We start from the raw sequence: 52,278 nt of genomic DNA on the forward strand, positions 1-52,278 counted from the left end.
GGACTGAACGACGCCTTGGCGGCCGCCACTGGCGGGGTATCGGTCTGACGGTACTTCATGTAGAGCCTCATCTGGTGATCGGTAATGTGTCGGCCTGGCAAGCGAGTGATTCCTCTTGGCGGAAGAACCACTTGCATAACCAGCCGGCCGCGATCACCAGACGGCGCGATCCCCTGTGGATCGCGCCGTCGCCGGGCTCGTAACTCCGGTCGGGCTACGCCCTCCCTGCGTCACGAGCCCGGCGACGCTCTCTCATCCTGATTGACGCTACGCTTCCACCCTAATTGCCGCGCGGCACAGCACCTCAATCCGAAGGTGACCGTCCAGCAAAAGAAACGAATTTGTCCTCTGCTTGTCTCGGCAAACAACCGGTGGTTCGACCAGGCCGATCTCCCTGATAGAACAAGCAATTTGTTGGTATTTTCGGCTCGACTTTACTGCCTTGCCGATTGCGCGCACAGGCAGAATCGCAGAGATATCGATATGGACGGTGTCTGAGCTAAAGGCCTGCATTACCTCGCCCAATGCAACCGGATCTACGTATTCATTCATTGGTTTGGCCTCGCCGCGAGTCGTTCTTGCAATATTGAGGGCATCATCGCGAGGTCCTCGGCCTGCAATAGTCTGACGAACTCGGTGTCATCGCGCAGGGCTCGGATTGCTTCGACCACAAACAGCAATCGATTCTGAGTTACTTCAGCTTTCTTGATCAATAGGCGCTGGCGATCGGCCTCCTGCCTGTAGACCCGAATCATGGATTCGCTCGTAAGGGGCCTCTTGGAAGTCTGTCGTCCAAAACTCTGTCCGTGCAGATGCTTGCCGCGCCTTTGGCGCTGTTCGATTACGCGCCTAACTGCAACTAATTTTCTGCCTCGCAACTTCTTTTCGGTATAGGCCTGCGTCAGAGCGCGTTGCACGTCATTGTCGTCACATCGGGCGATCTCAATTGCCATGTTGAGAGGCAGAATGCCGGTTTCGACCGCGTGGACGAGGCGCTCTTCCCCTTTTGATAGGAGCGTGCTGATCATCCGAACGTAGTCGGGGCTGACCCCAATCTTGCCAGCAATCTCCCTTTCATCGTAACCGCGACCTCGTAGAGTGCTGATATCCTCTAATAGGTCGATTGCACGGTGCTGACGACGAGCGCAATTCTCGACCAAGCTCATAACGAGACAGTCGCTCTCCTGTGCATGAATTACGATGGACGGAATCTCTTGCTGACCTAGTTGAACGAACGCTTCTATTCGGCCCTGCCCACATACCAAGTCATATCGATAAGGCCCCCCGTCAGAAGTGCACGGGCTAACCGTGATGGGACGTTTCAAGCCAACCTTCGCTATGCTCTCTACAATCTCTTGAAAATTTCGCTGGTTGCGCGCGCGAGGGTTTAGGATGCGAATCTGGTTGATCGGTATAGTCTTGATCTCTAGCCGAGAGCCGTCCGTTATGTTTCGCGTATTCATGCGGCCTCCTCAAAGGGGCACTGTCTAGCCAGCGCATAAAGCGAATCTAGCGCGTCAAATCGATATGCATCCAAACGAAGCGCGTTGTCTTGAGCAAGCTTCAGCGGCGGTGTCGTGAGGTCGAGTCGAGGAAAGACGTAATAGTCCAATATGTCTGCGTTCGACGTGGTCAATCGGACTGCGATCGTAAGATCTGGGACGAGACTCGTGTCAAACCTCACATGCCAACGGTATCCGCTACCAGAAATGCACGATCGCGCGATCACGACGGCTGCCGTGAATTGACCATTTATGGTCAGAAGCTGATTTTGATCTACCGCGATGCGAGCGCCAGCTAGCTCGAAGCCGCGAATTACGGTGGTGACAATTGCGGGATGGGTATCCCTTATCCGGCGATTTACCTCGATATACGAGTAGTCTCGATCCGGAATATATCCGATTAGACTATATGCCCTAATCAGACTTCCGAAGCGATGCCGATAGGCGCTTGCCGAAGGCATGTCCTCTCGCTCGTCGATAATAAGCCCAGAAAGATAGCCTTCATCTTTCAGAACCTCCTGCAGCAGAGCCAAAAGTTCTTCATCGGAATAGTGAGCGCTACGAGCATCGATGATCGTGCGAGCTCGCTCAAAGAGTTCACGGCTGACTACAGAGGGAAACGCAGCGTCCGCTCTAACCCAGGTATCTGGACTGTTTACAACGCGCTTCTGCTTGAGCTTGAACGAGACGCGGTTGAAAACATTGTTTCCGATATATTTTTCGTTGGTGAGGATCTGATGGACCGAAGCACGTGTCCAAGAACGCCCTAGATCCGTGAGAGTGCCGGCCATATTTAGCCGTGCGGCAATCTCCTTCTCGGACAGTCCTCGCTCAACAAACATCTTATAGATTAGACGGACCTGCTCCACTTCCTCTATCGGCCCGAGGGTAAGCACAACTCGGTCTGTCTGAAGGCTTTTTCGATCTCCACGGTTCAGCATCGCTTTCGGCGCGCGATTTTCGTCAATCAGCTGACGCCTGAGGCCAAACCCAGCAGGTCCTCCCTGTCGGAACCCTAACTCGACCAGTCTGCATTGGCCGGCGAAGACTTTGACGGAGAGTTCTCGGCTGTATTCGCCGGCCATCACACGCTTTACGTTCTTAAGCAGGACAGATCCGATGCTGCCATCATTGTCAAACTGTTCGCCGCAATAATGAACTCGAATTCCGGCGCGAGAGCAGACATATTCGTAATATGCGCCCTCATCTGCGTCTTGGAAGCGGCCCCATCGGCTGACATCGTAAACAAGAATAGCCGAAAAGGTGGCTTGCCCAGTCTGCACTTCGCGCATGAGGCGTTGGAGGCCTTCTCGGCCATCAACTCTTAAGCCACTTCGGCCCGAGTCTTCAAAGGTCTCGACAATTTGGAAGCCTCGGCTTGCGGCATATCTTTCAATCGTCTCAAGCTGATTTTCGGTTGAATACTTCTGATGGTCAGTCGACATGCGGACGTAAGCAGCTGCGCGCTTAATGTCGCTATCACGATCTTCGGCTTTGAAAGGTCGACGTATCAAACGGCGCCCCATCGAATTGCTCTGTTTGTGCCGTCACGTTGCGGCCGCCGGGCTCAGCGATCATAGGAAGCAGGGCAAGGGAATGTCGTTTCCAAAAAGGGGCAAGATGTTTCCTGGTGAGCAGAATGATGAGCGAAAATGGAACCCATTCCAGGATCTTCGCTGCAAGGGTTGCATCTGCCCTAAACGAGGAGCTTGGAAAGACGAGTGCGCATGTGAAGATCGTAGCGGCTTGGACAGGAGCCAATGAGCGCACTGTGAAGAATTGGTTCGCCGGTCACTACGGTCCGAGCGGAGATCATCTGGTTACGCTCATCAAGCATTGCGATGCCGTCTTGATGGCGGTGCTTTCAATGGCCGATCGCGATCAGCTCGTGATGAGCGCTAGAATCGAGGACATCGAGCGGCGGCTAGCAGAACTGCTTGAAATTATTCGGCGGCGGTGAGAGATGGAGGCCCCAAGTAGACCCCGCCTGCTTTCCATCAAGCGACCTTGATATTGAGCGGCTCGGGAGCGTGGGTAGGCTTTGCTAAGTCGAGGCAAATCTGAAGATCTCATAGCGCGCCGCCAATCTATCTCGGTCAGGACGATCCCGTATTCGGTCGGGAAGGCGTATGCGGCGACCGTTCAGTTGTTTCAGGGCATCCAACATAGGGCCATCGTTTTGGCTCAGTAGCCGCTCGGATACATGTATTTCAACGTCCGGGTCGATGCCGATCAGATGTGCGTCGAAGGCAGCATGGTGGATCTTAGACAAAGGAAGCCCGTTAGAGACCACTGGCTGTCCCAGCCGCTCGTGGGCGTCGGCAACGATGTGAGCAGCGTCCAAGAGAAGGGGTTCTGGAAGTCCTGAAAGGGCGCACCGTCCACAGTAGGCGGCAATCACCGCCTCTCTGAAGGTGGCTTGATGCAAGCGTTGTTTTATCGTCCGAAGCGCGTATCTACGCTCTGGCCCCTCCGATGGCGGGATCAGGCCGTGCTCGACGGACCCGAACGCTACCCCGGCCTTTAACGAGCGACTGTCCCAGCTCGATATGAATGCCGGAAGAAATGCTTGATAACGTCCCGGTGCCACTCCGAGAAAGTATATGATCGGAATGGCGTTTTCATATGCCTCCCTTAGCCAGCGGTTGTCAGCTGAGTTGGGATCCTGGCCCATAAAGGCGTAATCTACCGTCTCGTCACCTTCGAATATCTGACGATGAACTTCCCTTTGATCGTCATACCAAACCTTAGCTCCCGGCTTAGGAAAGACGGTCTTAATAGACAGCAGATATTGCATTTGGCGAGGCTTGAAGATGCCGCGGCGCTCGTTGAGCAGGGGCACTCGCTCGCCTTGGAATACGAAGCCGGGTCTCAATTCCGTTGATGTCAGATGCGAGTGGAGCTCGGTTAGCCGTCGGACGTGCGCAAAGGCAGCAATCCGAATCGATTTGTCGAGCGTTGCCGCTTCCATAGAGGGAATCACCGAGGAGCAGATCGGAGCATACCTCTGAGTGTGACATAGCTCATGTCGGGTTCGAAAGAGAAAGTCCTCAAGTCGAACTGTGGCCCGCGTGTGCCTGGCAGCAGAAAACCCTACGCCGGAGGCAGGGAAAGCCTTAATTTGCAGAGGGAAATACCCGTTCTTATTCCAGCTTCGGAGGGCAACGCTCTATCCAGCTGAGCTACGGGTGCAGTACCTGTTCATTTAGCTGATTGGTCCCCTATCGGCAACGGCCTTGAGGGCGATTGTCCAACCTGATGCAGGCTGTAAACTGGCGGTAGAATCGCGCGAAAAGCGCCGTCTGTCCAAGGAGTTTGCCATGCGCCCGCTCGAATTTGGCTGGTATTTGCCGACGCATGGCGACACCACAGCTTATGGGCTGATGGAAGCCCAGGTGGCGGGCTCGCCGGAACTCTGCGAGCGCGTGGTGCAGGCTGCCGAAGCCGCGGGTTTTGAGTATTTGCTGATCCCGGTCGGCTCGGTGTGCTGGGAGGCCTGGATCACGGGCGCCTTCATGGCGGCGCGATCGTCGAGGATCAAGCCGTTGATCGCGGCGCGTCCCGGCTACATCAATCCGGTGCTGCTCGCCAAGATGATCTCGACCTTCGACCAGATGTCGGGCGGACGCATCTGCATCAACCTGATCGCGGGCCAGAACGAGAGCGAGGTCGAAGCCGAGGGTATCCGCTACGCCAAGGAAGAGCGTTACGCGCTGATGGATGAGGAGGTCTCCATCCTGAAGGCGCTGTGGACCACCCGCGGACCGGTGCATTTCGAGGGCAGGTTCCACACGCTGTCGGGTGCGCATATCCGGCCGCGGCCGCTGCAGCAGCCGTTCCCGAAATTCTATCTCGGCGGCGGCTCGCGGCAGGCGTGGGAATTGTCGGCGAAGCATTCCGATGTGCATCTGTTCTGGGGCGACCTGCCGGAGCGCATCGCACAGAACATCGCCGAGATCAGGACGCTGGCGCGCAGCCACGGCCGCGAGCAGGAAATCGGTTTTGGCATGCGGCTGCAGGTGATCTGCCGCGAGAACGAAGCCGACGCGTGGGAGGCGGCCGATCACCTGGTGCGTCACGCCACCGAGCGGCAGAAACAGGAGATGAAGACGCTCTACAACAATTCAGCCGCCAATCAACGGGTGCAGCAGCTTGCGCGCGAGCATGGCGATCTCCTGCTGCCGCATCTGTGGACGGGCATCACCAAGGTCCGGCCCGGCGCCGGCATTGCCGTGGTCGGCAATCCCGTCCAATGCGCCGACATGCTGCAGCAATTCATCGATGCCGGCTGCCATTCCTTCTGCCTGTCCGGCTATTTGCATGACGAAGAGGCCGAACGCTTCGGGCGACTGATCCGCCCGATCCTGGCTGAAAACAATCGCGGCCGGCTAGAGGTCCGGTTCTGATTGAACCAGAACTGAATCTCTGGATTCTTGCTTTGACGCGTTTTCTTCACGCGAACCGGTATCCACTTCGCTCGAAAACGCTTTAGCGGCGCAACTCAGGCAGGCACGATCGTCTTGCCGATCGGCCACAGCGCGATGCCGGCAAGCTTGAGATGCGCCCAGGCAAACGGCAGGCCGATGATGGTGACCGCCCAGATGATCGCCGTGAGCAGGTGACCGAGCGCAAGCCACCAGCCCGCGAGCACGAACCAGATCAGATTGCCGATCAGCCCGAGCGGGCCGGTCCCGACGTCGCTCACGCCGGTGATTTCGTCGCGGCGCGCCGCCCGCGAGCCGAACGGCAGCAGGGTGTAGACGGCGATGTTGAAGGCCGCGCGCGCCCAGGGCAGGCCGATGATGGTGATCGCCATGATGATCGCGGCGACAAGCCAGCCAAACGCCATCCACGCGCCGCCGATCAGGATCCAGAGCACATTGAGGAGGATGGAAAGAGGAGACATGGGTTCGCTCGACATTGCCTCATGGCCAGATTGCCTCATGGCCGGGCTCGCTCCCCATATTTATACGCCATCGTCGTCGCGCAAGATAGCCGCCCGATCGGCGATCGCGCGAGTTCAGGCCGAAACCCGCGCCGTCGCCTGGTCCATGTCGAGCAAACGCCTGATCTCTGATGCCGGCTTCGGCGCGCTGAACAGGAAGCCCTGCATCTGCGTGCAGCCCAGTTCGCGCAATAGTTTCCGCTGCTGCTCGGTTTCGACGCCCTCGGCAGTGGTGGTCATGTTGCGCGACGCGGCGATATTCACCACCGCCTGGACGATGGCCGAGGAACCGTCGACCTCGATGTCGCTGACGAAGCACCGGTCGATCTTGATCTTGTCGAACGGAAACCGCTTCAGGTAGCTCAGGGAGGAATAGCCGGTGCCGAAATCGTCCAGCGCGATGCGCACGCCGATGGCGCGGAGCTGGTGCAGGATCGCGAGAGCGGCTTCGTCGTCCCTGATCAGCACCGCCTCCGTGATTTCGATCTCCAGCCGATCGGGCGCGAGGCCGGAGGCGGCGAGCGCGCCCGTGATCCGCAACGCCAGCGTGTCGCATTTGAGCTGGACTGGCGAGACGTTGACGGCGAGCCGGATGTGAGACGGCCAGGCGGCCGCTTCCGTGCAGGCCGTGCGCATCACCCAATCGCCGAGCTCGTTGATCATTCCGGTGTCCTCCGCCACGGGGATGAATTCGGCGGGGGAGACCATGCCGCGCTCCGGATGGCGCCAGCGCAATAGCGCCTCGCAGCCCGCCACCTGATTGGTTCTCAAGTCCAGGAGCGGCTGATAGTGGATCTCGAAGCCGCCATCGAACATGGCTTGCCGCAGGTCCTGCTCCATGGTGAGGCGGGCCTGGGCGCTCTCGTCCATCGCCGGCTCGAAGAAGCGATGGGTCCGGCGCCCGCTTGCCTTGGCAGCGTACATCGCCAGGTCCGCATGCTTGATCAACTGGTCAAGCTCGGTGCCGTCCTGCGGCGCCAGCGCAATGCCGATGCTGGCGTCGGTGGAGAGATGGTGGCCGAGGCAGTCGCAAGGCCGCCGGATCGCGCCATGGATCTGCGTCACGAAGTCCGCGACATCCCTGGTTGCGTCGACGGCGGTCTGGATGACAGCGAATTCGTCGCCGCCAAGCCGGGCGATCAAGTCGCCAGGCTTGAGGCACGCCTTGATTCGTGCGGCCACCGTCTTCAGCAATTCGTCGCCGACATGATGGCCAAGCGAGTCGTTGATGGCCTTGAACTCGTCGATATCGATGTAGAGCAATGCGAACCGTTCGCCGCGCGTCGCCCTTTCGAGCTCGCGCGCGATCTGCGCCCGGAACAGCACACGGTTCGGCAGGTCGGTCAGCGCATCGTAATGCGCAAGATAGGTGATCCTTTCATTCGCGAGCTTGCGTTCGGTTACGTCCTCGACCACGTTGATGATATAGCGCGTCGCGCCGGTCTGATCGCGTATCCCGATGCGTTTCGAGGTGATGTAGCGCTCGCCCTTCGCCTGGGTCTTCCAGAGGTGTTCGTCCCTGTAGAAGCCGGTGGCGGATCCCAGCAGCCTTTCGTCGTCCGCGGTGATGATCCGGGCGGAGGTGGCCGGAAAGACATCGAATGCGGTCTGGCCGACGATCAGGTCGCGTGAGATGCCGAACTGCTCCTCGGCGACCCGGTTGACCAGCAGATAGCGCCGGTCGCGCGCATCTTTGACGGTTATCTGCGAGGGGATGTGATCGATGATCTCGCGCAGGAACGCGTAGTTCCGGTCGCGCTCCTGCTCCAGCCGGCAGCGCTCGGTGATGTCCTCCACGGTGGTGATCCATCCGCCGTGCTTGAGCGGCGTGCTGATGGCCGAGAACCAGCGGCCGTCCGCGCAACCCATCAGTCGGCGATCAACCCGGCCTTGCGCGATATTGTTCATGACCGCGGTGCAGAATTCGTCGACGTCGCCGTCGAACAATCGTCGGATCTGACGGTGGAGCATCAGATCGCGGAAATGGCATCCCGGCTTCATGACTTCGGTCGAGAGCGGGAACATGTCGAGGTAGCGACGATTGAAGGTGACGATGCAGCTGGCGGCGTCGTACTGCACCAGTCCCTGGATCATGTTGTTCAGCGCCGTATCGAGCCGCTGCCGTTCGGCCTTCAGCCGCTGCCGCGCCTGCCGGTTCTGCTTGTTGATCTCGCGGATGATCAGGAACAGCACGCTCGCGACCACGAGGGCGGCGAGCGCCGCTGCGACGACCAGGAATTTGGTCTGCGCATGCCAGTCGGCAAGTGCCGCGGCGACGGTGTTGGTTGCGACCACGACCGCCGGGAAATGGCCCAGCAGCGCCGCCGAACCCAGCCGCTTCATTCCATCGACCGGGCTTTCGACGCGTAGGGTATGCCGGCCTCCATTCGCCAGCACCTGTCGCATCAGCGGGGCGGAGGCGAAATTCCGTCCGATCATCTCGTCGATGCGCGGATGGCGGGCGAGCAAGGTCCCGTCGGCGTGAAACAGGGCGATGGTGGCGCTCTCGCCCGGGGCTATGGAAGCAAAGAACTTCTCATAGTTCACCGGATCGATGCGCCGTGTCATGATCCCGAGAAAGCTTCCGGCGGACCCGGTCAGGCGGTGGGCGATCACGGTATTCAGTTTGCCGTTGCGATAGCTGCGAACCGCCTCAGCGAGTACGGGCTCCGTTGCCGGGTTCGATTTGAACCTCTTGAAGTAGGCGCGCTCGGATATGTCGAGCTTCGGCACCGGGAGCGGTCCGGACCAGGTGATCAGGTGCCCGTCGGTGTCGAACAGCGAGACGTCGCCGAGATAGGACAGGCTTTTCGATCTCAGCACGTTGTGTGCTTCGGCGGTCGACATCCGTTCCTTGAACGCTTCCGGGGAGGCAAGCTCCGGAATCCGCAATTGCGAGATCAGGTCGGAAGCGATCGTCGCGGAGTCTTCGAACTGCTGGTCGAAGTGGCGTGTCAGCATCAGCACCGTGTTTTCCAGCTCGCGCTCGCTGTTGTGGAGAGCGCGCTCACGGAACTGGCCGACCATCAGGATGGTGCCGGCAAAGATCGCGGTCACCAGCAGTCCGCCGCAGAGCGTCAGCCACAGCACCGGGCCGCGGATCGTCGCGGCGAAGTGGCGGCGGAAAACCTTGGCGCGAAGAATGACCCTATGGATGTGCTTTGAAGGATTGCGCATTCCCGATTCCCGGGAGGCAGGCATACAACGCAAAATTACCACAAGCGGTTAGGAAATCCGGTTACTCTACGCTTAATCGGGGTCGTGCAATATTTCCTCGCAATGGTTGTAGGGACGTCGGTCTTCAGCGCCGATACCTGTTGGTTCGAGAGTAGGCCGGACGCGCCTCCTGCATCGCCCGGCTCGCCAGCTGAGCCCGCGATTCGCTTGTCAGCGGCATCGACGGCTTGAGGTCGTCCAGGAAGATCGGTCTCGAGAAGTAGTAGCCCTGGGCGTAGCGGATCTTGGTCGCCGCCTGCAGGTAGGTGAGCTCCTCGTGGGATTCGATGCCTTCCGCGATCACGGTCATGCCGAGCGCCTCGCTCAAGGATTCGATCGCGCGCAGGATGCCCTGGCTGCGCGGGCGCTGATGAATGTCGGTGATGAAGGAGCGGTCGATCTTGATCTCGTCGGCGGTGATGTCCGCGAGTGCCGACAGCGACGAATAGCCGATGCCGAAATCGTCGATCGAGATCCCGACGCCGATCCCGCGCAGTATCGGCAGGATCTCGTCCTGGAAATGCGACTTGGTGACGAAGGCGTCTTCTGTCACCTCGATCATGAAGCGCTCCGGGAATCCCGTCTCCTCGAGCGCGCGGGCGAACGAGCGCATGAATTCGGGATTGGCGGCCTGCTTGGCGGCGACATTGATGCTGATGGAGGCGTGAGGACCAAACGTGTCGTTGATCAGGTCGATCGATTTCACGATCTCCGCCAGCACCAGATGGGTCAGTTCATCGATCAGCCCGAGCTCGACGGCGAGGTTGACGAAAGTGCCGGGCGCCTGGATCACGCCCTCATTGTCGCGCAACCGCACCAGCGCCTCGATGCCCCTGACTTCACGTGTCCTGAGATCCACCTTGGCCTGGAAAGCGCAGCAGAAGCGCTTCTCCAGGATCGCGAGCCGCAGCGACTGCTCGATCTTCATCCGCGCAATGGCCTCGACTTCCATGCTGGCGTCGAAGAAGGCCGCGGCGCCCTTGCCACCGTTCTTGACCCGGTACATCGCGATGTCGGCGTTCTGGCGCAGCTCGTCGTAGCTTCGGCCGTGCTTTGGATAAAGGCTCACGCCGATCGAGGTGGAGGCGAAGATCTCCGACTGGTCGATGAAGAACGGCGCCTTCAATCGCTGCAGCATGAATTCGATGTAGTCGGCGACCTCCTGCTCGGTCTGGATCGGGTTGAGCAGCAGCAGGAATTCATCGCCGGAGATGCGCGACAGGAGGTCGGTTTCGCGCAAGGAGAGGCCAAGCCGCCGGGTCATCTCCACCAGCAGCGCGTCGCCGATGGCGTGGCCGTAGTAGTCATTGATGTGCTTGAAATTGTCGATGTCGAGAAAGGCGAGCGCGAAATGGCTGTTTGCGTCGTCGCGGCGCAGCAGGCTGTTGACGCGGTGCTCGATCACGCGGCGCGTCGGCAGGCCGGTCAGTTCGTCATAATAGGCGGAACGGAACAGCTGATCCTCGAACGCCTTCTGCTCGGTGATGTCGGCGGAGGTCGACAGCAACAGATTGCGGTCGGCGATCTGCACCGGCCGATGCGCGGTGAGGAACACCTGCCTGGTCGCGCCGGAAGCAACTGCTTCCTCCAGCACGGCGGAGCGGCCGCTGCGTAGCAATTCGAGACAGGTCTCGCGGCGCGCGTCCAGTTGCGAGGTCATTGCATCGCTGGCCAGCTGGAGGCGCGTCGCCGCGGCATCATTAACGACGAGGAAGTTGCCCTGCTCGTCCTGGACCGTGACGCCCGCAGGTAGCAGCCTGACGACATCACGCAGAATCTGCAATTCGGAATGAAGTTCGCTCTCATTTGTGGCCACCGCCGTGGCCATCTGAAAGTCGTGTTGTACGGGACTGTGCATGCGCGCGAACTTGGCAAAGTCCCTTGTAGTTTTGGTTAAGTGGAACTGAGAAAAACCGCGACATCTGTGTCGATAGGAGATTTCAACAGCCGCCGCCGCAATCGTCATTAACAGAGCGTCAACCCGATCATCGAGTGCTTGCGGCTGTCTTTCGTTTCGCCTTCGCTTCGGAGCGAAGCGCAAAAAAGCCTGCTCACGCCGCGGGAATCCGGCACTGCATGGTACAGTGAATACCGGTCTTGAGATAACTGACGTCGGTCTTGCCGTCGAATGGTCGCAGCGCCGATTTCAGCAGCCTGGTGCCGAAACCCGGCTCGCCGATCTTTTCCACGGCCGGTCCCTCGGTCTCGTCCCAGGTGATGGTGAGACGATCGTCGGACACCGACCATGATACCTGCAGGAAGCCGCGCGCGGAGGAAAACGCGCCGTACTTGCCGGCATTGGTGGCGAGCTCATGAAAGATCAAGGCCAGACTCACCGCGAGCTTGGCCGGCAGGAACAGGCGATCGCCGTTCAGGTTGAAGCGGACATGGCCGTAGGGACCAAGCTCGGAGATCAGGAGGTCCTGGATGTCGCATCCGTTGCCGTCAACCTTCGCGATCAGGTCGTCGGTCGCCGACAGCGCGCGGATGCGATGATCGATGCGGCTCCAGATCTGCGGCTGGTCCTGCAGCGCCTGGTGCAGCACGGCGTGAATGGTGGAGGACTTGTTCTTCAACCGGTGCTGCAATTCGTCGACCACGAGCTTGCGGTAGTCCTGCTCGCCGATCAGACGTTTGGCGATCGTCTGCTGCTCGGCGACGATCGAGCGGTAGTGCTCGACGCCCCAGATCGTGAGGCCGCAAACCACCCAGAACATCAGAAGCAACGCGATCCGCGTCGGATCGGTGACCGTGGTGCCGAAATTGAGGGCGAGGCCGAGCACGCCGCTTACAAACGCGGTCAGAACTCCGATGCGAAATCCCCCGAAGGCGCCGGCGAAGAACACCGCCGGAAAGTATGGCGTGAAGAACACGTCCGGGCGAAGCTGGGACAGGCCCCAGCGGACCCCAGTCGCCAGCGCCAGGCAGATGATCGCAAAGCCGAGGCCGAGCGCGAGCGACGGCGGGGCGTCCCCGCGCCAGCCGCACCTGAACTCGTCGATCAATCTCTTCATGGCATTGTCACTTCAGGTGATCAGCGAATCCAAAATAAGGCCGAACCGACGGGTAAGCCGCGATTTGTGGCCGGCAGAGGGCCGCAGGCCACAGCCGGCGGCATTGTTCACCGAACAGTCCGCTTGCCTTGTTCCGCCTGTGGCAGGAATATCCCACTCCATCTAATTCGACTGACAGCTTAAAGGGATTAACGATATGGGACGGTTGGACGGCAAAGTCGCGGTGATCACGGGCGCCACGAGCGGCATCGGCCTGCGCACGGCGGAGATTTTCGTCGCCGAGGGTGCGAAGGTCGTCATCGCCGGGCGCCGCATCGCCGAAGGCGAAGCCTTGGCCAAGGCGCTTGGCGCCAACTGCATCTTCCGCCAGACCGACGTCACCGTGGAAGAGCAGATGAAGGCGCTGATTGCCCTCACGCTGGACAAATTCGGTAAGGTCGACTGCCTCTTCAACAATGCCGGCGGTCCGGCGCAGACCGGCGGCATCGAGGGATTGGAGGTTGACCGCTTCGATACAGCGATGGCGACGCTGGTGCGCAGCGTCATGCTCGGCATGAAGCATGTCGCGCCGCACATGAAGAAGCAGGGCTCCGGCAGCATCATCAACAACGGCAGCATCGCCGGACGGCTTGCCGGCTTCTCCTCATCGGTGGTCTATGGCGCGGCGAAGGCCGCAGTGATCCATCTGACCAAATGCGTGGCGATGGAGCTCGGCGAGTCCGGCATCCGCGTCAACTCGATCTCTCCCGGCGCGATCGCGACCGGCATCTTCGGCAAGGCGCTGGGATTGTCGACCGACGCCGCGGAGAAGACGCCGGCCGTCATGCGTGAGGTCTACAAGACCGCGCAGCCGATCCCGCGCGCCGGCCTGCCCGACGACATCGCTCATGCCGCCGTGTTCCTCGCCAGCGACGAATCCTCCTTCATCAACGGCCACGACCTCGTCATCGACGGCGCCATCACCGGCGGTCGCAACTGGACCCAGCAGCAGCAGGGCTACGTCGTGCTCCGCAAGGCGTTTGACCAGGGCGCGGGGTAGCGACGGGAGGCGGGTCTGGCAGCCCTTCATCCTGAGGAGGGCGTCTTGGCGTGGGGTGGGCACGCGCGCTTTGCCCACCTTCGGATTCTCTCGCGCCTCACACCGGTGTCGTCCCCGCGAAAGCGGGGACCCATAACCACAGGGAGGAGTTGTGGGGCGAGCAAGCAGTTGCAGCGGAGCACACGACAGCTCCCTGTGGTTATGGGTCCCGGGTCCCAGCTACGCCAAGAGGCTTCGCCGCGGCGCGCAAGCCCGGGACGACGCGGGGAGAGATCTGATTCAAATTTCAAACAGCTCTCCGCTGTCATCGTCCGCGAAGGCGGACGATCCAGTATTCCAGAGACCGCAGTGCTTGAGCAGAGAGGTCGCCGGGTACTGGATGCCCCGCCTGCGCGGGGCATGACGATGGAGTTCGTGAGGGATACGAGTCCGCGTTCTCGCGGCATGCGTTGCCCGAGCTTTGCATCACTTTTCACCCTCCTCGAAATCAGAGGGCGCAGGGAAAGCCGGGTGCTGGTTGCACCCGTGGGTCCCGTGCAACAAAAGCACGGGGGTAGGACCACAGGTTCAACCGAAGCATTCCGGCTTTCCCTGCGCGATGGTGTTACGACTTACTTCGTGCTCTCCCCGGTGACCGGGCTCTTTTGCCACCGTCACCCTTAGGGATGTTTCCATCCCCCAGGACTTAGCGCCAGCGTCGGGGCGCCAGGACCACACGACTTCGCCGTCCGCGTGACATGCGCTCGTCAGTCGCACGCATCGCGTCCACCGCATCTCACCGCAACGTTCGTGACGATCGCGAGCCGCCCCTCATCCGGGTGAGATGCGCGGAGTTAAATCACTGATTTGCCCGACGACGGAAGCGGAATGTTTTTCGCGGAAGGGGTGGACAGACTTTTGGCCTGATTTGCCCGTCGGGTTGCTATGTCGCACCCAAACCATCCACATCGTCATTGCTTCGCTAGCGCTCGCAGTGACGGACAGCTCATGCCACGGTATTGCCCTTGACCAGCGCGGCGATTGCAGTGTCGATCGACACCGAGCCTTTGCGGGCATTGGCGCCTTTGTCCGCAAAGTCGATCCAGCCCTCGTTGAAGCCATCGATCATCTGCGTTCTCGGCAGGGGATTGCGCATGCCCTGCGCGCGAAAGATCGCCTCCCATTGCTCGCGCGGCACTGCCTCAGCCTTGACTGGCTTGCCCAGCGCCTTCGAGAACGCCGCTGCGATGGCTATGGGGCTGACGCGCTCTGCGGATTCGAGCTCGACGACGCGGACGCCGCTTCCCTCCTGCTGCAAGAGATCGGCGATGGTGCTACCGATATCGGCGGTGGCGACCATCGGCACCGCGCGATCGAGCGGTTGCAGATAGCTTCTGATGACGCCCTGATCCCGGGCCGAGGCGAGATCGAATGCCGCGTTCTCCATGAACCAGGCGGCGCGAAGGAACGTCACCGGCATGGCAAGCGTCGACAGTGCGCGTTCGAGCAAGCCGAGCTGGCTGAGCAGGTTCGGCCGCTCGACATCGGCGCCGATCGTCGAGAGTGCCACCACGCGTTTGGGCGCGCCGCGCGTCAGCGCCGCGCGCAGCGTATCGATCATCGCTTTGGCCTCGCGCCAATCGGGCGAGGGATCGAACAGCGGCGGCAGCATCACAAACGCGGCTTCCACACCCGCGAAGGCGTGGCCCAGCGCCTCGGCATCATCGAGATCGGCGATCGCGACCTCGCAGCCCAGCGCGGCCCAGCTCGCGCCCTTGGTGCGATCCCGCACGACGACCCGCGGCCGCTTGCCCTGTGCGAGCAGCGCGCGTGCGGTGGCGCCGCCGACTTTTCCCGTGACTCCCATAATGGTGTACATGTCTCTCTCCTTTTGCCTGATATGAGCGCCGCGGCCGCACGACCCGTAGCGCGGGTGAAGCGCAGCGCAACCCGGGGATGGTGTTACGCGGCGGCTGGTTACCCGGGTTACGCTGCGCTTCACCCGGGCTACGTGGTTGCATGAAGGCGGCTACCAGGGCAGGCGGTCGCCGTGCCGGTCCATGAACTTCAGGCCGGGCTTGCCAGCGCGGGCTTCCATCGCGGTGACGACCAGCGGGATGCTTTCCTCGATCGAGAGCTTGGCCTCGCTGCCGCCCATTTCGGTCCGCACCCATCCTGGCGCGATCAGCAGCATTGCGCGGGGATCGCCGGCATGCCGCTGGCTGAAGCATTTCATCAGCATGTTGAGCGCGGCCTTGCTTGAGCTGTAGAGTTCCCAGAAGCCGCGATTGGTGGCGATGCTGCCAAGCTCCGATGATATCACCGCGATGACGCCACGCGGCGGCACCTGGTCCTCGAAGGTTTCGACCACGCGCATCGGCGACAGCGCGTTGGTCACCATCATTGCAACGAAGTCCTCGACATCAGCATCGATCGGCGTGTTCTCGTGCGCAAGGCAGATGCCGGCATTGACGAGCAGGGTGTCGATGATGCGAGTCCCGAGGCGCTCCTTCAGCTTCTTGATGGACGCCGGATCGGTGGTGTCGAGGGTCTCGATCTCGAGGCTTACGGGAAAGCGCTCCGCAAGATCGTCCAGCGCTGCCGACGGTGCGCGCACGGTGGCGGTCACCTGATAGTCGCGGCCGCAATATTCCTCGGCGAGCGCAAGACCAAGCCCGCGCGAGGCGCCGATGATGAGAACGGTTTTCCTGGTTGCCATGAGAGAGGTCCTTTTCGAGATCGTTTGATCTGCTGGACGGACTCTCTCACCGCGACACTGATGATCCCAGTGCGGATGTGTCAGGGGATTGATGACTAGAGATCGTCAATGGACGAGATCGACTTGGGCCATAGCGATGCAACTCCCTCTCCCGCTTGCGGGGGAGGGCCGGGGTGGGGGCTGTCTCCGCGATTCACGCTGTCCCCGTGTGCGGAGAGAGCCCCCGCCCGACGCTACGCGCCGACCTCCCCCGCAAGCGGGAGAGGTGAAGGAGTTCGTGGCCGGCAGCTTGACTGAATTATCGCGCTTTCGTCCTCGTCTGCGCGGCCTTGAGCGCGAATTCGATGAAGGCGCGGACTTTCGCCGGCGGATGGTGCCGCGAGGGATGCAGCGCGTAGAGTGGAAAGGTTTCGCCCGGCCAGTCCGGAAACAACTCGATCAGCCGGCCCGAGTCCAGCAGCGGCTGGACGCCGATGCCGAGCACCTGTGCGATGCCGGTGCCGGCGAGGCATTCGTTGATCATGGTGCCGACATCGGTGAGCACCAGCGTACCCGAGGTCTTCACCGGCAGCACTTTCTTGCCTGCATGAAATTCCCATTCGAAGAGACGCCCGGACAGCGGGTCGATGAACTGGATGCAGGAATGATCCTGCAGTTCAGCGGGATGCTTGGGACGGCCGTGCTTCTTGAGGTAGCCGGGTGAGGCGACGGTCAGCACACGCGTCTCCAGCAATTTGCGCGCGATCAGCGTGCCGGCGGGAAGCTCGCCGAAGCGCATCGCAACGTCGATGCCATCGGCGACGAGATCGCCGACATGCTCGCGCGTGATCAATTCCAGCGTCAGCTCCGGATGCTGGCGCAGGAAGCCGCCGATGTGGCCCGACAGGATCATCCGCGAGAAATACGGATCGATGTCGACGCGCAGTCGGCCGCGGACCACGCCTGATGATCCCGACGCGGTGCTCGCGGCATCCTCGATCCCGGCCAGGAGCGGCGCCACCTGTTCATAGAAGCGGCGGCCTTCGTCGGTCAGCGCCACCGAGCGCGTGGTCCGGTCGAACAGGCGAACGCCGACCCGCGCCTCGAGCCGCGCCACCGCGCGGCTGACGCCGGAGGCGGTGATGCCGAGCGTATCGGCGGCGCGGGCAAAGCTCCTGGTCTGCACCACCGCCGCCAATACGCTTATTCCCGCCAACAGGCGGCCGTCGAAGGGCATGGCTCCACCATGACGTTGCGTCAGCAATGATGGAGCGTGAGTGTCACTTGATCAATAGCGCAGGCGCTTATGCTTCCTCTCCCGCTTGCGGGAGAGGGCCGGGGTGAGGGTGCCTCCGCGATTGACGCTCTTTGAGTGGAGGGAGCCCTCACCCGCTACGCTCTTCGAGCGCAGCGACCTCTGCCGCAAGCGGGAGAGGTGAAGCAAATTTCTCTCACGCCTTCCGCTTGGCTGCTTCCTGCAGATCGGGGGCGTTGACGGCGGGGATCGCGACGCGGCCGGGGCCGGTATGCGCGAGCGCGGCCGCGGCTTTGTCGTTCTCCATGATCTTGGCCATCACGGCCTGGCCGGCGCGTTCGAAGATGGCGCGGTTCTCGATCACGAATTTCTGCGACTTGCGCAGGCCGTCGATATAGCCGTTGATCTCGGGGATCACATAGCGCGCCACCATGTCCCAGCTTCGCCTTGTGTTTTCCGGATTGGCCCAGTCATGGGCGAAGCCGACGATGGTCCCGACGCCGCCGGAGACCTGCACCAGGTTCTTGATCATCTTCACGAGGTCGTCGGGCGTGCCGATGGTGGAGGCGGCGCCCTCCACGAACGCGGTCTTGTCGACGGCCTCATCCGGCGAGGAGAAGGCGGTCAGCCCGGGCCGCATCAGGGTGCCGACATTATATTCGTTGTGCCAGCGCATCAGCCCGGCGCCGGCCTCGCGGCGTGCCTGCTCGCGCGTCTCGGCGATGTGCCAGGACAGCAGCACCCGCCAGTTCGACCGGCTCACGGTGGTGCCGGCCTTCTTGGCGGCGTCCTCGGCGAATTGCCATTGCTGCGGCAGCGCCATCAGGCCCTGGGTCGACATCGAGCCGAGCGAGATGATGCCGATGCCGTATTTGCCGGCGAGCGTCATGCCCGAGGGCGAGATCTGCGAAGCGACCACGAACGGCATGTCCTCCTGCAACGGCAGGATCTGCAGTGCGGCGTCGTTCATCACGAACCAGTCGCTCTTTGCGGTGACGCGCTCGCCGTTGAACAGGCGGCGGATCACCGCGATTGCTTCGTCCTGGCGGTCGCGCTGTGTCATCGGGTCGATGCCGAGCGTGTGCGCGTCGGAAGCCAGCGCGCCGGGGCCGGAGCCGAAAATGGCGCGGCCGCCGGTCATGTAGTCGAGCTGCACCATGCGCTGGGCGACGTTGAACGGATGGTGATAGGGCAGCGAGATCACGCCGGTGCCGAGCTTGATCCGCTTGGTGCGCTCGCCGGCGGCGGCCAGGAACATCTCCGGCGAGGCGATCATCTCCCAGCCCGAGGAGTGATGCTCGCCGCACCAGAACTCGTCATAGCCGAGCTCGTCGAGCTGCTGGACGAAATCGAGGTCGCGGCGGAATTGCAGCAGCGGATGCTCGCCGATCGGGTGATGCGGGGCGAGGAAGGCTCCGAATTTCAGGCGCGCCATAGGGTGTTCTCTCCAGGATTATTGTTGTCGTGAGCGTGGCACCAGCCTACGGGCAGGACAGGAGCGACGCAATGCTTCGAGCCCGCGCGCCGTGCATGGTCGTAGGGCGGCCTAGCGTAGCGTAACCCGCCGCGCCCGCGCGAACGCTCCGTAGCCCGGGTGGAGCGCAGCGCAACCCGGGACCGCTCCGTCCGCGGCCAACAGCACCCCGGGTTACGCTGCGCTCCACCCGGGCTACAAACTGTCGGACTTACCTCGGAGGTAATCGCGGGAATAAGCCGAATCTGTAGCTTGCGGGTACAACAGATTTTGAACGGAGCGGCCCGCCATGCACCAGATCGTCACCTATGTCACTGGCGCTATGTCAGTGGATTCGTCGCGGCGCTGGTGGGTATTGGCGACAGTGGTCGCCGCACAATTCATGTTCGGGGTCGATGCTTTTATCGTCAATGTCGCGATCCCGACCATCGCGATGGAGCTGCACGCGAGCGCTGCCGAGATCGAAGCCGTCATCGCGATCTACCTGATCGCGTTTGCGACGCTTGTGGTCACCGGCGGGCGGCTCGGCGATATCTACGGCACAAGGAACGTGTTCGTCGCCGGCGTCGCTGGCTTCAGTCTGGCGTCGCTGTGGTGCGGGCTCGCGCAATCCGGACCTGAACTGATCATCGCGCGACTGGCGCAGGGCGCGACCGCGGCTCTGATGGTGCCGCAGGTGCTGGCGACGCTGCATCTGTTATTTGCCGATTCGGCGCGCGCCCGTGCCTTCGCCATCTATGGCATCGTGCTGGGCCTCTCCGGCGCCGTCGGCTTCCTGCTCGGCGGCGTGCTGGTGACGCTTGATCTTGCCGGGCTTGGCTGGCGCGCGGTGTTCTTCGTCAACGTGCCCTTCGGCATCGTGATCATTGCCGCGGCGCTCAGGATCATGCCGACGGTGCCGCGTCGCGCCGGCACGCGGCTCGACATTCCCGGCGCGGTCGTGCTGTTTGCGGGATTGCTGTGCCTGATCGGACCGCTGCTGTTCGGCCACGATGTGCACTGGTCGCCGTGGGTGTGGCTGGTGATGGCGGGCGGCGTTGCGATCATCGCCGCGTTCGTCCGGCTCGAACGCGCGATCGCGCACGCTGGCGGCATGCCGCTGATCGATCTCACGCTGCTGGCCGACGCAGCCTTCATGCGCGGACTGGTTGCCGTGTTCTGTTTCTTCTTCGCCAATCTCTCGTTCTATCTGGTCATCACCATGTTCATGCAGAACACGCTGCATATTCCGCCGCTTCAGGCCGGTCTCGTCTTCATGCCGGCCGCGCTCACCTTCGTGGTCGCCTCGCGCCACAGCGGCGCGCGGGCCAGGCATCGCGGCACGCTGGTGCTGATCGAAGGTTGCGCGCTGCAGATCGTGGGCCTTGCCGCGATTGCAGTGACGACGGCATTTGTTGAGGCGCCTTCCGCGCTGTCGCTTGCGCTGGTGCTGATGATCTTTGGCTACGGCCAGGGATTGGTGATGGCGCCGCTCTCGAGTGCGGTGCTCTCGACGGTGAAGCCTGCGAGCGCGGGCGCGGGTTCCGGCATGTATGGCACCACGGCGCAGATCGGCAATGCGGCCGGCGTGGCCGCAATTGGCGCCGTGTTCTTCGCAATCGAAACCACAGGCTCAGCGCGGTTGGCGCTGCATGCGGCATGCGCATTGTTTGGGCTGTCGATCATCATTTGCGCCGCATTCCTGTCATGGATGCGGCGCGCGACATGATCACAAATTAATTTTGAGATCACGAATTTACCGTCCGTCTCACAATTTCGCGGGGAATGACAGTATACGGACTTTTTATTTTGCGATGCAGCAACTATGTGATTTGGCCGAGGCTGGTCGAAATCACCTCAGGAGTTGCTGTTGTCACTTGCCAAGAACATCGAGTTCCTAAGCCATCTGCCCCGGCTGAATGGATTCAATGGGCTTGCCGCCGTCTATGGGCGAAGCCTTGCGCCAGCGGTCAATAGTCCGCTGGTCGAGACCACGGATTTCGACACGAATCCCGGCGCGCTGAAGATGTACTCGTTTGTGCCGGAAGGGCTGCCGCGCGGTGCGGCGCTCGTCGTCGTGCTGCATGGCTGCGGCCAGAGCGCGGCTGGCTACGACCTCGGTGCGGGCTGGTCGACGCTCGCGCGTCACTATGGTTTTGCGCTGCTGCTGCCAGAACAGCAACCGGCGAACAATGCCAATACGTGCTTCAACTGGTTCAATCCCGAAGACATCACGCGCGGCAAGGGCGAGGCTGCCTCGATCCGTCAGATGATCGCGCGCATGGTGGTCGATCACAAGCTCGATCCGCGCCGGATCTACATCACCGGGCTCTCCGCCGGCGGTGCCATGACGTCGGTGATGCTCGCGACCTATCCGGATGTGTTCGCGGCAGGCGCGATCGTTGCCGGCCTGCCGTTCGGCATCGCCACCAATCTGCGCGAAGCTCTCAACGGCATGATGCAGGCGCCGTCGCGCCCGGCCAATGAATTGGGCGATCTCGTGCGCGGCGCGTGGACGCATGACGGACCGTGGCCGAAGGTTTCGGTCTGGCACGGCAGCGCCGATCGCACCGTCAATCCCGGCAATGCGGACGCGATCGTGAGCCAATGGCTCGACGTGCACGGCCTGCCGGAGACGCCGATGGCCAAGACGATGATCGACGGCTATCCGCGCGAGGTCTGGTGGGATGCGAATGGCGAGACCGTCGTCGAATCCTACACCATCACCGGCATGGCCCATGGCACGCCGCTTGGCGTCGCCGCCAATGACGAACGCTATGGCGAGGCCGGCGCCTTCCTGCTCGAGGCCGGGATTTCGTCGTCGTACCACATCGCGAACTTCTTCGGCCTCACCGAACGGGCCCGTCGTTCCGCGCCGGCTCCGAGAGAAGTCGCCAAGCCGGCGATTAAGCCGACGGTCAAGCCGGTGACGAAGCCGGTCGCGAAGGAAGCGACAAAGCAGCCGACGCCCTTGCCGCGCGCCACACCCCCGCGTCAGGCTATGCCGTCACAGAGCCTCCGCCGCCGCGCCCGCGAGATCAGCGATGTGATCACCCGGGCGCTGACTGCCGCGGGCTTGATGAAATAATTCTGGCGCCGCGGTCACAAGCCGCGGCGTCGCTCACAGTTCGCCGGTGATGAACGGGTTCGTCATCCGTTCCTGGCCGATGCTGGAGCCGGCGCCGTGGCCGCAGATGAAGCCGACATCGTCGCCGAGCGGCAGCAGCTTCTCCTTGATCGACGTGATCAGCGTCTCGTGGCTGCCGCCGGGCAGGTCGGTGCGGCCGACCGAGCCGTTGAACAGGACGTCGCCGACATGGGCAAAGCGCAATTCCTTGTTGAAGAACACCACGCTGCCAGGCGAATGGCCGGGGCAATGCAGGATCTCGAAGGTGAGTTCGCCGATCGAGACCTGATCGCCTTCCTCGAGCCAGCGATCCGGCGCAAAATCGCGCACGCCGCTCATGCCGAACCGCGCGCCGCTACTGACGACATTGTCGAGCAGGTGTTTGTCGGCGACATGCGGGCCCTCGATCGGCACCTTCAGCGCGTCGCGCAGTTCGGCGGCGCCGCCGACATGGTCGATATGGCCGTGGGTGAGCCAGATCTTCTCGACGCTGACGCCGGTCTCTCTGATCGCCGCCTGGATCTTCGGAACATCCCCGCCGGGATCGATCACGACCGCCTTCTTGGTCGGCTCGTGCCAGAGGATGGTGCAGTTCTGCTCGAACAGCGTCACCGGCACGATGATCGCGCCGGCCTTCGGTTTTGTTTCGGTTTTATCATCCATCGCGGCACCTTATTCTTCCCTTGGCCCCCGTCAACAAGGGCGGGAACATCCTGCGACCATTGGCCGGACTGTGATAGGATTGCACAGTTCTTCAACATGTAGTGTGTAAGCGGAATGCCATCCACCGTATCGGAACATCCTGCGAGCCAGGTTTCGCGGTCGCCGCTCGGAGGCCAGCGCACGACGGCGCGTGCCTTTTTCGTCGCGGAGCGCCTGAACACGTCGGGGCTCGAGCGCAGCGATGTGCTGGCCACGACGCCATTGGCGTTCCGCGTCAATGAGAACGGCGTCGCGATCCTGTTCCGTTACGGGGTTGTGGTCCTGATCGGGCTGAATGCGCTGGAGGAGGAGGAGTTCCTGCGCGGGCTGCAGTCGCGCATGATCACGCCGTTCGCGCGCCGCGAGGAGGAGAGCGCCACCATCGAGCTCGCCTCCGAGAAGGACGATCAGATACCGCCGGGCGGCCCGATCTATCTGCAGAGCCTGTCGCCGGAGCGGCTGATCCTGGTCGGCGAGGCGCTGGCGAAGAGCGTCGTACTGGCCCGGCATGAGCGCGAGGTCGCCGCGGTGTTCGACACGACCGAGCCGTTCGCGCGCGAGCTTGCCAAGAGCGGGCAGATCCATCGCAGCCGCGGCGCGATCCTGAAGCACATCGGCAATGCCTTGTCGGTGCGTCATCGCGTCTCGGGGCCGGTCGAAGTGTCCGAGAAGCCCGACATCCTCTGGGACAAGCCGCAGCTCGAGCGGCTCTATGCCCGGCTCGAGGACGAATATGAATTGAAGGAGCGCTCCGAATCGCTCAACCGCAAGCTCGCGGTCATCGCCGAGACCGCGCAGGTCCTGACCGACATCATCGACACCCGCCGCTCGCTGCGGCTCGAGCTGATCATCGTCTTCCTGATCCTGTTCGAGGTGCTGATCACCATCTACCAGCTCGCGACCGGCCGTCACGTGTGAACGCTAAAGTCTTTCCCTGTCGGGGCGAGGTGAAGCGGAGCTTGCGGGTCGCTACGAAAGATTGATAGGCCACGAATCGAAATTTTGGCGCAAACCCGCCACGCGTTAGCGCGTTGCCACGTTCAAGCCTGAATTGAAGGGTGACGTGGCGGCATGGGCGATTTGGGCGACATTAGCGAAGATTGGTGGCGGCGCGGCACCTTCTATCAGGTGTATCCGCGCTCGTTTCAGGACTCCAACGGCGACGGGGTTGGCGATCTCAAGGGAATTTTGCGACGGCTGCCATACTTAAGAGAACTTGGCGTCGACGCGATCTGGCTGTCGCCGATCTATCCGTCGCCGATGGCCGATTTCGGCTACGACATTTCCGACTACACCGGCGTCGATCCCCTGTTCGGATCGATGGAGGATTTCGACGCGCTGGTCGCGGCAGCGCACGAGGCGGGGCTCAAGCTGATCCTCGATCTCGTGCCGAATCACACCTCGGATCAGCATCCCTGGTTCATCGAATCGAGAAGCTCGCGCGATAATCCCAAGCGCAACTGGTACATCTGGCGCGATCCGAAGCCGGGCGGCGGACCGCCGAACAACTGGCTGTCGGAATTCGGCGGCAGCGGATGGGAATATGACAGCGAGAGCGGTCAATATTACTACCATGCCTTCCTGGCCCAGCAGCCGGACCTGAACTGGCGCAATCCGGAGGTCCGCCAGGCGATCTATGACGTGATGCGGTTCTGGCTCGGCAAGGGCGTCGACGGCTTCCGCGTCGACGTCATCTGGCATCTGATCAAGGACGCCAAGTTTCGCGACAACCCGCCCAATCCGCATTATCACGAGGGCCGGCCGCCGCATGAGAAGATCCTGACGCAGTATTCCACCGACCAGGCGGAGGTGCACGAGGTGATCGCCGAGATGCGGCGCGTCAGCGACGAATTCGATGCCCGCGTGCTGATCGGCGAGATCTATCTGCCGCTGCATCGCCTCGTTGCCTATTACGGCAACGATCTCACCGGCGCGCAGATGCCGTTCAACTTCGCGCTGCTGTCGACCTTGTGGAGCGCGCGCTCGATCGAGCGGATCATCGAGGACTATGAGAAGGCGCTGCCACAGGGCGCATGGCCGAACTGGGTGCTCGGCAATCACGACCGGCCGCGGGTCGCAAGCCGGGTGGGACCGGAGCAGGCGCGCGTCGCCGCCATGCTGCTGCTGACGCTGCGCGGCACGCCGACGCTCTATTACGGCGACGAGATCGGCATGCGCCAGGTTCCGATCGCGCCGGGCGAAGTGCGCGATCCCTTCGAGAAGAACGTGCCGGGCCTGGGCGTCGGTCGCGACGGCTGCCGCACGCCGATGCAATGGAGCTCCGAGCCCAATGCAGGCTTCTCGACCGGAAAGCCCTGGCTGCCGCTCGCCCATGATGCGCTGCGCGAAAACGTCACCAGTCTCGCTGCCGACAAGACGTCGATCCTCAATTTGTACAAGGCGCTGATCGCGCTCCGGCGCGAATGGCCGCAGCTCGTGACCGGCACCTATGAACGGGTCGCCGCGCAAGGCGACATCCTGCTCTATCGCCGGCGCGGCGAGGAGAGCGCGCTGATCGTGGCGCTGAACTTGGGGGCCGACCCGGCCGCGGTCACCTCGAGCGCGATCGCTTTCAACAGCGAAATCCTGCTGTCGACCTTCCTCGATCGCAAGGGCGAGACGATCGAAGGCGTGCTCGACCTCCGCGGCAATGAAGGCGTCATCATTGCTCCGCCCGGGCATCGCAATCACGATGCTGCCGACCTCCACCAGCCGGAGACCGACCAGAGCGAGCCGGCCGACACCGACGATCAGGCTGGGTGAGCGTCGTTCTCGGCCTTGTCGATGTCGCTGCGTTTCAACAGGTAATCGAGCCCGCCGACCCTGTACCAGCGATAGCCATAGGCCTCAAGCAGCAGCCGGTGCTGACCGCGGCCATTGGCGCGGCTGTGGTCTTCGGAGAGGAGATTGACCAGGAGCTTGCCGGCATCACCGGGAAGCCCGGCCGAAAACGCCACCTCGCGCGGCCTGTCATCGAGGTTATGGACGAACAGCACCGAATTGTTGCGCCAGTCGTAGCGGATCGCGACGATGGTGGGATCGCGCGTGTCGATGATGCTGAATTCGCCCCAGCCGACCTCCGGGACTTCCTTACGCATGCGGATGATGCGCTCGGTCCAGTTCAGCATTGAATTCGGATCGCGGCGCTGCTTGGCGACGTTGACGTGCTCATAGCCGTAAGGGCCGGTATCGATGACCGGCACGGTCGGCTTGTCGCCCTTGGTGAATCCGGCATGCGGCTCCGTCGACCATTGCATCGGCGTGCGCGCACAGCCGCGCTCGGCCAGATCGAGATTGTCGCCCATCGCGATCTCGTCACCGTAACGGATCACCGGGGTGCCCGGCAGCGTACACATCAGGCTGTAGGCGAGTTCGAGCCGCCGCCGGTCGCCGCCCAGCATCGGCGCGAGGCGGCGGCGGATGCCGCGATCGTAGAGCTGCATCTCCTTGTCGGGGCCGAATGCCCTGAACACGGTCTTGCGCTGCGTCTCGGTCAGGCGGCCGAGATCGAGTTCGTCATGGTTGCGCAGGAACAGGCCCCACTGCGCCGTCGCCGGCCGCGGCTTCGTCGCCTCGAGCGCCTTCGCAAGCGGCCGCGAGTCGGCGGCGGCGAGCGCATAGAACAGATGCTGGTTGACCTGGAAATTGAACATCATGTGCATGCGGTCGCCGTCGCTTCCGAAATATTCCATGTCGGTTTTCGGCAGCACATTGGCTTCGGCCAGGATGATCGCGTCGCCCTCGCGCCATTGCAGGAATTCGCGAAAGGCGCGCAACATGTCGTATTGCTCGACCGGCTTCTTGACCTTCGGCCCCTTGGTCGCGATCACGAAGGGCACCGCATCCATGCGGAAGCCTGAGACGCCAAGCTGGATCCAGAACCCCATGATCCTGAGGATCTCCGCCTGCACATGCGGATTCGATGTGTTGAGGTCCGGCTGGAAGTCGTAGAAGCGATGGAAGTACCAGGCCCCCGATTCCTTGTCCCTGCTCCAGGTCGACTTCTGCACGCCGGGAAACACCATGCCGGTATTGGCATTCGCCGGCTTCTTGTCCGACCACACATACCACTCCCGATGGCGCGATTCCTTGCTCTTGCGTGCCTCGCGAAACCAGGGATGCTGGTCGGAGGTGTGATTCACGACGAGGTCGATGATGACGCGGATGCCGCGCTGCTTGCAGCCGTGGGTGAATTCGACGAAGTCTCCGAGCGTGCCATAGCGCGGATCGACCCCGTAATAGTCCGATATGTCGTAGCCGTCGTCGCGGCCTGGCGATGGCTGGAACGGCATCAGCCAGATCGCGGTGATGCCGAGCCCGTGCAGATAATCGAGGCGACGCAACAGCCCCTTGAAGTCACCGACGCCGTCGCCATTGGCGTCCATATAGGTGCCGACGGAAAGACAGTAGATGACGCCGTTCTTGTACCAGAGATCGTCGATCACAGGGCTTCCCTCGCCGGTCCGGGGTGTTTCAGCGGCCGTCTGTCAAGTGGGGAGGGCGGATGAGGTTCCCGGCTGCGGCCATGTTGGGCGGGCGTGCGGAATCGGGTAGGTTATCGGAATGGAATCGTCCGCCCGCAACATCGCTCTTGTTCCGCAACCGGACCGTCGCCAGTCGGAGACGGCGCTTGCGATCGCGCGCGGCACGGCGCGGCTGTTGCGTTCGCTCGGGTTCTCCTGCATCAGCGAATTGCCGCTGCCGTCGGGCCGGCGTGCCGACCTCGTGGCGCTGAACGAGCGCGGCGAGATCTGGATCGTCGAGATCAAGTCATCGGTCGAGGATTTGCGCGCCGACCAGAAATGGCAGGACTATCGGGCGCATTGCGACCGGCTGTTCTTTGCCTTCACGCAGGACCTGCCCTGCGAGATCTTTCCCGCCGACACGGGCCTGATCATCGCCGACGCCTATGGCGCGCATCTGCATTGCGAGGCGCCGGAGCATCGCCTGCCGGCACCGACCCGCAAGCTGATGACGGTGCGCTTCGCGATGGCCGCCGCGCAGCGGTTCAACCGCCTGCTCGACCCGCAGGGGCATGTGGAGTTTTGATGTGACGGCGCCGCAGGGTGGGCAAAGCTCGCTTCGGCAGCGTAGGATGGGTAGAGCGAAGCGAAACCCATCATCGTCGCTCCGCGAAAGCTGGTGGGTTTCGCTTCGCTCTACCCACCCTACGAATTCGCCAAACTAACGCGGCGCGCGCTTCGCCAGGATGCGTTGCAGGGTCCTGCGGTGCATGTTGAGCCGGCGCGCGGTTTCCGAGACGTTGCGATTGCACATCTCGTAGATGCGCTGGATGTGCTCCCAACGCACGCGGTCGGCCGACATCGGGTTGGCCGGCGGTTCGGATTTCTCGGTGCCGCTCGCGAGCAGCGCCGCGACGACGTCGTCGGCATCAGCAGGCTTCGAGAGATAGTCGATCGCGCCCATCTTCACCGCTGTCACGGCGGTGGCGATGTTGCCATAGCCGGTGAGCACGATCGCGCGGGCATCGGGACGCTTGCGCTTCAGTGCAGAGACGACGTCGAGGCCGTTGCCGTCGCCCAACCGGAGATCGACCACCGCAAACGCAGGCGCGGCCTTGCCGATCTGCGCCAGACCATCCGATACGGTATCGCAGGATGTCACGGTGAAGCCGCGGGTCTCCATGGCGCGCGACAGGCGCTCCAGGAACGGCTTGTCGTCCTCGACGATGAGCAATGAGCGGTCGGCTTGATCGTTCAGTTCGGCGATGGCGTTCACGGTTTTGCTATCCCTTCTCCAATCCGAAAGATATGGCGTGTGACTGCGGCGATGCCAAGGCCACTCAACCAAGGCCACCCAAGGAGGCGGCTCGAGAAGGCCGCCCAGGAGAGGGTTCAAGATCGACCGGCTAATGCGTCAAATTGTCGAATTGTATTCAGCCCATCATTTCGTCCGTCGCTTCGCTCGCCTCGAACAAGCTGCGGGGCCACACGATCTGCACCACGGCGCCGTGATCGGGAAACACCCGGTTGGTGAAGGTGACCTTGGCGCCGGTGCGCTCCAGGAACGTCCGCGCGATGAAAATGCCAAGACCAAGCCCCGCGCGGCCGTTTTGCGCTTCATCGGCGCTGCGGCGCCGCGACAAATAGGGCTCGCCGATCCGGTTCAGCATGTCCGGGGCAATGCCCGGACCGTCATCGGAAATGACGATTTCGACCGTATCGGCGTTCCACCATGCATTCACCTCGACAGTCTGGTTGGCGAAATCCACCGCATTTTCCAGGATGTTGCCGACACCATAGAGGATCGCGGGGTTGCGGGCGCCGACCGGTTCCGTGGTGGCTGCGACAGCAAGCCGCACCTTGATTGCAACGCCAAAATCCCGGTGCGGTGCAACAGCCTCCTCGATCAGCGTCGATAGTTTCATGCGGTCGAACGGCGCTCCGGTGGAGGAGAGCTGGGTGATCTTGCTCAGGATGTCGCGACAGCGCTGCGCCTGCTCGCGCAGCGTCTTCAGGTCGGCGGCGAGCGGACCGTCCTTCACCGCACCTTCCAGCTCGCGCGAGATCAGGAAGATGGTCGAGAGCGGCGTGCCAAGTTCATGCGCGGCGGCGGCCGCAAGGCCGTCGAGCTGGGTCAGGTGCTGCTCGCGCGCCAGCACCAGCTCGGTCGCCGCCAGCGCGTCCGAAAGCTTTCGCGTGTCCTCGGTGACCTGGAACGCGTACAGACTGGTGACGCCGATCGCGAGCAGGATCGAGAGCCAGACGCCGAACAGATAGATCGGCGGCAGCACCAGCGGATCGTCGCTGTCCCATGGCAGCGGGAAATGGAAGAACACCAGCGCCGACGCGCAGGCGACCGCGAGACAGCCGAGCGCGATCGTCAGTCGTACCGGCAGTGCGGTGGCGGAAATCAGGACCGGCGCCAGGAACAGGAACGAGAACGGATTCTGCAGGCCGCCGGTCAGGAACAACAGGCCGGCAAGCTCGACGATGTTGAGCGCGAGCAGCGCTGCGGCATAGATCGGCTCGAGCCGCTGCATCGGGTTGAACGCGATCTGCAGGGCGAGATTGAGCAGCGCCGACAGCGCAATGATGGCGATGCAGGGGATGACGGGAACGTCGAATTCCAGGCCCTGCGCGACGATGAAGATCGCGGCGAGCTGGCCGAGCGCGGCGAGCCAACGCAACCGCAGGATCGTATCCAGACGGACATGGCGGCGCGGTTGGCGGAAATCGGAGGCGGCTACGTCGGTCATATCCTCACTCTAGCCACACGACAGCTGTTTCCCACCTCTCCCGCTTGCGGGGGAGGCATAGGCCGCCTTTGGCGGCCGTTCTTAAGACACGCCGAAGCGGAGCTTCGGCTATGGCGCTCGCGCCGGGTGGGGGCTCTCTCCCCACTCGCCACGTTCTAGCCTCGCAACGGCGCGATCACAAACACGCGGCGCACAGCTCCGATTGAAGTGCAAGTCTTGCGCGATCAGCCATGATGGCCCAATGAACGGGCCCAAATGGATCAGATCGAGAATAGACCGGCACCAGCGTCCGCTTCCGATCCCGCAGCTTCGGCCGCGATCGATGTCGCGCATCTGGTGAAGGTCTACAAGACCACCCGCGCGGTCGACGATGTCTCGTTCCGGATCGCGCGCGGCAGCATCACCGGGCTGCTCGGCGGCAACGGCGCCGGCAAGACCACGACGATCGCCATGATCATGGGCCTGGTGCTGCCGACCTCCGGCCGCATCCATGTGCTGGGCTTTCCGATGCCCGAAGCGAGCGCCGAGGTGCTCGGGCGGATGAATTTCGAGAGCCCCTATGTCGACATGCCGATGCGGCTCACCGTGCGCCAGAACCTCACGATCTTCGGCCGGCTCTATGCGGTAAGGAATCTCGCGGACCGCATCGATCAGCTCGCCTCCGACCTCGATCTCCGCGACTTCATCGACCGCGCCAACGGCAAGCTGTCCGCCGGCCAGAAGACGCGCGTGGCTCTCGCCAAGGCGCTGATCAACGAACCCGACTTGTTGCTCCTGGACGAACCGACCGCCTCGCTCGATCCCGATACCGCCGATTGGGTGCGGCAGCATCTGGAGAACTACCGCAGGAGCCATAACGCGACGATCCTGCTCGCCTCGCACAACATGCTGGAGGTGGAGCGGCTGTGCGACCGCGTCATCATCATGAAGCGCGGCAAGATCGAGGATGACGACAGTCCCGACCGGATCATGGCCCGCTACAACCGCGACACGCTGGAAGAGGTGTTCCTGGACGTCGCTCGCGGCCGCAACCGGGAGAGTGCGACATGAGCGAGATCGCCGTCCATCATGGGCTGTCGCTCAACCGTATCAACGCGATGGTGCTGCGCTACTGGTATCTGTTGCTGTCGTCCTGGCCGCGACTGTTGGAACTGGTCTACTGGCCGGCGCTGCAGATCATCACCTGGGGCTTCCTGCAGAACTACATTTCGCAGACCTCGGGCTTCTTCGCGCAAGCCGGCGGCACCCTGATCGGCGCCGTCATCCTGTGGGACATCCTGTTCCGTGGTCAGCTCGGCTTTTCGATCTCGTTCCTGGAAGAGATGTGGGCGCGCAACCTCGGCAATCTCATGATGAGCCCGCTGAAGCCGATCGAGTTCCTGATCTCGCTGATGATCATGAGCGTGATCCGGCTCGCGATCGGCGTCATTCCGATGACGCTGCTGGCGCTGTTCTTCTTCGGCTTCAACTTCTACGCCATCGGCCTGCCGCTGATCGCCTTCTTCTGCAACCTGATCTTCACCAGCTGGTCAGTCGGCATTTTCGCCTCCGGCCTCGTGCTGCGGAACGGGCTCGGCGCGGAGAGCATCGTCTGGACGTTGATGTTCGCGCTGATGCCGCTTGCCTGCATCTATTATCCCGTCAGCGTCTTGCCGTCCTGGCTCCAGACCGTCGCCTGGATGCTGCCGCCGACCTATGTGTTCGAGGGTATGCGGGCGCTCTTGATCGACCACGTCTTCCGCGCGGACCTTATGGTCCATGCGCTCGTTATCAACGCGGTGCTGCTGATTGCGTCATTTTCGATCTTTCTTGCCCTTTTGCGCAGCGCCAAACGCAACGGCTCGCTGCTCAGCAGCGGTGAGTAACTTTCACTTTCCCGTGGATTCCCGGTTGTTTAGGGCGTTTTCGGCCGTAGATGTAGTGACAGGTGCATTGACGCTTTATTACGCATTCGACAGTATGTTGCGTCGCAAACGAGGATTTTGAAGCAAATGCCGATTGGTGAATTTGGCGGCGCTCCGCCGCTGGCGGCCGAAGGCAGTCCGGCGCTTACGACGCCACTGTACTGGATGTATGAGATGGCGCATGCGTCACTCAACCCGGTGCGCGCGGTGACCGACGCCACCAAGATCCTGTTTCAGAATCCGCTCAATCCGTGGACGCATAGCCAAGCCGGCAAGTCCGTCGCCGCGGCCTGCGAATTGTTCGAGCGCACCACCCGCCGCTACGGCAAGCCGGAATGGGGTCTCGACGAGACCGAGGTCAACGGCGTGCGCACGGCGGTGGAGGTCCGATCTGTCTGGGAAAAGCCGTTCTGCCGGCTGCTCTATTTCGATCGCAAGCTGACCCGGCCGCTGCGCGCGCCACAGCCGCGCATCCTGATCGTGGCGCCGATGTCCGGCCATTACGCGACGCTGCTGCGTGGCACGGTCGAAGCCTTCCTGCCGACCCATGAGGTCTACATCACCGATTGGGCCGATGCCCGCATGGTGCCGCTGTCCGAAGGCCGCTTCGATCTCGATGACTATGTCGATTACCTGATCGAGATGCTGCATGCGCTTGGCGGCAACATGCATATCATCGCGGTCTGCCAGCCCTCGGTGCCCGTGGTGGTCGCGGTCTCCCTCATGGAAGCGCGGCGCGATCCGTTCGTGCCGCTGTCGATGACGCTGATGGGCGGCCCGATCGACACCCGCCGCAATCCGACCGCGGTCAACAACCTCGCCGCCGAACGCGGCATCGACTGGTTCCGCCACAACGTCATCACCAAGGTGCCGTTCCCGCATCCTGGCATGATGCGCGACGTCTATCCGGGATTCCTGCAGCTCAACGGCTTCATCAGCATGAATCTCGACCGCCACATGGATGCGCACAAGGCGCTGTTTGCCAATCTGGTGAAGGGCGACGGCGATCTCGTCGACAAGCACCGCGAATTCTATGACGAATATCTCGCGGTCATGGACCTCACCGCCGAGTATTATCTGCAGACTGTCGACCTCGTCTTCGTCAAGCACGCGCTGCCAAACGGCGAGATGACCCATCGCGGTGAGCCGGTCGCTCCCTCCAAGATCCGTCGCGTGGCGTTGATGACGGTGGAAGGCGAGAAGGACGACATCTCCGGCCTTGGCCAGACCGAAGCGACGCATGGTTTGTGCACGTCGATTCCCGATCATCGCCGCGTGCATTACGTGCAGAAGGGTGTTGGACACTATGGCGTGTTCAACGGCTCGCGTTTCCGCGCTGAAATCGTGCCGCGCATCTCCGATTTCATGGTTTCATCGGCCAATACACGGCTTTCCCTGGTCGCAGCCGCTGAATAGCGGCGCGCCCAAGCCCGATTCCGGTGGGTCGATAAGCTGCTGAATTGATTAAAAGAATCCGGATTCGGCGATCGCCGAAGGAATGAGTTTTGACTCGCTCCTTGGAGGGTGATTTCGGGCCGGCCCGGCCCAAATTTTTCGGGTTCCCACCCCACTATGTAGGGGTCAAATAGCACACAGCCTCTGTATATTGGGCAAATGATTTGTTTTTGCGCCGAGCGATTTCCCTGGCGGCGGATATGGCAGAATCCGGGCGAGCTTTTCCTCCCCGGACTCTCAGAAATGGCTACTCGCGCGCTCCTCTATCGGCGGCCTGCCGAACCCTCGACTCTTCTCATCAAGCACGGCTCCCAATATTTCGCGATCAGGCTGCGGCGGCATAGGCGCGCGCGTCGATACACGCTTCGCATTCATCCGACCGACCGCGAAGCGATCCTCACGATGCCGCCGCGTGGCACGATCGCCGAAGCGCGCGACTTCGCGCAGCTTCATGGCGGCTGGATCGCCGCGCGTCTCGGCCGCCTGCCGAAGGCGGCGCCGTTCCAACCCGGCACAGTGGTGCCGCTGCGCGGCGTGCCGCATCGGCTCGTGCATCGCGCCGGCGAGCGCGGCACGGTGTGGACCGAGATCCGTGACAGCGGCGAAAGGATTTTGTGCGTGGCCGGCGAGCCGGAGCATATGGACCGCCGCGTGCACGACTTCCTCAAGCGCGAAGCGCGCAAGGATTTACACAAGGCGTCCTTAGGCTATGCAGCGGAACTCGGCGTGCGCGTGCGCCGTCTCTCGATCCGCGATCAATCGAGCCGCTGGGGTTCCTGCACCTCGCACGGATCGCTGTCGTTCTCCTGGCGCCTGATCCTCGCGCCGCCCTACGTGCTCGACTATCTCGCCGCGCACGAGGTCGCGCATCTGGTCGAGATGAGCCACTCGCTGCGGTTCTGGAGGACTGTCGGCCGAATCTGTTCCTCGGTGGATCGCGCCAAGAGCTGGCTCGATACCTACGGCAACGATTTGCATCGCTACGGGATCGAGGATTAAGCTTCCGAGTTGTAGGGTGGGTAGAGCGAAGCGAAACCCATCATCTTCGCCGCAGCGGCCCAACTCGATGGGTATCGCTTCGCTCAACCCATCCTACGCACTGTCTCGTCTCCCCCCCCGCTGTCTTCGTCCGCGAAGGCGGACGATCCAGTATTCCACCGATGTCGGTGCTCATGCTGTAAGACCGCCGGATACTGGATGCCCCGCCTGGGCGGGGCATGACGGCTAGACTACCGATTGCCGCCGAACAGGCGATCCACCAGCCAGCCGTCCAATCCCGCCGCAGCTTCCGGACGCGCATTGGGGCTGGGCTGTGTCGAGGCGCGCGTCGGCGGCGGCCGATACTGACCGGCGGGTGGAACGGGTGCGGGTGGCGCGAGCGACTGCGGTGATGGTGGGCTGACCTGCGACGAGGCCTGCATCAGGTTCGACATTGCCCAGCCGACTTGCGAGTTCGGCAGGCTCGCGACCGGCACGCCCTGATGCGCCGTGCGCATGAAGCGGCTCCACACCTCCACCGGCAAGCCGCCGCCAGTTGCCTTCTTGGTCGGCGAATTGTCGTCATTGCCGAGCCAGACGCCGGTGACGAGATTGGCGGTGTAGCCGATGAACCAGGCGTCGCGGAAGTCCTGGCTGGTGCCGGTCTTGCCGGCGGCGCTCCAGCCGGGGATTTCGGCTTTGCGCGCGGTGCCGGAGATCAGCGTCTCCATCATCATCGCGTTCATCATCGCGACGTAACGCGGCTCGATCACCCGGGCGAGCTGGTCGGCCGATCGGACGTAGAGCAGCTTGCCCTTATCGGTGCGGATCTTCGTCACCACATGCGGCGAGACGGCCAAGCCTCCATTGGAGAAGGGCGCGTAGGCGCCGACCAGTTCGATCACCGAGACTTCGGAGGTGCCGAGCGCGATCGAGGGATTGGCGTCGAGCTTGGAGGAGATGCCGAGCCGGTGGGCGGTGCGCACCACGTTCTTCGGCCCTACCTCGAGCCCGAGCCTGACCGCGACCGTGTTCAGCGACATCGCCAGCGCCTGCGTCAGCGTCACCGAGCCGAAATATTCGTGGGTGTAGTTCTCCGGCTTCCAGCCCTTGATATCGAGCGGGGCATCGGTGCGGATCGTTTCCGGCGTCAGCCCGGCTTCGATTGCGGTGAGATAGACGAACGGCTTGAAGGCCGAGCCAGGCTGGCGCCTGGCGGTCACTGCGCGGTTATACTGGCTCTCGGCATAGTTCCGTCCGCCCACCATGGCGCGCACCGCGCCGTCGGGCGTCATCGCCACCAGCGCGCCCTGGGTGACGTTGAACTTCACGCTCTTGGCGGCGAGCTCGTCGATGATGGCGGCTTCGGCGACGTTCTGTAGCTTCGGATCGATCGTGGTCTCGACCACGATGTTCTGGTCGATCTGGCCGACGAGATCGTCGAGCACTTCGCCGATCCAGTCGGCGACATAGTTCACGGTGCCGGCGCCGACCGGCTTCACGTTGTAGGAAGGATGGCCGATCGAGGCCTGCGCCTGGGCCTGGGTGATGAACTTGGCGTCCGCCATTGCCGTGAGCACGACCTGCGCGCGCTGCTCGGCGCCCTCGGGATTGCGGTTCGGCGCCAGCCGCGACGGCGATTTGACGAGGCCTGCAAGCATCGCGGCTTCCGCCAGGGTCACGTTCTTGGCGGACTTGCCGAAATAGCGCTGCGCCGCGGCCTCCACGCCATAGGCGCCGGAACCGAAATAGACGCGGTTGAGATAGAGCTCCAAAATCTCGTTCTTGGAGTGCTTGCGCTCCAGCCAGATCGCGAGCTCTGCCTCCTGCAGCTTGCGCTGCATGGTCCGCTCCTGCGTGAGGAACAGGTTCTTGGCGAGCTGCTGGGTCAGTGTCGAGCCGCCCTGCGACACGCCGCGATGCAGGAGATTGGTCACCGCTGCGCGCGCGATGCCGATCGGGTCGACGCCATAATGCGAGTAGAAGCGGCGGTCCTCGATAGCGATGAAGGCTTTCGGCAGGTATGGCGGCAGGTCCTTCAGCGCGATATTGGCGCCGGCCATTTCGCCGCGCTGTGCCAGCACGCTGCCGTCCATGCCGACGATCTGGATCGTCGGCGGGCGCTTGGGGATTTCGAGCGATTGGATCGGCGGCAGATGCGCGCCGACCCAGACCACGACGCCGACGACCGCAATCGCCGACCACAGGCCGAGCACGACGCCCCAATAGAAAATGCGGCCGATCGCAAAGCCGCCGCGCGATTTGCGCCGTTTCCCGCCACTCGATGCGGGCTTGCGCTCGCGTGGCGGTTCCGCACCGCCATCACTGCTGCTGCGTTTGGTGGATTTCTTCGGTCTGTCTTCGGGATTGGGGATGCGGTCGGCCGGCGAGAGCCGCAAATCGGCGAGCGCGGCTGGAAGCCCGAATAGCGGCTCCTTGCGCCCGCCGCTCTTTTTCTTTCCCCAGGCCATCCACAAACGCTGCTCACACCACGCTTTGCCGCAGGCTAGCGTTCCCGGTTTAAGGCTCGGTTACGCAAAGCTTAACGCGGGATTAGGAGGTGAGGCAGCGCCACGTCGAACGGAGCCGTAGAGCCGTAGGGTGGGCAAAGCGAAGCGTGCCCACCATCCACGGTCGGTGCAAGATAAGGTGGGCACGCTCCGCTTTGCCCACCCTACGCATCCCAATGCCGGGTTAGTAGGTGAGTCATCGCGTGATAAAGATCTCGGAACCGAAGAAGGGAGAACCAAAATGGGTCATATCGATCCGACCAAGGAAGTCTTCGTGCAATTCAGGGAGAGTGATCGGCCGGGGCCGATCCACATGCTCAATCTGGTCCGCTTGCGCGAATGGGCCGCCTATCCCGACGGTCGCAAGGCCACCGGTGCAGAAGCCTACGCGGCCTATGGGCGCGAGAGCGGGCCGGTGTTCGAGCGGCTGGGCGGCCGCATCGTCTGGCAGGGCCGCTTCGAACTGATGCTGATCGGGCCCGAGGCCGAGCGCTGGGACCATTGCTTCATCGCCGAATATCCGAGCGTCGCCGCCTTCGTCGAGATGATCCGCGATCCCGTCTATCGCGAAGCGGTGAAGCACCGCCAGGCCGCGGTGGAGGATTCGCGGCTGATCCGCCACGCCGTGCTGCCGGTCGGCAAGACGTTCGGAGAGATTCCGAAGTAGACCGCGAATCCGTAGGGTGGGCAAAGCGAAGCGTGCCCACCTTTCTTGCGCCGAATGTGGATGGTGGGCTCGCTACGCCTTGCCCACCCTACGCAGCTTCCCGTCATTGCGAGCTTCGCTGCGCTCACAATGACGTGGAGAGAGCCTCGCGACTAACCCGCCGGGCCGGCATCTTCGAGGATCGGGCCGAACAGCTCCCAACGCTCGCCGTTGAAGCGCATCATCTGCAGCTGCTTGTTGACGCGATAATCGGTCGGCGAGGTGCTGTTGACGATGCCGGGCAGCGACATGTCGAGCTGTACGTTCTTCAGGCTGGAGGCCTGCTTCATCACGTTCTCGCGCGTGAGATTGTCGCCGCTCTCCTTCAGCACATGGACCAGGAGCTGCGCGGTCGAGTAGCCGTAGGTGTTGAAGTTCGAGTCCTTGTCGCCTTCCGGATAGTACTTGGCCATGAACTCGAAATACTTCTTCATGCCGGCATCATCCTTCCAGGTCGGATCGAGCGGATCCTTGCCGTAGTTGACGCTGATCACGCCCTTGGCTGCATCGAGGCCTGCGGGCTTCATCACCGCGCCGACGGAGGTTGCGTTGATGTCGACGATCTGCACCGGCTTCCAGCCGAGCTCGGCGATCTTCTTGATCGCCTGCGCCGCCTGCTTCGGCGTGGTGGCGCTGAAGAACAGGTCCGCGCCGGCGTCCTTGATCTTGAGGATCTGCGAATCCACGGTCGGATCGGACACCTCGTAGGAGGCTTCCGCCACCACCATGCTGGCCGCCTTGTCGGCGAGGCCGGCCTTGATGCCGTTCAGGTAGTCTTTGCCGAGGTCGTCGTTCTGATAGAGGATGCCGATCTTGGCGTTCGGATGGTTCTTCAGGATGTACTGGCCGTAGATGCGGCCCTCGACGAAGTAGTTCGGATTGAAGCCCATCGTCCACGGGAAATTCTTCGGGTCGGTGAACTTCGAGGCGCCAGTCGCGGCGAACAGCTGCGGCACCTTCTTGGAGTTGAGATACTTCTGGACCGCGGCATTGGAGGGCGTGCCGATGATCTGGAACGTCAAGAGCACTTCGTCGCTTTCGACCAGCTTGCGCACCTGCTCGACTGCCTTCGGCGGCGAATAGGCGTCGTCATACTGGATCAGGTTGATCTTGCGTCCATTCACGCCGCCCTGGTCGTTGATCATCTTGATGTAGGCGGCCTGGGTCTTGCCGATCGATGCATAGGCCGACGCAGGTCCGGAGAACGGCACGGTCTGGCCGACCTTGATCTCGGTGTCGCTGGCGCCGGGGTCGTATTTCTTCTGGGCATTGGCCGCCGAGACCGACAGCGCAAGAGCCAGCGCCGTCCCTGTGACCAGATGCAAAAACCCGTTCCTCATTCGCAGTTTCCTCATGGGTTGTGATTTGTGCCGATGATCTTCTCCGCCGCACGTCGAGGCCCGCCGGATGCCATCGCTGGCGGCGATAGTGGAGGAACCCTTGTTGCAATGCAAGGTGGAGTCGCGCCGAAAGCCGAGCGCTATCAGTCGACCAAAGTAGGGTGCAGCCCAATCGCGGAAACCGGGTGGACGCTGGCACGTCGCGCTACGAAGATGTCGGCGCTCAGCTATTCGGGATGAAGATGCCTGTTCGCGACAAACTGACGAAGCCGGCCACGACGTTCGGCCTGGATCGGCTGGAAACACCGATCGGCGTGGCCTTGCTGGTCACCGATGACGACGGCGTGCTCCGCGCGCTGGATTGGGACGACTATGAGGCGCGCATGAACGAGCTGTTGCGCCTGCACTATGGCGCGGTGGCCCTGAAACAGGCGCGTGCGCCGAAGGACATCCGCGCCGCGTTGTCTGAATATTTCAAGGGCGATCTCGATCGCCTCGGCGACATCCAATGGCGCGTCGCCGGCACGCCGTTCCAAAAGAAGGTCTGGACCGCGCTGGCTGGCATCCCCGTTGGCACCACGATGAGCTATGGCGCGATGGCGGCAAGGCTCGGTGCGCCCAACGCGCAGCGCGCGGTCGGCCACGCCAACGGCTCGAACCCGATCAGCGTCGTGCTGCCTTGCCACCGCCTGATCGGCGCCAACGGCGCGCTGGTCAAATATGGCGGCGGGTTGGAGCGCAAGCGCTGGCTGCTCGCGCACGAAGGTGTGTCGCTTTAAACTGGCCGTCGTCGGATCAAGAACTTCTGCATGCCTTCGAGCACCAATTCGCGGCGCTGGTTGAACACGGTGGAGCGCAGCGTCACGACGCCGGTGGTGCGGCCGGGCACAAGCTCGGTCACTTCGAGCGCGGGATAGATGGTGTCGCCGGCATAGACCGGCTTTACGAAGCGGCTCGACTGTTCGAGAAAGCCGATCATGGATTCCTCGACGACGAAGGGAAACAGCCCGGCGCCGGGTGCGGTGTGGATCAGTGTCTGGAAGCCGTGCGCGAGCAGGTCCGGCATGCCGCGGGCGCGGCAATATTCGACATCATAGTGGATCGGATGGGTATCGCCGCTGGCGGTCTGGAACGCCGCGAACACGGCCTCGGTCTGGGTCCGGCTCGGGATCACAAAGCGCTCGCCCAGGGTGAAATCTTCGAACCAGCGCTGCGCTTGCACCATGCGGTGTTGGGCGGGGTCGAAGTCGGTCATATCAGGGCTTTCCTCGGAAGAATTGTTTTGTGATGTATCGGTATCGCAGCGATGTTGATGCGGCAATCGATTCCGCTTAATCCCGCCATGACGAGAAGCATCCCAGTCATCCATGACCCTGTTCGCAAAGCTCTCAGCCTACGATGATCGTTCCGCGCGGCTTGCAGGCATCGGGCTGATGCTGCTGTCGATCTTCATGTTCTCGTTCGGCGACGCGATGGGGAAATTCCTTGTCGCGACCTATTCGGTCGGACAGTTGTTGTGGCTGCGGGCCTGCGCGGCGCTGGTCGTGCTGCTCCCGATGGTCTGGAAGCAGCGCGCGGAGTTCTTCCCTATCGAGCGTCCCTGGCTGCAATTGCTGCGGGTGACGCTGTCGACGCTCGAGGTCGCCGCGTTCTTCCTTGCGACCGTCTACCTGCCGCTCGCCGACGTCATCACCTATTATCTCGCCGGCCCGATCTTTGTCACCGCGCTGTCGGGCCTGGTGCTGGGCGAGCAGATCGGCTGGCGGCGCTGGAGCGCGATCCTGGTCGGCTTCTGCGGCGTGCTGATCGCGCTCAGGCCATCCGCGCAGACCGTGAGCTTGCCGGCGATGATCGCGCTCGGCGGCAGCCTGTCGTTCGCGGTTCTGATGCTGATCACGCGCTCGCTGCGCGCAACGCCCGACATCGTGCTGACCTCGTCGCAGTTTGCCGGCACGTTCCTGCTCGGCGCCGTGCTGTCGCCATTCGGCTGGGTGACACCGGACGCCGGCAGCCTTGTCGTTTTCTTCGTCGCCGGACTCATCTCGGTCGCCGCGCTGCTCTGCGTCAACCGCTCGCTGAAGCTGGCGCCGGCAAGTGTCGTGGTGCCCTACCAATATTCGATGATCGTCTGGGCCGTGATCTTCGGCTTCGTCGTGTTCGGCGACGTGCCGTCCTGGGCCACCATCGTCGGTGCGGCGATCATCATCGCCGCCGGGCTCTACATCTTCCTGCGCGAACAGAAGCTGGGAAGGGAAGAGCCGGTGGTGAGCCCGCCGGTGTAGCGTGGAGCACGCTGCGATGCAGGGTGGGCAAAGCGCAGCGTGCCCACCATTGCAAGCGCAGTGCTTGATGGTGGGCACGGCGCGAAGGACGCGCCTTTGCCCACCCTGCGCAGTCTGCGTGCTATCGATTCCTTCGCATCGATGAGCCCCAGTTCTTCAGCGACGACCAGACGCCGCGCGACAGGCGGAAGCAGTCGACCGGGGTGGAGGAGCCGAGCGCCTCGAAGCGGTGCAGCTCGACGCCGCTCCACTGGAAGCCGCACTTCTCCAGGATGTTGCGCGACGACGGGTTGGCGACGCGGGCGCCGGAGAACAGGTGGTCGTGGTCGAACTCCTCGAAGAAGTAGTCGATCACCGCGCGCGCCGACTCAGTGCCATAGCCCTGGCCCCAATGCTCGACGCCGAGCCAGTAGCCGAGCTCGGGCGCGTCCGGCTCGCGCCAATTGATGCCGACCATGCCGATCGGCGCGGAGCTGTTCTCGATCAGGAACACGGTCTCGCCGCCTGCGCCGGCGGTCGCACGCACGAATTCGACGGCATGCTCGCTCAGGTAAGGATGCGGCAGGCGACGGGTGTTCTCTGCAATGCGACGATCATTGGCGAGATGCGCAATTGCTTTTACGTCCGCGAGCGTCGGCTTGCGCAAGGTCAGCCGCTCGGTCTCGAGGACGTAACCTCTCGACTCTCGCAATATGGGGGTCGGGATATCCTGCAGCATGTCGGGCTCCTGTGATGCGATAACGGTACGCTACGCTTCGATCCTTGCGCGGGGCCCCACATGGGACACGCGCAACAGAAAAGGGGAGGCCGGTATCCCGCCTCCCCTTGGAGCCTCTTAGAGCCCCGCCGGTTCAACAGGATCCGGCGGACTCATATCGTCCACCGTCTATTCGGCTGCAGCCTCGAGTACCGGAATCACCGATACGAAGGTGCGGCCATTGCCTTTAGCGCGGAACTCCACACGACCTTCGACCTTGGCGAAAAGGGTATGATCTGTTCCCATGCCGACATTAAGGCCCGGATGCCACGTTGTGCCGCGCTGACGCGCGATGATGTTACCGGGAATCACGAGCTCGCCACCGAACGCCTTGACGCCAAGGCGCTTGCCCTTGGAATCACGTCCGTTTCGCGATGAACCGCCTGCTTTTTTGTGAGCCATAGCTCGTCTCCAACTGCAGTAGTTATCTAGATCAATTCCTTGACGGAATCATTTCACTTTTTGTCACGCTTCAACTTTTGAGGCGCGACATTCACATCTATCTCACGCGACCTTCTTGAAGGCTTACGCAGCATCCTCGGTGGGCGCTGCAGCAACCTTTTCCTTCTTCGGTCGCGGACCGATCGTCGGCTTCGCGTTGTCGGTCAGGATCTCGGTGATCCGCAACACCGTCAGCTCATCGCGATAGCCGCGCTTGCGGCGCGAATTCTTGCGGCGGCGCTTCTTGAACGCGATCACCTTCGGACCGCGCTTGTGGTGCAGCACTTCGGCCGCCACCGAAGCGCCTGCCACCGTCGGCGCGCCCAGGACCGGCGTCTCGCCGCCGACCACCAGAACTTCGCCAAGCTGCACGATCGTGCCGACATCGCCGGCGATCTTGCCAATCTCGAGAACATCATCCGGAACGACGCGGTACTGCCGGCCGCCGGTTTTGATGACTGCGAACATCGTTTGATTCCTTCGTGTTCGATCCCGTCCTCGGGGAGAACCCCGGGCCGGCTTCTTGTTCAGTCGCTATGGGTTACGATTTTCGCGCGGCGCGGGGACATGCCCCGGAATTCGCACAAAAACAAAGCGGCGCGAGAAATCCCACGCCGGATTGGCCGCCGTTATAGCGGCCAAGCCCCAGGAGTCAAGGCAAACAGGCCGAAAATCGGCCGAAAATGAAGGATTTGGAGCGATTTTGGGTGCGTTGAGCCCAGTTCCAGGCGAGTAGCCCGGGTGGAGCGCAGCGCAACCCGGGTCAGCCACCGGCCCCGGGTTACGCGTTCCGCTCCACCCGGGCTACGACGCTCCTCGGGATGAGGGTCTAGGAACCCGTTTTCGCCTTCGGATCGTCCTCCGCCATGGCGTGCGTCGGCGAGGTCTGGCGGGCGCCGGGGCCTGGATGCACGTGCACGGCCTTGGCGGTCAGCGGCTCGCCGCATTCGGAGCAGACCATCACGGGGTCGAACATGTGTCCGCAGTTCTTGTGCTGATGCAGCATCGGACGGCCGCGCGAGTCGACCATGTGGACGTTGCCCCAGTGCACGATCGACATGATGATCGGATAGAGGTCGAGACCCTTCTGCGTCAGGATATATTCGTAGCGCTTCGGCGATTCCTGGTACGGGATCCGGCGCAGCACGCCAAAGCGCACCAGCTTCTTCAGCCGTTCGGCGAGCAGATGGCGGGTGATGCCGAGCGACGACTGGAACGCCTCGAACCTTCGCTTGCGAAGAAAACACTCGCGGAGGATCAAGAGGCTCCAGCGGTCGCCGATCACGGCCACGGTGCGGGCCAATGAGCACGGCTCCTCTTCAAGCGTATCCCATTTCATCAATGTCTCCAGTCACCTGCAGTCCGCGAAGCAGTATTCATTCTAATTCGGTACTGAGGCCTGTTCAACCGTTTGTGCTCCGACCGTTACCACAGGGCCCAATCCGCTATTGACAGTTCTAAAATAGAACCTTAAAGCCCAGATGGCAAGCGATGGCGGCGACGGGCCGCCCCGCACAAGGAAAGGCAATCGATGGCTGCTCCGCTCAAGGTCGAGTTTCATTTCGATTTCGGCAGCCCGAACGCCTATCTCGCCGAGCTTGTCCTGCCGGCCATCGAGAAACGCACCGGCGTGAAGTTCGACTACGTCCCGGTGCTGCTCGGCGGCGTCTACAAGGCGACCGGCAACATGTCCCCGTTCGACTCGCTGCGCGGGATCAAGAACAAGGCCGAATACAATGCGCTTGAAACCGAGCGCTTCCTGCGGCGCCACAACATCACGAAGTTCAGATCGAACCCGTTCTTCCCGGTGAACACCCTGATGCTGATGCGTGGCGTGATCGCCGCGGAACTCGAGGGACTGTTCGAGCCCTATTTCCGCGCGGCCTACCACCACATGTGGGTCGAGCCGAAGAAGATGGACGATCCGCAGGTCTTCCGCGACGCGTTCCTCTCGTCCGGTGTCGATATCGATCGCGTGATCGCGCGCATCCAGCAGGATGACGTCAAGAGGAAGCTGATCGAGAACACCGAGAACGCGGTGGCGCGCGGCGAGTTCGGCTCGCCGACCTTCTTCGTCGGCGACGAGATGTTCTTTGGCAAGGATCACCTGCGCGAGGTCGAGGAAGAGATCGTCGCGCAACTTGCGGCAGCGAAAGGCTGCGCGAGGCGGCAGGGACTCTAAGCAAACAAATCACGGCAAGACCCGAGACAAGGGGCGTGGCGGCGGGAGGTGGCATTGACGATATTGGAGCGGGCGGCCCCGGTGGCCGAGGTTCTGGCAAGTCTGCCGAACCGGATTCATCAGGTGATCGACCGGCATGTCGCGGCAACGCCGGATCGGACGGCGCTGATCGATGATGGCGGCAGCTTGAGCTATCGCGAACTCGACCGCGCGATTAGCGGCACCGCGGACGCGCTGCGTGCGCTCGGCGTCCGTGCCGGCGATCGCATCATGATCGTCAGCGAGAATGCGATCCCGCTCGCCTGCCTTCTGTTCGCCGCAAGCCGGCTCGATGCCTGGGCGATCGTGGTCAATCCGCGGCTGTCGCCGCGCGAACTGGACCTGATCCGGGATCACAGCGGCGCACGCCGCGCCTTCTTCACCGCCGACGTTTCCAAGGAAGCCGCCGCGCATGCCGCGCGTTACGGCGCACCGGTTCAGGATGTCGGCCCGCTCTATGGCATCGGCGTTTCCCCGCTGAACGAGGCGACCTCGCCCGAGCCGGTCGAGGTCGACGGCGCCAGCCAGGTCGCCGTGCTCATCTACACATCGGGCACCACGGGGACGCCGAAAGGCGTGATGCTGACGCACCGCAATCTCCTGTTCAGCGCGCAGACCACCGCGGAGCTGCGCAGGATGACGTCGGACGACGTGCAATATTGCGTGCTGCCGATCTCGCACATCGTCGGCATCTCGCTGTTGACGATGACGCTGATGACCGGCGCCACCGTCCGCCTGGTCGCGAAGTATGATCCGGCGGCGCTGGTGCAGGCGATGGCGGAGGAAGGCATCACGATCCTGAACGGCGTTCCCGCCACCTATCAGCGGCTGCTCGAATACAGGCGGACGTCAGGTCTTTCGAAATTGAACCGCGGTGCGCTGCGCCTGATCTCTGTCGCGGGCGCGCCGCTCGATCTCGACCTGAAATCGCGGGTCGAACAGGAACTCGGGCTGCCTTTGCTCAACGGCTACGGCATCACCGAATGCTCCCCCGGCATTGCCGGCGCCCGTCCGGAGGCGCCGCGGGCCGACCATGGCGTCGGCACGCTGTTGCCCGGCCTTGAGGCGAGGATCGTCGGCCGGGACGGCAAGCTCGTTGCGAGCGGCGCGGTCGGCGAACTCCATGTCCGCGGCGCCAATGTCATGCGCGGCTATTATCGCGCCCCCGATCTCACCGCGAAGGCGATCGATCCTGACGGCTGGTTCAACACCGGTGATCTTGCGCGCTTCGAGGGCGACTGCCTCTATATCGTCGGCCGCACCAAGGAGATGATCATCCGCTCCGGTTTCAACGTCTATCCGGCCGAGATCGAGGCCGTGCTCTCGACCCATGACGCCGTGGTGCAGTGCGCCGTGGTGGGGCGGTCGGTCGAGGGCAATGAGGAAGTGGTGGCGTTCGTCCAGTTGCTGCAGGGCTCGAAGGCGACACCGCAGGATTTGATGGCGCATGTGGCGCCGCAGCTTACCTCCTACAAGCGGCCGTCAGAGATCATCCTGCTCGATGCGCTGCCGGCGACCTCGACGGGGAAGATCTTGAAGCACAAACTGGCGGAGTCGCTGCGCACGTCCTGAGGGCGCGCCGCGACTTCAATTCATTTCAATCAGCAGTCGGGAGAGGCCAATGCAGAAGAGAAATGCGACGGCGGCGGTTATCGGGGCCGGCGATTATATCGGCGGCGAGATCGCCAAGAAATTTGCGTCCGAAGGTTTCACGGTCTTCGCCGGGCGACGCAACGGCGCCAAGCTCGAACCGCTGGTGAAGGACATCGAGGCGGCCGGCGGCGAAATCCATGCCCGCTCGCTCGACGCGCGCAAGGAAGACGAGATCATCTCCTTCCTCAGCGACGCCGACAACCACGCGCCGCTCGAGGTCTGCATCTTCAACATCGGCGCCAATGTCAATTTCCCGATCCTGGAGACCACCGAGCGCGTGTTCCGCAAGGTCTGGGAGATGGCCTGCTATTCCGGCTTCCTCGCGGGCCGCGAGGCGGCGCGGCTGATGCTGCCGCGCGGCCAGGGCAACATCTTCTTCACCGGCGCCACCGCATCCTTGCGCGGCGGGCCGGGCTACGCGGCTTTCGCCAGTGCCAAGTTCGGCCTGCGCGCTGTGGCGCAGGCGATAGCACGCGAACTGGGTCCGCAGAACATCCATGTCGCCCATCTCATCATCGATTCCGGCGTCGACACCGAATGGGTACGGCAGCGGCGCATCGAAGCCCTTGGCCCCAACGCGCTCGACAATCCCGACCTGTTGATGCCGCCGGCCTCCGTCGCCGGCGCCTACTGGCAGCTCTACCAGCAGCCGAAGAGTGCCTGGACGTTCGAACTTGAAATCCGCCCGTTCGGCGAGAAGTGGTAACAGCCAGCTGGGAGCAAATCATGAGCGAGCATGTCAAGACCGAGGTCGCCGACGGCGTGATGACGGTGACCTTGCAACGGCCGGAGAAGAAGAACGCGCTCACCACGGCCATGTATGACGCGATGTCTAACGCGCTCGAACGGGCCGAGACCGATGGCTCGATCCGGGTGGTCCTGTTCCAGGGCGACGGCGACAGCTTTACGGCAGGCAACGACCTCGCCGATTTCGCGAGCCAGGCCAACGGCGCCAATTCCGTCGAGGGTGGGGCACACCACTTCATCGATACCATCGGCAAGGCGAGGAAGCCGCTGGTCGCAGCCGTGCAGGGCAATGCCGTCGGCGTCGGCACCACCATGCTGCTGCATTGCGACCTGGTTTATCTCGCCGAAAATGCGCGGCTGATCACGCCGTTCGTCAATCTCGCGCTGGTGCCGGAGGCGGCGTCGAGTTTCCTGCTGCCGCTCCGGATCGGCCACGCGCGGGCCTATGCGATGTTCGCGCTCGGCGAGCCGATGGAGGCTGCCGCGGCATTGGCCTGCGGCTTGGCGAACGCCGTGGTGCCGCAGACGGAGCTGCGCAAGAAGGCGCACGATGCCGCGATCGCGCTGACCAAGCGGCCGGCCGGATCGCTGAGCCTCACCAAGCAGTTGATGCGCGACCATGAGCGGATCGCGGCGCGGATGGCCGAGGAGGGCAGCCTGTTCAAGGAGCGGCTGAAGACGCCGGAAGCACGCGAGGCCTTCGCAGCCTTCGCCGAACGACGGCCGCCCGACTTCACCAAGTTCCAGGCCTGATCGCTTTCCCTCCCCCGCTTGCGGGGGAGGGCCGGGGTGGGGGTGTCGCCGCGGGCGAGCCTCTTCGTGTGGAGAGAGCCCTCACCCGGATCGCATCTGGCGATGCGATCCGACCTCCCACGCAAGCGGGGGAGGTGAACGAGTCTGACGCCGGACCGCACCAGATCAAGGGAGGCCGAACATGCACAGCGCGGGCAGCTATCAATATCCTTCGATGGATTCGGTGATCTATGGCAAGCCCGCGGCCGAGGCGCTGCGCGAGGAGGCCGAGCGGCTCGGCGCCAAGCGCGTCTATCTGATCGTCAGCCGCACGCTCAACAGCACGACCGACGAGATCGAGAAGATCCGCAAAGCTCTCGGCGACCGTTATGCCGCGACCTTTGACGGCATTCCGCAGCACACCACGCGCGACGTCGTGGTGCAGACTGCAAAGCACGCCAAGGAGGCCGGCGCCGATCTCGTGGTCGCGGTCGGCGGCGGCTCGGTGGTGGACGCGGCCAAGATCGTGCTGATGTGCATGGAGCACGAGATCTTCGATCCCTCGGGGCTCGATGGTTTCGAGACCACGCCCGAGCGCCGCTTCGGCCCCTTCCGCACGCCGAAGGTGCGGATGATCGCGATTCCGAGCACATTGTCCGGCGGCGAATACAATTCCGGCACGCTGGTCACCGACACGCGCCGCAAGCTGAAGCAGATCTTCAATCACCCGATGATGATGCCGCGCACCATCATCCTCGATCCCGCCATCACGCGCTACACGCCGGAGAAGCTATGGCTCGGTTCCGGCACTCGCGCGATGGATCACGGCATCGAGGCGATCTGCTCGATCCGCGGCAACGCGCTGGTCGATGCCGTCTGCCTGCAGGGCCTGCGTTATCTCCATGACGGCCTGACGCGCACCAAGGACAATCCGAACGACGAAGCGGCGCGGATCAATTGCCAATTGGGCTCCTGGATGTCGGCGTTCGGATTGCAGGCGCGGGTGCCGATGGGCGCGAGCCACGCGATTGGCCATGTGCTTGGCGGCACCTGCGACGTGCCGCATTATTTCTGCACGGCGGTGATGATGCCGAGCGTGCTGCGCTACAATCGTCCCGCGACCGAGCAGGCACAGAAATCGATCGCAGCTGCACTCGGCGCGCCCGAGCTTGATGCGGGCGAGGCGTTCGCTGGTTTCATTGCCAGGCTCGGCCTGCCGCAGCGGCTGGCCGATGTCGGGGTGGGCGAGGACCGCTTCGAGCTGATCGGCAAGAATGCGATGCTGTCGATCTTCACCCGCTCCAACCCGCAGCCGATCCGTGAGCCGGCCGACGTCGTCAAGATCCTGCAGCTTGCGGCCTGAATCTGCCGCGGGCTGGCGGCTGCGGCGTTCCGGCCCCGGCGCGGCAGCGCAACCAAACCCGTTTCAGGCCGTTATCCCCCGGTTCCAACCGGGGCAAGGGTCTCATGGCCGATGAACAGGTGCTGACAACGGGGATCGCCCGCCACGGCGCGACGCGTCTGCCGTCGGTCGACGTCGACAGCTTCAACATCGAACTCAAGGACGACGAGGGTTTCCTCGGCGACCGCGCCTCGAGGGGCGCGTTCCGCAAGATCCTCGAGCGCTGGCGCAAGCCGTTGCGCAGGTCCGGCGAGGATCCGTTCGGCGACGAACCCTCCGAGCGGATCAGCAAGAAGACGCTGGATGCGATGTTGGTCGGCGACGACACCGAGGCCTCCGCCGTGGTCCACAGCGCGATCGAGGAATTCGCGCTGGAGCTCGCTTATGTGACGCGGCGCTTCCTCAAGACCAAGGCGTGGGCCAAGACCGAGCGCATCGTGGTCGGCGGCGGCTTCCGCGACTCCAGGCTCGGCGAGCTCGCGATCGCGCGCACCGAGATCATCCTCAAGGACGAGAAGTTCAAGGTCGATCTTCAGCCGATCCGCTATCACCCCGACGAGGCCGGGCTGGTCGGCTGCCTGCATCTGGCGCCCTCATGGATCTTCGAAGCGCACGACAGCATCGTTGCGGTCGACATTGGCGGCACCAACATCCGCTGCGGCGTGGTCGAGACGCGCTGGAAGAAGGCGCCGGATCTCTCCAAGGCCGCGGTGTGGAAAGCCGAACTGTGGCGTCATGCCGATGAAACCCCGACGCGGGAAGCCGCGGTGAAGGAATTGGTCAAGATGCTGAAGGGCCTGATCACGGAAGCGGAGGCCGACGGATTGAAGCTCGCTCCCTTCATCGGCATCGCCTGTCCCGGTGTGATCGATGAGGACGGCTCGATCGAGAAGGGCGCGCAGAACCTGCCGGGCAATTGGGAGAGCAGCAAGTTCAACCTGCCGGCAAGCCTCGTCGAGGCGATCCCGGAGATCGGTGACCACGACACTGCGATCGTGATGCACAATGACGGCGTGGTGCAGGGGCTTTCCGAAATCCCCTTCATGCAGGACGTCGAGCGCTGGGGCGTGCTGACGATCGGCACCGGCCTCGGCAATGCGCGCTTCACCAACCGCCGCAAGGAGAACGGCAAGGGCGCCAAGAATGGCGAGAAAGACAACGGCGAGAAGAAAGCGAAGAAGAGCGCGTGACGGGTCGCATTGCGACGAGAGCGCGCATCCCCTCTCCGTCGTCCTCGCTTTCGCGGGGACGACATCGATGCGTTTTCTTTGTTGGTGAAGTGTTGGATGGATCGGTGCGGCACTCACGCACCCCTTGCCACTCTGCAGTTTTCCATTAAATCGTGGTCATCTTCCCGTAGGTCTACGGGCAAAATCCTCGGAAATCGGGGTGCAGTAAGGTTTAAAGGTTAGGTTAAGGCCGACATTGCGTTGGCTGTCGCCGCGCGCGTTGCTACGGTGGCGCCGTCGCTCCGCTGGCCGGCGAAGCCGCACTTCCCCGGCCAGCATTTTTATGAAGCGGCACGGGACCGCCAGTTATTTTTGTCGCGTCTGGCGGTCCCACCCATACTGTCTAACCTGATTCTCCCGCTTCAGATCCATCCGATGCGCGAAAAGAACGTGGAGATCTCGCTGCTCGCGCGATCGGGCGCTTCGCGATGCGGGAAATGTCCGACGCCTTCGAGCATTTTCAGATCGAGGTCAGCGAAGGTCTCGCCGAGCCGGTCGGTCCAGGCATAAGGAAACAGCGGATCATGCTCGGCCCAGCGGATGCAGGTCGGCACGGTCACCTTGGGGAGTGAGGGTGCTTCGCCCTTCATCATCTTGACGCGCGCGGCATGCGCGGCGCGGTAATGCGCGAAGCCGCCCGCGAGGTTGCCTGCCTTCAGGAAGTTATCGGTGAAGGCGTCCAGCACATCGTCGAACGCATCCTGGCGATGCGACCAACCTTTGAGGAAACGCCCGATATAGAGGCGGCAGCTCTCGCGCGTCGCGCCGATGAGCTTCGGCGCCATCTCCATCTGGTGGAATGACTGGTACCAGATGTGGTTCAGCCTTTCCGGCGCCGCCATCCGCGGTCCGATGCCGGGATAGACGAAATCGAAGAAGAAAAGCCCCGCGATCCGCTCGGGCGCTTTGCGTGCCAGAGGCTGCATCACGGCGCCGCCGACGTCATGGCCGACCACGCCGGCCCGTTCGATACCGAGCGCATCCATCAGTGCCAGCATGTCGTCGGTGTGCTGCTCCGGCCCGTAGGGGCCGTCCGGCTTGTCGCTGTCGCCGAAGCCGCGCAGGTCGGGGGCGATCAGGGCAAAGCGGTCGGAAAGCCGCGCCATGACCGGCTCCCAAGTCAGCCAGAATTCCGGCCAGCCATGGAGCAGCAATAGCGGCTTTCCGGCCCCGATCCGGGCGACATGGAACGCCGCCCCATTGGCTTTCACCGTCAAATGCTCCATTTCGACCTCCTTTTGGTCGGTTTGGCGGTGCGGAAATCTTCTCCCGGCGCCTTGTCACCCCCGGCATCCTCGCCTAGAACACGCCCCGACCGCGAGGGTGAGGAATCACCTTTTTGGCACCGGGAGAGGTGGCAGAGTGGTTGAATGCACCGCACTCGAAATGCGGCATAGGTGCAAGCCTATCGGGGGTTCGAATCCCTCCCTCTCCGCCACCTTAGGGCTGTGTCCAGCCCGGACAGATAGGTAACAGAACGTACCTAGGACATAGGTGACAACCTCGTGCCGAACGGGTTGTCGAGGGGCTGCAGGGTTTTCTGCTCCAGGTCGAAGTATCCCAGATCATAGTGCATGAAGCTGACGAGCCAAATGCCGTCATCGACTTCCTTGATGCCGAGCCGCTGACCGGCCAGCACAGTTGAGATGTTGATCCTCTTGCGGTGCAGGCAGAGCCGTCCGCAAGCTGTGACGAGCACGTCGCGGTCGTGGAAGGGATAGACCAGCTCGGGCAGCCCATCGTAGGGACGCGGTGAGGCCGTGTAGAGTTCC

General features: G+C 62.8%; 45 protein-coding genes, 1 tRNA gene and 1 pseudogene. 22 read left to right on the plus strand and 25 right to left on the minus strand.

Going from position 1 to position 52,278, the window contains the following annotated elements; all coding sequences use genetic code 11:
* Nucleotides 1-267: 267 nt before the first annotated feature.
* From K288_RS0130850 to K288_RS0130860, 3 genes are read right to left on the minus strand one after another with little or no spacing between them, the layout of a single operon-like run.
* Nucleotides 268-552: a hypothetical protein gene (locus tag K288_RS0130850; RefSeq protein ID WP_027583019.1), complete on the minus strand. Its 285-nt coding sequence runs from the start codon at nucleotides 550-552 to the stop codon at nucleotides 268-270.
* Nucleotides 549-1,463 carry a plasmid partitioning protein RepB C-terminal domain-containing protein gene (locus tag K288_RS0130855; protein ID WP_043161186.1) on the minus strand — a complete coding sequence of 305 codons (915 nt, stop codon included), beginning with the start codon at nucleotides 1,461-1,463 and terminating at the stop codon, nucleotides 549-551. Before K288_RS0130855 ends, K288_RS0130850 begins: the two co-directional genes overlap by 4 nt.
* Nucleotides 1,460-3,028 carry a recombinase family protein gene (locus K288_RS0130860; RefSeq protein WP_043161189.1) on the minus strand — a complete coding sequence of 523 codons (1,569 nt, stop codon included), beginning with the start codon at nucleotides 3,026-3,028 and terminating at the stop codon, nucleotides 1,460-1,462. Before K288_RS0130860 ends, K288_RS0130855 begins: the two co-directional genes overlap by 4 nt.
* 113 nt (nucleotides 3,029-3,141) lie before the next feature.
* Between K288_RS0130860 and K288_RS0130865 the strand changes: the two genes are divergently transcribed.
* Nucleotides 3,142-3,462 (plus strand): hypothetical protein, encoded by a 321-nt coding sequence (locus K288_RS0130865; RefSeq protein WP_027583022.1) that lies wholly within the window; start codon nucleotides 3,142-3,144, stop codon nucleotides 3,460-3,462.
* A gap of 84 nt (nucleotides 3,463-3,546) precedes the next feature.
* On the opposite strand, the gene K288_RS0130870 is transcribed toward K288_RS0130865, so the two are convergent.
* Entirely contained in the window at nucleotides 3,547-4,473 is a 927-nt protein-coding gene (locus tag K288_RS0130870; protein WP_027583023.1) for an HNH endonuclease signature motif containing protein, read from the minus strand.
* Between the two features lie 349 nt (nucleotides 4,474-4,822).
* On the opposite strand from K288_RS0130870, the gene K288_RS0130875 reads away from it, so the two are divergent.
* A complete protein-coding gene (locus tag K288_RS0130875) occupies nucleotides 4,823-5,908 on the plus strand; it encodes an LLM class flavin-dependent oxidoreductase (RefSeq protein ID WP_027583024.1) in 1,086 nt (361 codons plus the stop codon).
* Nucleotides 5,909-6,003: 95 nt separating this feature from the next.
* Here the strand turns inward: K288_RS0130875 and K288_RS0130880 are convergent, their stop codons facing one another.
* The 4 genes from K288_RS0130880 to K288_RS0130895 form a co-directional block, all read right to left on the minus strand.
* The gene (locus K288_RS0130880) at nucleotides 6,004-6,408 is read right to left on the minus strand and encodes a YccF domain-containing protein (RefSeq protein WP_027583025.1); all 405 of its coding nucleotides are present in this window, start codon (nucleotides 6,406-6,408) and stop codon (nucleotides 6,004-6,006) included.
* 114 nt (nucleotides 6,409-6,522) lie between these two features.
* The gene (locus K288_RS47070; protein ID WP_084799831.1) at nucleotides 6,523-9,624 is read right to left on the minus strand and encodes an EAL domain-containing protein; all 3,102 of its coding nucleotides are present in this window, start codon (nucleotides 9,622-9,624) and stop codon (nucleotides 6,523-6,525) included.
* A 124-nt stretch (nucleotides 9,625-9,748) separates the two neighbouring features.
* Nucleotides 9,749-11,491 carry an EAL domain-containing protein gene (locus K288_RS0130890; RefSeq protein WP_201449748.1) on the minus strand — a complete coding sequence of 581 codons (1,743 nt, stop codon included), beginning with the start codon at nucleotides 11,489-11,491 and terminating at the stop codon, nucleotides 9,749-9,751.
* 223 nt (nucleotides 11,492-11,714) lie between these two features.
* Nucleotides 11,715-12,677, minus strand: coding sequence for an HWE histidine kinase domain-containing protein (locus K288_RS0130895; protein ID WP_027583027.1), 963 nt, complete (start codon nucleotides 12,675-12,677; stop codon nucleotides 11,715-11,717).
* Between the two features lie 196 nt (nucleotides 12,678-12,873).
* On the opposite strand from K288_RS0130895, the gene K288_RS0130900 reads away from it, so the two are divergent.
* Nucleotides 12,874-13,716, plus strand: coding sequence for a glucose 1-dehydrogenase (locus tag K288_RS0130900; RefSeq protein ID WP_027583028.1), 843 nt, complete (start codon nucleotides 12,874-12,876; stop codon nucleotides 13,714-13,716).
* 985 nt (nucleotides 13,717-14,701) lie between these two features.
* Here the strand turns inward: K288_RS0130900 and K288_RS0130905 are convergent.
* The 4 genes from K288_RS0130905 to K288_RS0130920 form a co-directional block, all read right to left on the minus strand.
* A complete protein-coding gene (locus K288_RS0130905) occupies nucleotides 14,702-15,574 on the minus strand; it encodes an NmrA family NAD(P)-binding protein (RefSeq protein ID WP_027583029.1) in 873 nt (290 codons plus the stop codon).
* 150 nt (nucleotides 15,575-15,724) lie between these two features.
* Complete coding sequence (locus tag K288_RS0130910; RefSeq protein ID WP_027583030.1) at nucleotides 15,725-16,414, minus strand: SDR family NAD(P)-dependent oxidoreductase; 690 nt, start codon at nucleotides 16,412-16,414, stop codon at nucleotides 15,725-15,727.
* A 298-nt stretch (nucleotides 16,415-16,712) separates the two neighbouring features.
* Entirely contained in the window at nucleotides 16,713-17,630 is a 918-nt protein-coding gene (locus K288_RS0130915) for a LysR family transcriptional regulator (RefSeq protein WP_027583031.1), read from the minus strand.
* A 214-nt stretch (nucleotides 17,631-17,844) separates the two neighbouring features.
* Nucleotides 17,845-19,083 (minus strand): LLM class flavin-dependent oxidoreductase, encoded by a 1,239-nt coding sequence (locus K288_RS0130920; protein WP_027583032.1) that lies wholly within the window; start codon nucleotides 19,081-19,083, stop codon nucleotides 17,845-17,847.
* Between the two features lie 328 nt (nucleotides 19,084-19,411).
* Between K288_RS0130920 and K288_RS0130925 the strand changes: the two genes are divergently transcribed.
* Together K288_RS0130925 and K288_RS0130930 are read left to right on the plus strand one after the other, a co-directional pair.
* Nucleotides 19,412-20,830 (plus strand): MFS transporter, encoded by a 1,419-nt coding sequence (locus K288_RS0130925; RefSeq protein ID WP_027583033.1) that lies wholly within the window; start codon nucleotides 19,412-19,414, stop codon nucleotides 20,828-20,830.
* 141 nt (nucleotides 20,831-20,971) lie between these two features.
* Complete coding sequence (locus tag K288_RS0130930) at nucleotides 20,972-22,189, plus strand: PHB depolymerase family esterase (protein ID WP_027583034.1); 1,218 nt, start codon at nucleotides 20,972-20,974, stop codon at nucleotides 22,187-22,189.
* Between the two features lie 33 nt (nucleotides 22,190-22,222).
* Here K288_RS0130930 and K288_RS0130935 read toward each other — a convergent pair whose 3' ends face one another.
* A complete protein-coding gene (locus K288_RS0130935) occupies nucleotides 22,223-22,891 on the minus strand; it encodes an MBL fold metallo-hydrolase (RefSeq protein ID WP_027583035.1) in 669 nt (222 codons plus the stop codon).
* 114 nt (nucleotides 22,892-23,005) lie between these two features.
* Between K288_RS0130935 and K288_RS0130940 the strand changes: the two genes are divergently transcribed.
* Nucleotides 23,006-23,848 (plus strand): RMD1 family protein, encoded by an 843-nt coding sequence (locus tag K288_RS0130940; RefSeq protein WP_027583036.1) that lies wholly within the window; start codon nucleotides 23,006-23,008, stop codon nucleotides 23,846-23,848.
* A 153-nt stretch (nucleotides 23,849-24,001) separates the two neighbouring features.
* On the plus strand, nucleotides 24,002-25,693 hold the full coding sequence (locus tag K288_RS47075) for an alpha-amylase family glycosyl hydrolase (RefSeq protein WP_084799834.1): 1,692 nt from the start codon (nucleotides 24,002-24,004) through the stop codon (nucleotides 25,691-25,693).
* Here the strand turns inward: K288_RS47075 and K288_RS0130950 are convergent.
* Nucleotides 25,681-27,375 carry an alpha-amylase family protein gene (locus K288_RS0130950; RefSeq protein WP_027583037.1) on the minus strand — a complete coding sequence of 565 codons (1,695 nt, stop codon included), beginning with the start codon at nucleotides 27,373-27,375 and terminating at the stop codon, nucleotides 25,681-25,683. The two genes, K288_RS47075 and K288_RS0130950, sit on opposite strands and share 13 nt — an antisense overlap.
* Nucleotides 27,376-27,493: 118 nt before the next feature.
* Here K288_RS0130950 and K288_RS0130955 point away from each other — a divergent pair, with 118 nt between their 5' ends.
* Entirely contained in the window at nucleotides 27,494-27,979 is a 486-nt protein-coding gene (locus K288_RS0130955) for an MmcB family DNA repair protein (protein ID WP_027583038.1), read from the plus strand.
* Between the two features lie 135 nt (nucleotides 27,980-28,114).
* Here the strand turns inward: K288_RS0130955 and K288_RS0130960 are convergent, their stop codons facing one another.
* Complete coding sequence (locus K288_RS0130960) at nucleotides 28,115-28,669, minus strand: ActR/PrrA/RegA family redox response regulator transcription factor (protein ID WP_027583039.1); 555 nt, start codon at nucleotides 28,667-28,669, stop codon at nucleotides 28,115-28,117.
* A 157-nt stretch (nucleotides 28,670-28,826) separates the two neighbouring features.
* The gene (locus K288_RS0130965) at nucleotides 28,827-30,149 is read right to left on the minus strand and encodes an ActS/PrrB/RegB family redox-sensitive histidine kinase (protein ID WP_027583040.1); all 1,323 of its coding nucleotides are present in this window, start codon (nucleotides 30,147-30,149) and stop codon (nucleotides 28,827-28,829) included.
* Between the two features lie 255 nt (nucleotides 30,150-30,404).
* On the opposite strand from K288_RS0130965, the gene K288_RS0130970 reads away from it, so the two are divergent.
* From K288_RS0130970 to K288_RS0130985, 4 genes are all read left to right on the plus strand, one after another.
* The gene (locus K288_RS0130970) at nucleotides 30,405-31,199 is read left to right on the plus strand and encodes an ABC transporter ATP-binding protein (RefSeq protein WP_027583041.1); all 795 of its coding nucleotides are present in this window, start codon (nucleotides 30,405-30,407) and stop codon (nucleotides 31,197-31,199) included.
* The gene (locus K288_RS0130975) at nucleotides 31,196-32,014 is read left to right on the plus strand and encodes an ABC transporter permease (RefSeq protein WP_027583042.1); all 819 of its coding nucleotides are present in this window, start codon (nucleotides 31,196-31,198) and stop codon (nucleotides 32,012-32,014) included. Before K288_RS0130970 ends, K288_RS0130975 begins: the two co-directional genes overlap by 4 nt.
* A 126-nt stretch (nucleotides 32,015-32,140) precedes the next feature.
* Entirely contained in the window at nucleotides 32,141-33,469 is a 1,329-nt protein-coding gene (gene phaZ / locus K288_RS0130980; protein WP_027583043.1) for a polyhydroxyalkanoate depolymerase, read from the plus strand.
* A 198-nt stretch (nucleotides 33,470-33,667) separates the two neighbouring features.
* Nucleotides 33,668-34,507 carry a SprT family zinc-dependent metalloprotease gene (locus K288_RS0130985; RefSeq protein ID WP_027583044.1) on the plus strand — a complete coding sequence of 280 codons (840 nt, stop codon included), beginning with the start codon at nucleotides 33,668-33,670 and terminating at the stop codon, nucleotides 34,505-34,507.
* Nucleotides 34,508-34,737: 230 nt separating this feature from the next.
* Here K288_RS0130985 and K288_RS0130990 read toward each other — a convergent pair whose 3' ends face one another.
* Nucleotides 34,738-36,957 carry a penicillin-binding protein 1A gene (locus K288_RS0130990; RefSeq protein WP_027583045.1) on the minus strand — a complete coding sequence of 740 codons (2,220 nt, stop codon included), beginning with the start codon at nucleotides 36,955-36,957 and terminating at the stop codon, nucleotides 34,738-34,740.
* A gap of 280 nt (nucleotides 36,958-37,237) precedes the next feature.
* Here K288_RS0130990 and K288_RS0130995 point away from each other — a divergent pair, with 280 nt between their 5' ends.
* Nucleotides 37,238-37,663 (plus strand): DUF1330 domain-containing protein, encoded by a 426-nt coding sequence (locus tag K288_RS0130995; protein WP_027583046.1) that lies wholly within the window; start codon nucleotides 37,238-37,240, stop codon nucleotides 37,661-37,663.
* 152 nt (nucleotides 37,664-37,815) lie between these two features.
* Here the strand turns inward: K288_RS0130995 and K288_RS0131000 are convergent, their stop codons facing one another.
* Nucleotides 37,816-39,042 carry an ABC transporter substrate-binding protein gene (locus K288_RS0131000; protein WP_027583047.1) on the minus strand — a complete coding sequence of 409 codons (1,227 nt, stop codon included), beginning with the start codon at nucleotides 39,040-39,042 and terminating at the stop codon, nucleotides 37,816-37,818.
* A gap of 242 nt (nucleotides 39,043-39,284) precedes the next feature.
* On the opposite strand from K288_RS0131000, the gene K288_RS0131005 reads away from it, so the two are divergent.
* The gene (locus K288_RS0131005; RefSeq protein ID WP_027583048.1) at nucleotides 39,285-39,821 is read left to right on the plus strand and encodes a methylated-DNA--[protein]-cysteine S-methyltransferase; all 537 of its coding nucleotides are present in this window, start codon (nucleotides 39,285-39,287) and stop codon (nucleotides 39,819-39,821) included.
* Here the strand turns inward: K288_RS0131005 and K288_RS0131010 are convergent.
* Nucleotides 39,818-40,297 carry a MaoC family dehydratase gene (locus K288_RS0131010; RefSeq protein WP_027583049.1) on the minus strand — a complete coding sequence of 160 codons (480 nt, stop codon included), beginning with the start codon at nucleotides 40,295-40,297 and terminating at the stop codon, nucleotides 39,818-39,820. The two genes, K288_RS0131005 and K288_RS0131010, sit on opposite strands and share 4 nt — an antisense overlap.
* A gap of 112 nt (nucleotides 40,298-40,409) precedes the next feature.
* Between K288_RS0131010 and K288_RS0131015 the strand changes: the two genes are divergently transcribed.
* Nucleotides 40,410-41,324: a DMT family transporter gene (locus K288_RS0131015; protein WP_027583050.1), complete on the plus strand. Its 915-nt coding sequence runs from the start codon at nucleotides 40,410-40,412 to the stop codon at nucleotides 41,322-41,324.
* Between the two features lie 121 nt (nucleotides 41,325-41,445).
* On the opposite strand, the gene K288_RS0131020 is transcribed toward K288_RS0131015, so the two are convergent.
* From K288_RS0131020 to K288_RS0131035, 4 genes are all read right to left on the minus strand, one after another.
* Nucleotides 41,446-42,042 carry a GNAT family N-acetyltransferase gene (locus tag K288_RS0131020; RefSeq protein ID WP_027583051.1) on the minus strand — a complete coding sequence of 199 codons (597 nt, stop codon included), beginning with the start codon at nucleotides 42,040-42,042 and terminating at the stop codon, nucleotides 41,446-41,448.
* A 168-nt stretch (nucleotides 42,043-42,210) separates the two neighbouring features.
* On the minus strand, nucleotides 42,211-42,483 hold the full coding sequence (rpmA, locus tag K288_RS0131025) for a 50S ribosomal protein L27 (protein ID WP_027583052.1): 273 nt from the start codon (nucleotides 42,481-42,483) through the stop codon (nucleotides 42,211-42,213).
* A gap of 123 nt (nucleotides 42,484-42,606) precedes the next feature.
* Nucleotides 42,607-42,990: a 50S ribosomal protein L21 gene (gene rplU, locus K288_RS0131030; protein WP_027583053.1), complete on the minus strand. Its 384-nt coding sequence runs from the start codon at nucleotides 42,988-42,990 to the stop codon at nucleotides 42,607-42,609.
* Between the two features lie 361 nt (nucleotides 42,991-43,351).
* Nucleotides 43,352-43,861 carry a helix-turn-helix domain-containing protein gene (locus tag K288_RS0131035; protein WP_027583054.1) on the minus strand — a complete coding sequence of 170 codons (510 nt, stop codon included), beginning with the start codon at nucleotides 43,859-43,861 and terminating at the stop codon, nucleotides 43,352-43,354.
* 192 nt (nucleotides 43,862-44,053) lie between these two features.
* Between K288_RS0131035 and K288_RS0131040 the strand changes: the two genes are divergently transcribed.
* From K288_RS0131040 to K288_RS0131065, 6 genes are all read left to right on the plus strand, one after another.
* Nucleotides 44,054-44,704 carry a 2-hydroxychromene-2-carboxylate isomerase gene (locus K288_RS0131040; protein ID WP_027583055.1) on the plus strand — a complete coding sequence of 217 codons (651 nt, stop codon included), beginning with the start codon at nucleotides 44,054-44,056 and terminating at the stop codon, nucleotides 44,702-44,704.
* A 54-nt stretch (nucleotides 44,705-44,758) separates the two neighbouring features.
* Nucleotides 44,759-46,315, plus strand: coding sequence for an AMP-binding protein (locus K288_RS0131045; RefSeq protein ID WP_343208893.1), 1,557 nt, complete (start codon nucleotides 44,759-44,761; stop codon nucleotides 46,313-46,315).
* Nucleotides 46,316-46,364: 49 nt separating this feature from the next.
* The gene (locus tag K288_RS0131050) at nucleotides 46,365-47,102 is read left to right on the plus strand and encodes an SDR family oxidoreductase (RefSeq protein WP_027583057.1); all 738 of its coding nucleotides are present in this window, start codon (nucleotides 46,365-46,367) and stop codon (nucleotides 47,100-47,102) included.
* Nucleotides 47,103-47,122: 20 nt separating this feature from the next.
* Entirely contained in the window at nucleotides 47,123-47,896 is a 774-nt protein-coding gene (locus K288_RS0131055; RefSeq protein ID WP_027583058.1) for an enoyl-CoA hydratase-related protein, read from the plus strand.
* A 181-nt stretch (nucleotides 47,897-48,077) separates the two neighbouring features.
* A complete protein-coding gene (locus K288_RS0131060) occupies nucleotides 48,078-49,238 on the plus strand; it encodes an iron-containing alcohol dehydrogenase (RefSeq protein WP_027583059.1) in 1,161 nt (386 codons plus the stop codon).
* Between the two features lie 104 nt (nucleotides 49,239-49,342).
* On the plus strand, nucleotides 49,343-50,467 hold the full coding sequence (locus tag K288_RS0131065; RefSeq protein WP_027583060.1) for an ROK family protein: 1,125 nt from the start codon (nucleotides 49,343-49,345) through the stop codon (nucleotides 50,465-50,467).
* Nucleotides 50,468-50,868: 401 nt separating this feature from the next.
* Here the strand turns inward: K288_RS0131065 and K288_RS0131070 are convergent, their stop codons facing one another.
* Nucleotides 50,869-51,732: an alpha/beta hydrolase gene (locus K288_RS0131070; RefSeq protein WP_027583061.1), complete on the minus strand. Its 864-nt coding sequence runs from the start codon at nucleotides 51,730-51,732 to the stop codon at nucleotides 50,869-50,871.
* 122 nt (nucleotides 51,733-51,854) lie between these two features.
* On the opposite strand from K288_RS0131070, the gene K288_RS0131075 reads away from it, so the two are divergent.
* Nucleotides 51,855-51,944: transfer RNA gene (locus K288_RS0131075), tRNA-Ser, on the plus strand.
* Between the two features lie 45 nt (nucleotides 51,945-51,989).
* On the opposite strand, the pseudogene K288_RS47080 reads toward K288_RS0131075, so the two are convergent.
* Nucleotides 51,990-52,278, minus strand: a pseudogene (locus K288_RS47080) (IS481 family transposase); the annotation flags it as partial.

Origin of the sequence: Bradyrhizobium sp. Ai1a-2 (genome assembly GCF_000426245.1) — a bacterium.
GTDB lineage: Bacteria > Pseudomonadota > Alphaproteobacteria > Rhizobiales > Xanthobacteraceae > Bradyrhizobium.

Coding starts and splice junctions, on each gene's coding strand:
- K288_RS0130850 (WP_027583019.1), bottom strand. CDS start 552: ATGAATGAATACGTAGATCCGGTTGCATTGGGCGAGGTAATGCAGGCC.
- K288_RS0130855 (WP_043161186.1), bottom strand. CDS start 1,463: ATGAATACGCGAAACATAACGGACGGCTCTCGGCTAGAGATCAAGACT.
- K288_RS0130860 (WP_043161189.1), bottom strand. CDS start 3,028: ATGGGGCGCCGTTTGATACGTCGACCTTTCAAAGCCGAAGATCGTGAT.
- K288_RS0130865 (WP_027583022.1), top strand. CDS start 3,142: ATGATGAGCGAAAATGGAACCCATTCCAGGATCTTCGCTGCAAGGGTT.
- K288_RS0130870 (WP_027583023.1), bottom strand. CDS start 4,473: ATGGAAGCGGCAACGCTCGACAAATCGATTCGGATTGCTGCCTTTGCG.
- K288_RS0130875 (WP_027583024.1), top strand. CDS start 4,823: ATGCGCCCGCTCGAATTTGGCTGGTATTTGCCGACGCATGGCGACACC.
- K288_RS0130880 (WP_027583025.1), bottom strand. CDS start 6,408: ATGTCTCCTCTTTCCATCCTCCTCAATGTGCTCTGGATCCTGATCGGC.
- K288_RS47070 (WP_084799831.1), bottom strand. CDS start 9,624: ATGCGCAATCCTTCAAAGCACATCCATAGGGTCATTCTTCGCGCCAAG.
- K288_RS0130890 (WP_201449748.1), bottom strand. CDS start 11,491: ATGGCCACGGCGGTGGCCACAAATGAGAGCGAACTTCATTCCGAATTG.
- K288_RS0130895 (WP_027583027.1), bottom strand. CDS start 12,677: ATGAAGAGATTGATCGACGAGTTCAGGTGCGGCTGGCGCGGGGACGCC.
- K288_RS0130900 (WP_027583028.1), top strand. CDS start 12,874: ATGGGACGGTTGGACGGCAAAGTCGCGGTGATCACGGGCGCCACGAGC.
- K288_RS0130905 (WP_027583029.1), bottom strand. CDS start 15,574: ATGTACACCATTATGGGAGTCACGGGAAAAGTCGGCGGCGCCACCGCA.
- K288_RS0130910 (WP_027583030.1), bottom strand. CDS start 16,414: ATGGCAACCAGGAAAACCGTTCTCATCATCGGCGCCTCGCGCGGGCTT.
- K288_RS0130915 (WP_027583031.1), bottom strand. CDS start 17,630: ATGCCCTTCGACGGCCGCCTGTTGGCGGGAATAAGCGTATTGGCGGCG.
- K288_RS0130920 (WP_027583032.1), bottom strand. CDS start 19,083: ATGGCGCGCCTGAAATTCGGAGCCTTCCTCGCCCCGCATCACCCGATC.
- K288_RS0130925 (WP_027583033.1), top strand. CDS start 19,412: ATGCACCAGATCGTCACCTATGTCACTGGCGCTATGTCAGTGGATTCG.
- K288_RS0130935 (WP_027583035.1), bottom strand. CDS start 22,891: ATGGATGATAAAACCGAAACAAAACCGAAGGCCGGCGCGATCATCGTG.
- K288_RS0130940 (WP_027583036.1), top strand. CDS start 23,006: ATGCCATCCACCGTATCGGAACATCCTGCGAGCCAGGTTTCGCGGTCG.
- K288_RS47075 (WP_084799834.1), top strand. CDS start 24,002: ATGGGCGATTTGGGCGACATTAGCGAAGATTGGTGGCGGCGCGGCACC.
- K288_RS0130955 (WP_027583038.1), top strand. CDS start 27,494: ATGGAATCGTCCGCCCGCAACATCGCTCTTGTTCCGCAACCGGACCGT.
- K288_RS0130965 (WP_027583040.1), bottom strand. CDS start 30,149: ATGACCGACGTAGCCGCCTCCGATTTCCGCCAACCGCGCCGCCATGTC.
- K288_RS0130970 (WP_027583041.1), top strand. CDS start 30,405: ATGGATCAGATCGAGAATAGACCGGCACCAGCGTCCGCTTCCGATCCC.
- K288_RS0130975 (WP_027583042.1), top strand. CDS start 31,196: ATGAGCGAGATCGCCGTCCATCATGGGCTGTCGCTCAACCGTATCAAC.
- phaZ (WP_027583043.1), top strand. CDS start 32,141: ATGCCGATTGGTGAATTTGGCGGCGCTCCGCCGCTGGCGGCCGAAGGC.
- K288_RS0130985 (WP_027583044.1), top strand. CDS start 33,668: ATGATTTGTTTTTGCGCCGAGCGATTTCCCTGGCGGCGGATATGGCAG.
- K288_RS0130990 (WP_027583045.1), bottom strand. CDS start 36,957: ATGGCCTGGGGAAAGAAAAAGAGCGGCGGGCGCAAGGAGCCGCTATTC.
- K288_RS0130995 (WP_027583046.1), top strand. CDS start 37,238: ATGGGTCATATCGATCCGACCAAGGAAGTCTTCGTGCAATTCAGGGAG.
- K288_RS0131000 (WP_027583047.1), bottom strand. CDS start 39,042: ATGAGGAACGGGTTTTTGCATCTGGTCACAGGGACGGCGCTGGCTCTT.
- K288_RS0131005 (WP_027583048.1), top strand. CDS start 39,285: ATGCCTGTTCGCGACAAACTGACGAAGCCGGCCACGACGTTCGGCCTG.
- K288_RS0131010 (WP_027583049.1), bottom strand. CDS start 40,297: ATGACCGACTTCGACCCCGCCCAACACCGCATGGTGCAAGCGCAGCGC.
- K288_RS0131015 (WP_027583050.1), top strand. CDS start 40,410: ATGACCCTGTTCGCAAAGCTCTCAGCCTACGATGATCGTTCCGCGCGG.
- K288_RS0131020 (WP_027583051.1), bottom strand. CDS start 42,042: ATGCTGCAGGATATCCCGACCCCCATATTGCGAGAGTCGAGAGGTTAC.
- rpmA (WP_027583052.1), bottom strand. CDS start 42,483: ATGGCTCACAAAAAAGCAGGCGGTTCATCGCGAAACGGACGTGATTCC.
- rplU (WP_027583053.1), bottom strand. CDS start 42,990: ATGTTCGCAGTCATCAAAACCGGCGGCCGGCAGTACCGCGTCGTTCCG.
- K288_RS0131035 (WP_027583054.1), bottom strand. CDS start 43,861: ATGAAATGGGATACGCTTGAAGAGGAGCCGTGCTCATTGGCCCGCACC.
- K288_RS0131040 (WP_027583055.1), top strand. CDS start 44,054: ATGGCTGCTCCGCTCAAGGTCGAGTTTCATTTCGATTTCGGCAGCCCG.
- K288_RS0131050 (WP_027583057.1), top strand. CDS start 46,365: ATGCAGAAGAGAAATGCGACGGCGGCGGTTATCGGGGCCGGCGATTAT.
- K288_RS0131055 (WP_027583058.1), top strand. CDS start 47,123: ATGAGCGAGCATGTCAAGACCGAGGTCGCCGACGGCGTGATGACGGTG.
- K288_RS0131060 (WP_027583059.1), top strand. CDS start 48,078: ATGCACAGCGCGGGCAGCTATCAATATCCTTCGATGGATTCGGTGATC.
- K288_RS0131065 (WP_027583060.1), top strand. CDS start 49,343: ATGGCCGATGAACAGGTGCTGACAACGGGGATCGCCCGCCACGGCGCG.
- K288_RS0131070 (WP_027583061.1), bottom strand. CDS start 51,732: ATGGAGCATTTGACGGTGAAAGCCAATGGGGCGGCGTTCCATGTCGCC.